The 50,087-nt window shown below is 64.9% G+C and carries 43 protein-coding genes and 1 pseudogene; 27 read left to right on the top strand and 17 right to left on the bottom strand.

What is annotated here, in order from left to right; all coding sequences use genetic code 11:
• Positions 1–163: 163 nt before the first annotated feature.
• Complete coding sequence (locus RAD15_RS39790; RefSeq protein WP_458184160.1) at positions 164–655, top strand: MmcB family DNA repair protein; 492 nt, start codon at positions 164–166, stop codon at positions 653–655.
• Positions 656–780: 125 nt separating this feature from the next.
• Here RAD15_RS39790 and RAD15_RS39785 read toward each other — a convergent pair whose 3' ends face one another.
• Entirely contained in the window at positions 781–1,335 is a 555-nt protein-coding gene (locus RAD15_RS39785) for an ActR/PrrA/RegA family redox response regulator transcription factor (protein ID WP_458184159.1), read from the bottom strand.
• Positions 1,336–1,438: 103 nt separating this feature from the next.
• Positions 1,439–2,761 (bottom strand): ActS/PrrB/RegB family redox-sensitive histidine kinase, encoded by a 1,323-nt coding sequence (locus RAD15_RS39780; protein ID WP_458184161.1) that lies wholly within the window; start codon positions 2,759–2,761, stop codon positions 1,439–1,441.
• 105 nt (positions 2,762–2,866) lie between these two features.
• On the opposite strand from RAD15_RS39780, the gene RAD15_RS39775 reads away from it, so the two are divergent.
• From RAD15_RS39775 to RAD15_RS39760, 4 genes are all read left to right on the top strand, one after another.
• Positions 2,867–3,670 (top strand): ABC transporter ATP-binding protein, encoded by an 804-nt coding sequence (locus RAD15_RS39775; protein ID WP_458184158.1) that lies wholly within the window; start codon positions 2,867–2,869, stop codon positions 3,668–3,670.
• Entirely contained in the window at positions 3,667–4,485 is an 819-nt protein-coding gene (locus tag RAD15_RS39770) for an ABC transporter permease (protein ID WP_458184157.1), read from the top strand. Before RAD15_RS39775 ends, RAD15_RS39770 begins: the two co-directional genes overlap by 4 nt.
• 121 nt (positions 4,486–4,606) lie before the next feature.
• Positions 4,607–5,935, top strand: coding sequence for a polyhydroxyalkanoate depolymerase (locus RAD15_RS39765; RefSeq protein ID WP_458184156.1), 1,329 nt, complete (start codon positions 4,607–4,609; stop codon positions 5,933–5,935).
• 217 nt (positions 5,936–6,152) lie between these two features.
• Positions 6,153–6,992, top strand: coding sequence for a M48 family metallopeptidase (locus RAD15_RS39760; protein WP_458184155.1), 840 nt, complete (start codon positions 6,153–6,155; stop codon positions 6,990–6,992).
• A 156-nt stretch (positions 6,993–7,148) separates the two neighbouring features.
• Here the strand turns inward: RAD15_RS39760 and RAD15_RS39755 are convergent, their stop codons facing one another.
• Together RAD15_RS39755 and RAD15_RS39750 are read right to left on the bottom strand one after the other, a co-directional pair.
• The gene (locus RAD15_RS39755; RefSeq protein ID WP_458184154.1) at positions 7,149–7,808 is read right to left on the bottom strand and encodes a hypothetical protein; all 660 of its coding nucleotides are present in this window, start codon (positions 7,806–7,808) and stop codon (positions 7,149–7,151) included.
• Positions 7,809–8,170: 362 nt separating this feature from the next.
• On the bottom strand, positions 8,171–10,393 hold the full coding sequence (locus RAD15_RS39750) for a transglycosylase domain-containing protein (RefSeq protein WP_458184153.1): 2,223 nt from the start codon (positions 10,391–10,393) through the stop codon (positions 8,171–8,173).
• A 166-nt stretch (positions 10,394–10,559) separates the two neighbouring features.
• Here RAD15_RS39750 and RAD15_RS39745 point away from each other — a divergent pair, with 166 nt between their 5' ends.
• Positions 10,560–10,985 (top strand): DUF1330 domain-containing protein, encoded by a 426-nt coding sequence (locus RAD15_RS39745; RefSeq protein WP_458184152.1) that lies wholly within the window; start codon positions 10,560–10,562, stop codon positions 10,983–10,985.
• Positions 10,986–11,117: 132 nt separating this feature from the next.
• Here the strand turns inward: RAD15_RS39745 and RAD15_RS39740 are convergent, their stop codons facing one another.
• From RAD15_RS39740 to RAD15_RS39730, 3 genes are all read right to left on the bottom strand, one after another.
• Positions 11,118–12,344 (bottom strand): ABC transporter substrate-binding protein, encoded by a 1,227-nt coding sequence (locus tag RAD15_RS39740; protein WP_458184151.1) that lies wholly within the window; start codon positions 12,342–12,344, stop codon positions 11,118–11,120.
• A 285-nt stretch (positions 12,345–12,629) separates the two neighbouring features.
• The gene (locus tag RAD15_RS39735; RefSeq protein ID WP_458184150.1) at positions 12,630–13,871 is read right to left on the bottom strand and encodes an ABC transporter substrate-binding protein; all 1,242 of its coding nucleotides are present in this window, start codon (positions 13,869–13,871) and stop codon (positions 12,630–12,632) included.
• A 133-nt stretch (positions 13,872–14,004) separates the two neighbouring features.
• The gene (locus tag RAD15_RS39730) at positions 14,005–14,421 is read right to left on the bottom strand and encodes a DUF1304 domain-containing protein (protein ID WP_458184149.1); all 417 of its coding nucleotides are present in this window, start codon (positions 14,419–14,421) and stop codon (positions 14,005–14,007) included.
• A gap of 39 nt (positions 14,422–14,460) precedes the next feature.
• Between RAD15_RS39730 and RAD15_RS39725 the strand changes: the two genes are divergently transcribed.
• On the top strand, positions 14,461–14,991 hold the full coding sequence (locus tag RAD15_RS39725) for a methylated-DNA--[protein]-cysteine S-methyltransferase (protein WP_458184148.1): 531 nt from the start codon (positions 14,461–14,463) through the stop codon (positions 14,989–14,991).
• 96 nt (positions 14,992–15,087) lie between these two features.
• On the opposite strand, the gene RAD15_RS39720 is transcribed toward RAD15_RS39725, so the two are convergent.
• Positions 15,088–17,877, bottom strand: coding sequence for a [protein-PII] uridylyltransferase (locus tag RAD15_RS39720; protein ID WP_458184147.1), 2,790 nt, complete (start codon positions 17,875–17,877; stop codon positions 15,088–15,090).
• A gap of 189 nt (positions 17,878–18,066) precedes the next feature.
• Here RAD15_RS39720 and RAD15_RS39715 point away from each other — a divergent pair, with 189 nt between their 5' ends.
• The 5 genes from RAD15_RS39715 (at position 18,067) to RAD15_RS39695 (ending at position 22,422) form a co-directional block, all read left to right on the top strand.
• On the top strand, positions 18,067–19,038 hold the full coding sequence (locus RAD15_RS39715; protein WP_458184146.1) for an aliphatic sulfonate ABC transporter substrate-binding protein: 972 nt from the start codon (positions 18,067–18,069) through the stop codon (positions 19,036–19,038).
• Positions 19,039–19,254: 216 nt separating this feature from the next.
• A complete protein-coding gene (locus tag RAD15_RS39710) occupies positions 19,255–20,100 on the top strand; it encodes an ABC transporter permease (RefSeq protein WP_458184145.1) in 846 nt (281 codons plus the stop codon).
• Between the two features lie 4 nt (positions 20,101–20,104).
• Positions 20,105–20,890, top strand: a complete 786-nt coding sequence (locus RAD15_RS39705; RefSeq protein ID WP_458184144.1) for an ABC transporter ATP-binding protein — start codon at positions 20,105–20,107, stop codon at positions 20,888–20,890.
• Positions 20,891–20,945: 55 nt separating this feature from the next.
• Positions 20,946–21,455 (top strand): OsmC family protein, encoded by a 510-nt coding sequence (locus tag RAD15_RS39700; protein WP_212303282.1) that lies wholly within the window; start codon positions 20,946–20,948, stop codon positions 21,453–21,455.
• Between the two features lie 169 nt (positions 21,456–21,624).
• The gene (locus tag RAD15_RS39695; RefSeq protein ID WP_458184143.1) at positions 21,625–22,422 is read left to right on the top strand and encodes a hypothetical protein; all 798 of its coding nucleotides are present in this window, start codon (positions 21,625–21,627) and stop codon (positions 22,420–22,422) included.
• Positions 22,423–22,480: 58 nt separating this feature from the next.
• Here RAD15_RS39695 and RAD15_RS39690 read toward each other — a convergent pair whose 3' ends face one another.
• Positions 22,481–22,606 (bottom strand): hypothetical protein, encoded by a 126-nt coding sequence (locus RAD15_RS39690; protein WP_458184142.1) that lies wholly within the window; start codon positions 22,604–22,606, stop codon positions 22,481–22,483.
• Between the two features lie 227 nt (positions 22,607–22,833).
• Between RAD15_RS39690 and RAD15_RS39685 the strand changes: the two genes are divergently transcribed.
• The gene (locus tag RAD15_RS39685) at positions 22,834–24,510 is read left to right on the top strand and encodes a methyl-accepting chemotaxis protein (RefSeq protein WP_458184141.1); all 1,677 of its coding nucleotides are present in this window, start codon (positions 22,834–22,836) and stop codon (positions 24,508–24,510) included.
• A gap of 175 nt (positions 24,511–24,685) precedes the next feature.
• On the opposite strand, the gene mutS is transcribed toward RAD15_RS39685, so the two are convergent.
• Positions 24,686–27,424, bottom strand: coding sequence for a DNA mismatch repair protein MutS (mutS, locus tag RAD15_RS39680; RefSeq protein WP_458184140.1), 2,739 nt, complete (start codon positions 27,422–27,424; stop codon positions 24,686–24,688).
• Positions 27,425–27,640: 216 nt separating this feature from the next.
• On the opposite strand from mutS, the gene pcaF reads away from it, so the two are divergent.
• The 6 genes from pcaF to RAD15_RS39650 all read left to right on the top strand — a co-directional run bounded on the left by pcaF (position 27,641) and on the right by RAD15_RS39650 (position 34,373).
• Entirely contained in the window at positions 27,641–28,849 is a 1,209-nt protein-coding gene (gene pcaF / locus RAD15_RS39675) for a 3-oxoadipyl-CoA thiolase (protein WP_458184139.1), read from the top strand.
• Positions 28,850–28,990: 141 nt separating this feature from the next.
• Positions 28,991–29,884 (top strand): dioxygenase family protein, encoded by an 894-nt coding sequence (locus RAD15_RS39670; protein ID WP_458184138.1) that lies wholly within the window; start codon positions 28,991–28,993, stop codon positions 29,882–29,884.
• Positions 29,885–29,978: 94 nt separating this feature from the next.
• A complete protein-coding gene (gene pcaH / locus RAD15_RS39665) occupies positions 29,979–30,680 on the top strand; it encodes a protocatechuate 3,4-dioxygenase subunit beta (RefSeq protein ID WP_458184137.1) in 702 nt (233 codons plus the stop codon).
• 1 nt (position 30,681) lies between these two features.
• A complete protein-coding gene (gene pcaG / locus RAD15_RS39660) occupies positions 30,682–31,284 on the top strand; it encodes a protocatechuate 3,4-dioxygenase subunit alpha (RefSeq protein ID WP_458184136.1) in 603 nt (200 codons plus the stop codon).
• Positions 31,285–31,538: 254 nt separating this feature from the next.
• Entirely contained in the window at positions 31,539–33,230 is a 1,692-nt protein-coding gene (locus tag RAD15_RS39655) for a methyl-accepting chemotaxis protein (protein ID WP_458184135.1), read from the top strand.
• 48 nt (positions 33,231–33,278) lie between these two features.
• Complete coding sequence (locus RAD15_RS39650; RefSeq protein WP_458184134.1) at positions 33,279–34,373, top strand: phosphotransferase; 1,095 nt, start codon at positions 33,279–33,281, stop codon at positions 34,371–34,373.
• A gap of 187 nt (positions 34,374–34,560) precedes the next feature.
• Here RAD15_RS39650 and RAD15_RS39645 read toward each other — a convergent pair whose 3' ends face one another.
• Genes RAD15_RS39645 through RAD15_RS39635 form a run of 3 tightly spaced genes read right to left on the bottom strand, consistent with a single transcriptional unit; the run spans position 34,561 to position 37,778 of the window.
• The gene (locus RAD15_RS39645; RefSeq protein WP_458184133.1) at positions 34,561–36,117 is read right to left on the bottom strand and encodes a DHA2 family efflux MFS transporter permease subunit; all 1,557 of its coding nucleotides are present in this window, start codon (positions 36,115–36,117) and stop codon (positions 34,561–34,563) included.
• A gap of 16 nt (positions 36,118–36,133) precedes the next feature.
• Positions 36,134–37,303, bottom strand: a complete 1,170-nt coding sequence (locus tag RAD15_RS39640) for an HlyD family secretion protein (protein ID WP_458184132.1) — start codon at positions 37,301–37,303, stop codon at positions 36,134–36,136.
• Complete coding sequence (locus RAD15_RS39635) at positions 37,296–37,778, bottom strand: MarR family winged helix-turn-helix transcriptional regulator (protein ID WP_458184131.1); 483 nt, start codon at positions 37,776–37,778, stop codon at positions 37,296–37,298. Before RAD15_RS39635 ends, RAD15_RS39640 begins: the two co-directional genes overlap by 8 nt.
• 157 nt (positions 37,779–37,935) lie before the next feature.
• On the opposite strand from RAD15_RS39635, the gene RAD15_RS39630 reads away from it, so the two are divergent.
• The 6 genes from RAD15_RS39630 to RAD15_RS39605 all read left to right on the top strand — a co-directional run bounded on the left by RAD15_RS39630 (position 37,936) and on the right by RAD15_RS39605 (position 44,184).
• Complete coding sequence (locus RAD15_RS39630; RefSeq protein ID WP_458184130.1) at positions 37,936–38,430, top strand: Fur family transcriptional regulator; 495 nt, start codon at positions 37,936–37,938, stop codon at positions 38,428–38,430.
• Positions 38,431–38,466: 36 nt separating this feature from the next.
• Positions 38,467–39,420, top strand: a complete 954-nt coding sequence (locus tag RAD15_RS39625; RefSeq protein WP_458184129.1) for a DMT family transporter — start codon at positions 38,467–38,469, stop codon at positions 39,418–39,420.
• 12 nt (positions 39,421–39,432) lie between these two features.
• Positions 39,433–40,716: a flavodoxin-dependent (E)-4-hydroxy-3-methylbut-2-enyl-diphosphate synthase gene (ispG, locus tag RAD15_RS39620; RefSeq protein WP_458184128.1), complete on the top strand. Its 1,284-nt coding sequence runs from the start codon at positions 39,433–39,435 to the stop codon at positions 40,714–40,716.
• A gap of 233 nt (positions 40,717–40,949) precedes the next feature.
• Positions 40,950–41,846, top strand: a complete 897-nt coding sequence (locus RAD15_RS39615) for a TauD/TfdA dioxygenase family protein (RefSeq protein WP_458184127.1) — start codon at positions 40,950–40,952, stop codon at positions 41,844–41,846.
• 181 nt (positions 41,847–42,027) lie between these two features.
• A complete protein-coding gene (locus RAD15_RS39610; protein ID WP_458184126.1) occupies positions 42,028–43,365 on the top strand; it encodes a Rieske 2Fe-2S domain-containing protein in 1,338 nt (445 codons plus the stop codon).
• Between the two features lie 6 nt (positions 43,366–43,371).
• The gene (locus RAD15_RS39605; RefSeq protein WP_458184125.1) at positions 43,372–44,184 is read left to right on the top strand and encodes an N-acetylmuramoyl-L-alanine amidase; all 813 of its coding nucleotides are present in this window, start codon (positions 43,372–43,374) and stop codon (positions 44,182–44,184) included.
• Between the two features lie 113 nt (positions 44,185–44,297).
• Here RAD15_RS39605 and RAD15_RS39600 read toward each other — a convergent pair whose 3' ends face one another.
• From RAD15_RS39600 to RAD15_RS39590, 3 genes are all read right to left on the bottom strand, one after another.
• Entirely contained in the window at positions 44,298–45,908 is a 1,611-nt protein-coding gene (locus tag RAD15_RS39600) for a Na+/H+ antiporter (RefSeq protein ID WP_458184124.1), read from the bottom strand.
• Positions 45,909–45,954: 46 nt separating this feature from the next.
• Positions 45,955–46,812, bottom strand: a complete 858-nt coding sequence (gene bla / locus RAD15_RS39595; RefSeq protein ID WP_458184123.1) for a class A beta-lactamase — start codon at positions 46,810–46,812, stop codon at positions 45,955–45,957.
• A 223-nt stretch (positions 46,813–47,035) separates the two neighbouring features.
• Positions 47,036–47,410, bottom strand: a complete 375-nt coding sequence (locus RAD15_RS39590; RefSeq protein ID WP_458184122.1) for a nuclear transport factor 2 family protein — start codon at positions 47,408–47,410, stop codon at positions 47,036–47,038.
• 94 nt (positions 47,411–47,504) lie between these two features.
• Here RAD15_RS39590 and RAD15_RS39585 point away from each other — a divergent pair, with 94 nt between their 5' ends.
• Positions 47,505–47,933, top strand: coding sequence for a GFA family protein (locus RAD15_RS39585; RefSeq protein ID WP_458184121.1), 429 nt, complete (start codon positions 47,505–47,507; stop codon positions 47,931–47,933).
• A 180-nt stretch (positions 47,934–48,113) separates the two neighbouring features.
• A complete protein-coding gene (locus RAD15_RS39580; RefSeq protein WP_458184120.1) occupies positions 48,114–49,940 on the top strand; it encodes a caspase family protein in 1,827 nt (608 codons plus the stop codon).
• A gap of 39 nt (positions 49,941–49,979) precedes the next feature.
• Here RAD15_RS39580 and RAD15_RS39575 read toward each other — a convergent pair.
• Positions 49,980–50,087: pseudogene (locus tag RAD15_RS39575) on the bottom strand (IS481 family transposase); the annotation flags it as partial.

Below are 50,087 nucleotides of genomic sequence, written 5' to 3'. Positions count from 1 at the left end.
TTTAGGCGTCAAAGGCGCATTCTTGTGGACGTTCATCTGGTCTCTCCTTGGAACACTGAAGCTTCGCAACCTCAGCTTCCTCGGTTCAGACCAGATGGACAACCTCCTGAGAGACCACAGCTAGGCCAGGACGACGGCGGAGGAATCGGCTATCCTCCCCCCCATGGACACCACCGCCCGCAACATCGCCCTCGTTCCACCGCCCGACCGTCGTCAGTCGGAAACGGCGCTGGCGATCGCGCGCGGCACCGCGCGGCTCCTGCGTTCGCTCGGTTTCTCCTGTATCAGCGAATTGCCGCTGCCGTCGGGCCGGCGCGCCGATCTGGTGGCGCTGAACGAGCGCGGCGAGATCTGGATCGTCGAGATCAAGTCGTCGGTGGAGGATCTGCGCGCCGATCAGAAATGGCACGAATACCGCGCCCATTGCGACCGGCTGTTCTTCGCGTTTACGCAGGATCTGCCTTGCGAGATCTTTCCGCAAGATACCGGCCTGATCATCGCCGATGCCTATGGCGCGCACATGCAGTGCGAGGCGCCCGAGCACAAGCTCGCTGCCGCCACGCGCAAGCAGATGACGGTGCGCTTTGCGATGGCGGCCGCCTTGCGGATCAACCGGCTGGTCGATCCGCAGGGGCACGCGGAGTTCTGGGAGTAGCGGCGCTGCGCGCAGGTGCCGTAGGGTGGGCAAAGCGTAAGCGTGCCCACCATTCAAGCCAATCAAGATCGAAGCAGAAATGGTGGGCACGGCGCTGCGCGCCTTTGCCCACCCTACGAGACCCGTTACCTCGGCGCGCGCTTGGCCAAAATGCGCTGCAGGGTGCGGCGGTGCATGTTGAGCCGGCGCGCGGTTTCCGAGACGTTGCGGTTGCACATCTCGTAGATGCGCTGGATGTGCTCCCAGCGCACGCGGTCGGCGGACATCGGGTTCGCCGGCAATTCGGACTTTTCCGCGCCGGTCGAGAGCAGTGCGGCGACGACGTCGTCGGCATCGGCGGGCTTCGAGAGATAATCGATCGCGCCCATCTTCACCGCGGTGACGGCGGTGGCGATGTTGCCATAGCCGGTCAGCACGATCGCGCGGGCGTCAGGGCGCTTCTTCTTCAGCGCCGAGACGACGTCGAGACCGTTGCCGTCGCCGAGCCGCAAGTCGACCACCGCGAAAGCAGGCGCCGCCTTGCCGATCTGCGCAAGTCCGTCCGAGACGGTGTCGCACGACGTCACCGCAAAGCCGCGCGTCTCCATTGCGCGTGACAGCCGCTCCAGAAACGGCTTGTCGTCCTCCACGATGAGCAGCGAGCGGTCGGTCTGTTCGTTCAGTTCGGCGATGGCGTTCAAGGTGTTGTCCTCTCTCCAGCGCGTTGACATATGGCGTCGCAATCGGCCGGTGCCAAGGCGGCAAATAGTCGATCGGCCCTGCCGTGCGACGCAAGGTCGCGGCTTATCCTATTGTTTCTTCGAGCATCTCGATAGCCTCAAAACGCTCTCGCTGCCACGTGATGTGAACCACCGCGCCGTGTTCCGGGAAAGTCCGGTTGGTAAACGAGACCTTGGCGCCGGTGCGTTCCAGCAGGGTGCGTGCGATGAACACGCCGAGGCCCAGGCCGCGGCGTTCGCCGCCGGTATCGTCCGGGGTGCGCCGCCGCGACAGATAGGGCTCGCCGATCCGGTTGAGGATATCGGGGGGGATGCCGGGTCCGTCGTCGGAGATCACCAGCTCGATCGTGTCCTTGTTCCACCACGCGTTCACCTCCACGGTGGTGTGGGCGAAATCGACCGCGTTCTCGACGATGTTGCCGACGCCGTAGAGGATCGCCGGATTGCGCGAGCCGACCGGCTCGGCGAAGGCGGCGACCGCGATCCGCACCTTGATCTCGACGCCGAAATCGCGGTGCGGCGCCACCACCTCCTCGATCAGCTCGGACATCTTCATGCGGTCGAACGGCGCGCCGGTCGAGGAGAGCTGGGTGATCTTGCTCAGGATGTCGCGGCAGCGCTGGGTCTGCTCGCGCAGGGTTTTCAGGTCGGCGGCAAAGCTTGCATCCTTCACCGTCTTTTCCAGCTCGCGCGAGATCAGGAAGATCGTCGCGAGCGGCGTGCCGAGCTCGTGCGCAGCGGCGGCAGCAAGGCCGTCGAGCTGGGTCAGATGCTGCTCGCGTGTCAGCACCAGCTCGGTCGCCGCCAGCGCGTCGGCAAGCTTGCGCGCCTCCTCGGTGACCTGGAACGAGTAGAGGCTGGTGACGCCGATCGCGAGCACGATCGAGAGCCAGACGCCGACGAGGTAGATCGGCGGCAGCACCAGCGGATCGTCGGAATCCCACGGCAGCGGCAGATGGAAGAAGAACAGGACCGAGGCACAGGCCACCGCGAGCACGCCGAGGCCGAACGTGAAGCGCGCCGGCAGGGCCGTGGCCGAGATCAGCACCGGCGCCAGGAACAGGAACGAGAAGGGGTTCTGCAAGCCCCCGGTGAAGAACAACAGGCCGGCCAGCTCCACGATGTTCAGCGCGAGCAGTCCGGCCGCCTGCATCGGCTCCAGCCGCTGCATCGGATTGACCGCGGTCTGCAGCCCCAGATTCAGCGCCGCCGACAGGGCGATGATGCTGACGCAGGGGACGATCTCGACGTTGAACTCCAGTCCCTGCGCCACGATGAAGATCGCGGCGAGCTGGCCGAGCACCGCGAGCCAGCGCAGCCGCAGGATCGTGTCCAGGCGGATATGCCGCTGCGCGGGGCGGAAGTCGGACGCGGCAATTTCGGTCATATCGGCCAATGTGGCAGTGCCTTTTCGATCACAAACGCTGGGCTCGCGGAACCACCGGATTACAAGCCTTGCGCTATCGGCTGCAATAGCAGAAGAACGGCCAGCATGACCGAGAATGACAAGGCTTCAAGCCGGCCGACTGTCGCGGATCGCAGTTCGTCCGCGGCCATTGCGGTCGATCATCTCGTCAAGGTCTACAAGCAGACCCGCGCCGTCGACGATATCTCCTTTGCGCTGCCGCGCGGCAGCATCACCGGGCTTCTGGGCGGCAATGGCGCCGGCAAGACCACCACCATCGCGATGATCATGGGGCTGGTGCTGCCGACCTCCGGCCGCGTGCAGGTGCTGGGACATCGGATGCCCGAGGAGAGCGCGGCGGTGCTGGGGCGGATGAATTTCGAGAGCCCCTATGTCGACATGCCGATGCGGCTCACGGTGCGCCAGAACCTCACCGTGTTCGGCAAGCTCTACGCGGTGAAGGATCTTGCGGGCCGGATCGCGAAACTCGCGGGCGAGCTCGACCTCAATGAATTCATCGACCGTGCCAACGGCAAGCTCTCCGCCGGGCAGAAGACCCGCGTCGCGCTGGCGAAAGCGCTGATCAACCAGCCCGAGCTGCTCCTGCTGGACGAGCCGACCGCCTCGCTCGATCCTGATACCGCCGACTGGGTCCGGGCGCATCTGGAGCGCTATCGCAAGGAAAACAACGCCACCATCCTTCTGGCCTCGCACAACATGCTCGAGGTGGAGCGGCTCTGCGACCGCGTCATCATCATGAAGCGCGGCCGCATCGAGGACGACGATACGCCCGCGGGCATCATGGCCCGCTATAACCGCACCACGCTGGAAGAGGTGTTCCTGGACGTCGCCCGCGGCCGGGTGAACGGCGCCAAGGAGGCGGCGCGATGACCGAGCTCTCCCTCCATCGCGGCATTTCCCCGCACCGCATCGGCGCGATGATCCTGCGCTACTGGTACCTGCTGCTGTCGTCGTGGCCGCGGCTGCTGGAGCTGCTGTACTGGCCGGCGCTGCAGGTCATCACCTGGGGCTTTCTCCAGCACTACATCGCCGAGAACGCCAATTTCTTTGCGCGCGCCGGCGGCACGCTGATCGGCGCCGTCATCCTCTGGGACATCCTGTTCCGCGGCCAGCTCGGCTTCTCCATCTCGTTCCTGGAGGAGATGTGGGCGCGCAACATCGGCAATCTCATGATGAGCCCGCTCAAGCCGATCGAGTTTCTGCTGTCGCTGATGATCATGAGCCTGATCCGGCTCGCCATCGGCATCATCCCGATGACCTTGCTCGCGCTGTTCCTGTTTCACTTCAATGTCTATGCGCTCGGCTTGCCGCTGATCGCCTTCTTCTGCAATCTGATCTTCACGAGCTGGTCAGTCGGCATCTTCGTTTCGGGCCTGGTGCTGCGAAACGGCCTCGGCGCCGAGAGCATCGTCTGGACCTTGATGTTCGCCATCCTGCCGCTGGCCTGCGTCTACTATCCCGTCAGTGTGCTGCCTGCCTGGCTGCAAACCATCGCCTGGTCGTTGCCGCCGACCTATGCGTTCGAGGGCATGCGCGCGCTTCTGATCGAGCAGACCTTTAGGACCGATCTGATGCTGCAGGCGTTGGCCATCAACGCAGTACTCCTGGTTGCATCTTTTTGGGCATTCCTTGCCCTTTTGCGCAGCGCCAAGAAGCACGGCTCGCTGCTGTCGGGCGGCGAATAACGTCACTTTCTCGTGGATTCAGGCCGATTTACCTGTCTCCGCTACGTAGATGTACGGAACCATGCATTGACGCAATATTACGCATTCGGCAGTATGCTGCGATGCGAAGAGGGATATAGCGATGCCTATTGGTGAGTTCGGCGGCGCGCCGCCCCTGGCTGCAGAAGGCAGTCCAGTCCTGACGACGCCGATGTACTGGATGTACGAGATGGCGCACGCCTCTCTCAATCCGGCCCGTGCGGTTACCGACGCGACCAAGCTCCTGTTTCAGAACCCGCTCAATCCCTGGGCGCGCACCGAGGTCGGCAAGTCCGTCGCCGCGGCCTGCGAATTGTTCGAGCGCACCACGCGCCGCTACGGCAAGCCGGAATGGGGCCTCGACGACACCGAGGTCAACGGCATCCGTGTCCCCGTCGAGGTTCGCTCGGTCTGGGAAAAGCCGTTCTGCCGGCTGCTCTACTTCGATCGCAAGTTCACCCGTCCGCTGCGCAGCCCGCAGCCGCGCGTGCTGATCGTCGCGCCGATGTCGGGCCATTATGCAACGTTGCTCCGCGGCACGGTCGAGGCCTTCCTGCCCGCGCATGAAGTCTACATCACCGACTGGGCCGACGCCCGCATGGTGCCGCTCAGCGATGGCCGCTTCGATCTCGACGACTACATCGACTACGTCATCGAGATGCTGCACGTCCTCGGCGGCAACACCCATGTCATGGCGGTGTGCCAGCCCTCCGTTCCCGTCGTCGCCGCCGTGTCGATCATGGAAGCGCAGCGCGATCCCTTCGTTCCGACCTCGATGACGCTGATGGGCGGCCCGATCGACACCCGGCGCAACCCGACTGGGGTGAACAACCTCGCCCAGGAGCGCGGCATCGACTGGTTCCGCAATCACGTCATCACCAAGGTGCCGTTCCCGCATCCGGGCATGATGCGCGACGTCTATCCGGGATTTTTGCAGCTGAACGGCTTCATCAGCATGAATCTCGACCGGCACATGGACGCCCACAAGCAGCTCTTTGCCCATCTGGTGAAGGGCGACGGCGACCTCGTCGACAAGCATCGTGAGTTCTATGACGAATATCTCGCGGTGATGGACCTCTCCGCCGAGTATTACCTGCAGACTGTCGACACCGTATTCGTGAAGCACTCGCTGCCGAAGGGCGAGATGACCCATCGCGGAACACGCGTCGATCCCTCCAAGGTCACGCGCGTGGCGTTGATGACCGTCGAAGGCGAGAACGACGACATCTCCGGTCTCGGCCAGACCGAAGCGACGCACACATTGTGCAGCTCGATCCCCGATCATCGCCGCATTCATTACGTCCAGAAGGGCGTCGGACATTACGGTGTGTTCAACGGCTCGCGTTTCAAGTCGGAAATCGTGCCGCGGATTCACGACTTCATGGTTTCGGCGGCGAATCCGAGCTCGTTGCAGGCTCTCGCGGCTGAATAATCCCGGATTTCGGCTTTCCCGTCGAAATTTCAGGCCCTGCCGGAGGTTCCGGCAGGGTCTGGTTCCCTCCAGATTCGCGGTATTTAGGTAGCTTTATAGGAGTGAGTCAGCCCTCACCCCTTGGGGGTGTCGCATGCGTCCAGCGGGGGCGAAAAAAGCCGGTTCCAACCCCAGTCTGTAGGGTCTCCCGGACGCCAGACCGCTGTATATTGGGCAAATGATTTGTTTTTGCGCCGAGCGCTTTCCCTGGCGGCGGTTATGGCAGAATCCGGGCGCCCTCCTGCCCCCCGGACTGACAGACATGGCCACCCGCGCTCTCCTCTATCGTCGGCCCCACGAACCAAAGACCGTCCTGATCACCCACGGATCGCAATATTTTGCCATCCGATTGCGCCGGCACCGCCGCGCGCGCCGTTACACGCTCAGAATCCATCCGAGCGATCGCGAAGCCATCCTCACCATGCCGCCGCGCGGCACGCTGGCCGAAGCAAAAGACTTCGCGCAGCGTCACGGTGCCTGGATCGCCGCGCGTCTCGGTCGTTTGCCGAAGGCCGCGCCGTTCCAGCCTGGCACGGTGATACCGCTCCGCGGCACGTCGCATCGCATCGTTCATCGCGCCGGCACGCGCGGCACGGTGTGGACCGAGATGCGCGACAGCGGTGAACGCATTCTTTGCGTCGCCGGCGGGCTCGAGCATGTCGATCGCCGCGTCAGCGACTTCCTCAAGCGCGAGGCGCGGAAGGACCTTCAGCGTTCGGCGGAAGCCTATGCCGGCGAGCTCGGCGTCAGGGTCAAGCGGCTCTCGATCCGCGATCAGTCCAGCCGCTGGGGTTCCTGCACCTCGGCCGGCTCGCTGTCGTTCTCCTGGCGCCTGATCCTCGCGCCGCCCTTCGTGCTCGACTACCTCGCCGCGCACGAGGTCGCCCATCTCGTCGAGATGAACCACTCGGCGCGGTTCTGGCGCGTCTGCGGCAAGGTCTGCCCGTCGATGGAGCGCGCCAAGAAGTGGCTCGACACGCACGGCAACGACCTGCACCGGTATGGGGTCGAGGATTAGGGTGAGCTTTTGCTCCATCTGACGCTGTCATCGCCCGCGAAAGCGGGCGATCCAGTATTCCAGAGGGCGTTGTTGTTAAGCCGAGAAGCCGCGGCGTACTGGATTCCCCGCCTTCGCGCGGAATGACGGCGGGAACGGCGCAGCATAGTGCTCCAATCACGCACTGATATCCGCGCTCGTCCCCTGTCGCGTGCGTGAGGCCAGATAGGACGATTGCTGCTGCGCTGCGGCCTTCTGCCCCTCGGCCAGCATCGCCTGGAAGGCGGCGTCGAGCTGCTCGCGGCTGTAGGTCGTGGAGCTGCTCTCGCGCGGCGTCCATTGCGATTGCGTGATGGCGGTGGAAGCCTTCTCGACGGTGCCGCCAAGCCGCTCGGCGTATTGGTCGGCCCGCCACTGCGCCAGATCCGGTCCGCTCAAACCGGGAGGATCCTCGAGCTTGCCGATCTCGGCGCCAGCCGCGTTGGTCATCGCCGACGCCCCGCTATTGTAAAGCGTGGCGACAACCTTGCCGTTCACCTTCACCTGCGCGTAGGTGTTCTCCGGTGCATTGTCCGGGACGACAGACTGAGTTGCGCTCGTATCATGAGTCATCAGCCAGTTCGTTGCCATGAGGTCGTGCAGGACAGGATCATCCGCTGCCGATATCAGCTTGGCGCCTTGCAGCGGCTTCACCTGCGAGACGTCGATCCGGAAGCCACTGGTCGCAGCGTCAGTCGTATCCGGTATCACCGGCTGGAGACCCGATGTCGCATTCGAGGCGGATGTTGACGCGGGCCGCAGATGAGGCAACGCTGCGCTGGATACATTTGAAATCATGGAACGCTCTCCCGTACTCGCACAACCTTTGAGAGCAAAACCCGGGCCGCTAGCGGGAGCTTGAAGAGACTGGTGTTTTTGCGTTCAGCGAGCTGCGGGCCGCGGAGAATCTTGCCGCGCTAGGCAGGACTTGCCGAAGCGGTACCTTCGCGGGGAATGACAGCGGAGGGTGGTGCGGCTTCAGCGCGTCTCGCTCGATTCTCGCCACACTTCGCGACGATTGCGCCGCTTGCCCGATTAGCCCCGCCGCATCAAATGCTTCGCGCCGTCCACCGCGCATCGCGCCGGCAATCACCTTCTACTGTGCATGGGGTTGTTTTCGCAGTTTTTGTTTTGAGGTCATCAAGGCCCTCAGCTCGAGCCTATCGGTTCCCGCCAAACAGCCGGTCCATCAGCCAGCCATCCAGCCCTGCCGCAGCCTCCGGCCGCACATTGGCGCGCGTCGGGGGCGGGCGATAGCCACCAGCGCTGGAGGGCTGAGCCGCTGCCGGTCCAGGCGCGGCTGCCGTCGGCGGCGACACCTGCGATGCCGCCTGCGCGAGGTTCGACAGGCCCCAATTGGATTGCGAGTTCGGCAAGGCTGCCACCGGCACGCCCTCGTGCGCCGTGCGCATGAAGCGCGACCAGACCTCGACCGGCAGGCCGCCGCCGGTGGCCTTCTTGGTCGGCGAGTTGTCGTCATTGCCGAGCCAGACGCCGGTGACGAGGTTGGCGGTGTAGCCGATGAACCAGGCGTCGCGGTAATCCTGGCTGGTGCCGGTCTTGCCGGCGGCCGGCCAGCCGGGGATCTCCGCCTTCTTGGCGGTGCCTGATATCAGCGTCTCCCGCATCATCGTGTTCATCATGCCGACATAGCGCGGGTCGATCACCGGGTTACGCTCGTCAGGCTGGCGCATGTAGAGCAGCTTGCCGCCCAGCGTCCTGATCCGCGTCACGACATGCGGCGCCACCGCGAGGCCGCCATTGGCGAAGGGCGCATAGGCGCCGACCAGCTCGACGACCGAGACCTCGGACGTGCCGAGCGCGATCGACGCATTCGGCTCGAGCTTCGAGGAGATGCCGAGCCGGTGCGCCGTGCGGACCACGTTCTTCGGCCCGACCTCGAGCCCGAGACGGATGGCGACCGTGTTGAGCGACATCGCCAGCGCCTGCGTCAGCGTCACCGCGCCGAAATATTCATGGGTGTAGTTCTCGGGCTTCCAGCCCTTGACCTCGATCGGCGCGTCCTGGCGCACGGTGTCCGGCGTCAGGCCCTGCTCGAGCGCGGTCAGGTACACGAACGGCTTGAACGAGGAGCCCGGCTGGCGTTTCGCGGTCACCGCGCGGTTGTACTGGCTCTCGGAATAGTTCCGCCCGCCCACCATGGCGCGAACGGCGCCGTCGGGCGTCATCGCCACCAGCGCGCCCTGGCTGACATTGAACTTCACGCTCTTGGCCGCGAGCTCGTCGATGATGGCGGCTTCCGCCACTCCCTGCAGCTTCGGATCGATCGTGGTCTCGACCTTGATGCTCTCGTCGATCTGGCCGACCAGGTCGTCCAGCACCTCGCCGATCCAGTCGGCGACGTAATTGACCGTGCCGGCGCCGACCGGCTTCACGTTGTAGGAGGGGTGACCGATCGAGGCCTGGGCCTGGGCGTCCGTGATGAACTTTGCATCGGCCATCGCCGCGAGCACGATCTGCGCGCGCGCCTCCGCGCCTTCGGGATTGCGGTTCGGCGCGAGGCGCGAGGGCGACTTGACGAGGCCGGCCAGCATCGCGGCTTCCGCGACGGTGACGCTCTTGGCCGACTTGCCGAAATATTTCTGCGCGGCAGCTTCGACGCCGTAGGCGCCGGAGCCGAAATAGACGCGGTTGAGATAGAGCTCCAGGATCTCGTCCTTGGAATGCTTGCGCTCCAGCCAGATCGCGAGCTCCACCTCTTGCAGCTTGCGCTGCATGGTGCGCTCCTGGGTCAGGAACAGGTTCTTGGCGAGCTGCTGCGTCAGCGTCGAGCCGCCCTGCGACACGCCGCGATGGAGCACGTTGGTGACGAGGGCGCGCAGGATGCCGATCGGGTCGATGCCGAAATGCGAATAGAAGCGGCGGTCCTCGATGGCGATGAACGCCTTCGGCAGGTACGGCGGCAGGTCCTTCAGCGCGACATTGGCGCCGGCCATCTCGCCGCGCTGCGCCAGCATGCTGCCGTCGATGCCGACGATCTGGATCGTCGGCGGGCGCTTGGGAATCTCCAGCGACTGGATCGGCGGCAGATGGGCGCCGACATAGATCACGAGCCCGATCACGGCGATCACGCCCCACAGGCTCAGCACCGCACCCCAATAAACCAGGCGGCCGAGACTTGCACTGATGCGTGACTTGGAGCGCCGCTTGGCGCCGCTGCGGCTCGGGGGTGCCTTGCGCTCGCGCGGCGGCTCGTCGCCGGAATCCTCGCTCTTGCGCTTGGCGGATGATTTCGTTGCTTTCTTCGGCTTGTCGTCGCCGCCGGGAACGCGGTCCGCGGCGGTCAGGCGCAGATCGGCGAGCGCCGCGGGCAAGCCGAACAACGGTTCCTTCCGCCCACCCTTTTTCTTACCCAACCCCATACGCAAACGCCCGGTCAGCCCGCCCCGCCGCACGCTAGCGGTCGCTGTTTAAGGCCCGGTTACCCGGTCGTTAACGTGTGATTAGGAGATGCGGCATTCGCCCGCCGCAGTTCCGCTTCTTAGGCGGCGAAGCTAGGATCGATGCACAAGAACAGAGGGAACTCGCATGGGCCATATCGATCCGACCAAGGAGATCTTCGCGCAATTCCGGGACAACGACCGCCCGGGCCCGATCCAGATGCTCAACCTGGTGCGCTTGCGCAAAGAGGCGGCCTATCCCGATGGCCGCAAGGCGAGCGGCGCGGAGGCCTATGCCGCCTATGGCCGCGAGAGCGGCCCGGTGTTCGAACGTCTCGGCGGCCGCATCATCTGGCAGGGCAGGTTCGAGCTGATGCTGATCGGCCCGCAGGACGAGCGCTGGGACCATTGCTTCATCGCGGAGTATCCGAGCGTGGCGGCCTTCGTCGAGATGATCCGCGATCCCGTCTATCGCGAGGCGGTGAAGCATCGCCAGGCCGCGGTGGAGGACTCACGGCTGATACGCCACGCGGTGCTGCCGGTGGGGAAGAATTTCGGGGAGATACCGACTTGAGTTCGTAGGGTGGGTTAGCGCAGCGGCTGCGCGAAGCGCAGTACGCTGGGCGTAACCCACCTCTTCTCTTTCCGGTGTGCCGGCAGAAGTGGTGGGTTAGGCCTGCGGCTAACCCACCCTACGAGATCACCACTAACCCGCCGGCCCCGCATCCTCCAGGATCGGGCCGAACAGCTCCCAGCGCTCGCCGTTGAACTTCATCATCTGAAGCTGCTTGTTGACGCGGTAGTCTGTGGCTGAGGTGTTCGCCTTGATGCCGGGCAGGGCGGTGTCACCGCTCACGTCCTTCAGCGAAGCCGCCTGCTTCATGACGTTCTCGCGCGTCAGGTTGTCGCCGCACTGCTGCAGCACGTGGGCCAGGAGCTGGGCGGTGCCATAGCCATAGACGTTGAAGTTCGAGTCCTTGTCGCCATCAGGATAGTACTTCGCCATGAAGTCGAAATATCGCCTCATGCCGGCGTCGTCCTTCCAGGTCGGATCGAGCGGATCCTTGCCGTAGTTGACGCTGATCACGCCCTTGGCCGCATCGAGGCCGGCGGGCTTCATCACCGCGCCGACCGAGGTGGCGTTGATGTCGACGATCTGCACCGGATGCCAGCCGAGCTCGGCGATCTTCTTGATCGCCTGCGCCGCCTGTTTCGGCGTGGTGGCGCTGAAGAACAGATCAGTGCCGGCGTCCTTGATCTTGAGGATCTGCGAATCGACGGTCGGATCGGAGACTTCGTAGGACGCTTCCGTCACGATCATCTTGGCGGCCTTGTCGCCGAGGCCGGCCTTGATGCCGTTCAGATAGTCCTTGCCGAGGTCGTCGTTCTGATAGAGCACGCCGATCTTCGCGTTCGGATGCTCCTTCAGTATGTACTGGCCGTAGATGCGGCCCTCGACGAAATAGTTCGGGTTGTAGCCCATGGTCCACGGGAAGTTCTTGGGGTCCGTGAATTTCGAGGCGCCGGTGGCCGCGAACAGTTGCGGCACCTTCTTGGAATTGAGATATTTCTGCACCGCCGCGTTCGAGGGTGTGCCGATGATCTGGAAGGTCAGCAGCACCTCGTCGCTCTCGACGAGCTTGCGCACCTGCTCCACCGCTTTCGGCGGCGAATAGGCGTCGTCATACTGGATCAGGTTGATCTTGCGGCCGTTGATGCCGCCCTGGTCGTTGATCATCTTGAAATAGGCGGCCTGGGTCTTGCCGATCGATGCATAGGCCGACGCCGGCCCCGAGAACGGCACGGTCTGTCCAACCTTGATCTCGGTGTCGCTGGCGCCCGGATCATATTTTTTCTGGGCATTGGCCGCTGAGGCCGACAGCGCCAGGGTCAGCGCCGTTGCCGTGGCCCAATGCAGCATTCCATTCCTCATTCGCAATTTCCTCAGTTTGTTATCGCCGATGGTCGGTCGGACGCATGCGCGTCCGCCGCCATCGCTGAGCGCGAGTGTGGAGGAGGTGTTGCTGCAACGCAAGGCGGGGACGCGCCCGCAGTTCGTAGGGTGGGTTAGCCTCGCGGCTTCGCGAAGCGCAGTCCGTAAGGCGTAACCCACCACTGTTCATGTCCGCGGACGCAGAAGAGGTGGGTTACGCCCGGCGGATCGCGCTCCGCGCATCCGCCAAGCTAACCCACCCTACGCATTCACTACGAATAGGCTCTAACCCGACGGCCCCGAGTCCTCGATGATCGGTCCGAACAGCTCCCAGCGTTCGCCGTTGAACTTCATCATCTGCATCTGCTTGTTGACGCGGTAGTCGTTCGGCCCGGTGTTGATCTTGATGCCGGGCAGCGCGAAGCTCGGCGTGAAGTCCTTGATGTTGGCGACCTGCTTCATGATGTTCTCACGCGTCAGATCGTCGCCGCACTGCTTGAGCACCTGCGTCAGCAGCTCGGCCACCGAATAGGCATAGGTGTTGACGGTGTTGAGCTTGTCGCCTTCCGGGAAATACTTGTCCATGAAGGCGAAGAAGGCCTTCACTCCGGGATCGTCCTTCCACTGGGGATCGCCGGGCTCCTTGCCGTACTGCGTCGAGATGATGCCCTTGGAGATGTCGAGGCCGGCCGGCTTCAGCGTTGCCGAGATCGGGCTCGCATTGATGTCGAGGATATGCACCGGCGTCCAGCCGAGGTCGGCGAGCTTCTTGATCGCCTGCGCCGCGAATTTCGGCGTCGAGGCGTCGAAGAAGACGTCGACGCCCATCGACTTCAGCTTTACCACCTGCGAGTCCACCGTCGGATCGGTGACCTCGTAGGACACTTCGCCGACGATCATGCTGGCGGCCTTGTCGCCGAGCCCGCTCTTGAGGCCCGCGAGATAGTCGCGGCCCATGTCGTCGTTCTGGTAGAGCACGCCGATCTTGGCGTTCGGATGCTCCTTGAGAATGTACTTTGCGTAGATCCGTCCCTCGGACACGTAGTTGGGATTGTAGGCGATGGTCCAGGGATAGTTTTGCGGATCATTGAATCGTGCAGCGCCGGTCGAGGCGAGCAGCTGCGGCACCTTCTTGCCGTTGAGATATTTCTGCACGGCGGCGTTGGCCGCGGTGCCGATCAGCTGGAACGTGAACAGCACCTCGTCGCCTTCGACGAGCTTGCGCACCTGCTCGACCGTCTTCGGCGGCGAATAGGCGTCGTCATACTGGATCAGGTTGATCTTGCGGCCGTTGATGCCGCCCTGATCGTTGATCATCTTGAAATAGGCAGCCTGGGTCTTGCCGATATTGGCGTAGACGGAGTAGGCGCCGGAGAACGGCACGGTCTGGCCGATCTTGATCTCGGTATCGCTCGCCCCGGTATCGTACTTCTTCTGGGCGAGGGCCTGACTGAAGAAGGCCTGGCCGGCGGAGAACGCGAAGGCGAGCGCCGCCGTGGCAGCCATGAAGGCTCTGCGGTTGGTCATGTTGGGTTGTTCCTCCTGACGGAATTTTGGTCGATGGTCTTTTTCCGTTGATTGCAACGGTCGCCATCGCTGCCGAAGATTGTGGAGGAACGTTCGCCGCCGCGCAAGGATCGCGGCGCTGCGCCGAAGCGTCTCAGGTCAGGAACAATGCCACGAGCGCGATCGCGGCCGGCAGCGCCTGCACCATCAGGATGCGCTTGCTGACGGTCGCGGCGCCATAGGCGCCGGCCACGATCACGCAAAGCAGGAAGAACGCCTTGATCTGGAACGCGAAGGCCGGGTTGCCGTGGATGAGCCCCCAGATCAGGCCGGCGGCAAGGAAGCCGTTATAGAGCCCCTGATTGGCGGCCAGCACCTTCGTGATCTCGGCTTTGTCAGGCGTATTGCGGAATGTCTTCAAGCCAAGCGGCTTGTCCCAGAGAAACATCTCCAGGATCAGGAAGTAGGCGTGCAGTGCGGCGACCAGCGCCACCAGGATATTGGCGATGAGAATCAAGTTGAGCTCCCCCAAAAGCGTCAGCTTTCGGGTGGACGTTAGCACGGCCGCCATGGCAAACGCGATGCCGTGTTTCGATGCAATGGTGCCGCAATGCCCGCTCGGTCAACCAGGACGCCTGAACGCTTCGGTCTCGATCGCCTGACGACGCCGATCGGAATCGCATTGCTCGTCACCGACGCCGAGGGCGCCTTGCGCGCGCTCGACTGGGATGATTATGAGCACCGTATGCGCGAGCTCTTGCGCCTGCACTACGGCACGGTGGACCTCAGCGATCAGCCCGCGCCCGCGGCGATGCGGACCGCGCTGTCGCGCTATTTCGAGGGTGAGCTCGACCAGCTCGGTAGAATCGCATGGCGCATTGCCGGCACGCCGTTCCAGCAGAAGGTCTGGACCGCGCTTGCGCAAATCCCTGCGGGCACCACGATGAGCTACGGCGCGATGGCCGCAAGGATCGACATGCCAAAAGCCATTCGCGCCGTCGGCCATGCCAACGGCTCCAATCCGATCAGCGTGGTGCTGCCCTGTCACCGCTTGATCGGTGCGGACGGTTCGCTGGTGAAGTACGGCGGCGGCCTCGAGCGCAAGCGCTGGCTGCTGCGGCACGAGGGGGTGGAGGTTTGAAAACTCCGTCGATCCGGGGCGGTGCGAAGCATCGAACCCGGAACCTCGAGATTCCGGGTTCGCGCTAACAAGCGCGCCCCGGAATGACGAGCCAAATCACGCCGCCGGCTGAACCGCCTTGTCGCCGGCCATCACATGGGTCAGCGCGCTCTTGATCGCGGCCTGGCGGGTCGGCGCGTTGATCTGGGCCCCGAGGAGGTCGGTGACGTAGAACACGTCACGGGCGCGCTCGCCGAAGGTCGCGACATGGGCCGAGGCGATGTTGAGGTTGAGCTTGGAGATCGCAGTGGTCAGCTCGTAGAGCAGGCCGGGTCGGTCGAGGCCGGAGACCTCGATCACGGTGTAGCGGTCGGACCATTGGTTGTTGATGGTCACTTCCGGCTCGATCACGAAGGGGCGCGCCTTGCTGCGCACGGTGCGCCGCGCCACCACTTCGGGCAGGCGCAGCTTGCCTTCCAGCACGTCCTCGATCATCTCGCCGATGCGCGTGGCGCGCCGTCCCTCGTCCTCGTCGCGGTCGTATTCCCGCGAGATCGAGATCGTGTCGAGCGCGCGGCCGTCGGTCGTGGTGTAGATCTGGGCGTCGACGATGTTGGCGCCGGCCGAGGCGCAGGCGCCGGCGATGATCGAGAGCAGCCACGGATGGTCGGCGGCGAAGATCGTCAGCTCGGTGACGCCGCGTACCTCGTCGAAGCCGACATTGATCGCGAGCTTGTGGCCGGCCTGCTCGCTCGAGCGCACGAAGCGGGCGTGGCGAATCTTGCGCGGCAGCTCGACCTTGAGCCAATAGGCCGGATAGTGCCGGCCGATATAGGCATCGAGCTCGTCCGCCGGCCATTCGGCGAAGGCGTTACGGAATTCGGCGTAGGCCGCCGTGAGGCGCTTGCCACGGTCGACTTCCGAGAAGCCGCCGGTCAGTACCGGCTCGGTCTCGTAGTAGAGCGAACGCAGCAGCTGCGCCTTCCAGCCGTTCCACACGCCCGGACCGACGCCGCGGATGTCGGCGGTGGTCAGGATCGTGAGCAGTTTCATCTGCTCGACCGACTGCACCACGGCGGCGAAATTCTCGATGGTCTTGCGATCCGAGAGGTCGCGCGACTGCGCGACAGTGGACATCGTCAGATGTTCTTCGATCAGCCAGGCGATGAGCTCGGTGTCGGCGGGGCTGAAGCCGAGCCGCGGGCACAGCCGGCGCGCCACCTTGGCGCCGGCGATCGAGTGATCCTCCGGCCGGCCCTTGGCGACGTCGTGCAGGAGCGTTGCGATGTAGATCACCGCGCGGTGCTCGGGCCGGCTCTTGCGCATCAGGTCACTGGCGAGCGTGAACTCCTCGATGCCGCCGCGCTCGATGTCCTGGAGAAAGCCGATGCAGCGGATCAGATGCTCGTCGACGGTGTAGTGATGATACATGTTGAACTGCATCATCGAGACGATCTTGCCGAAGGCGCGGATGAATTGGCCGAGCACGCCGGTCTCGTTCATCCGCCGCAGCACGATCTCCGCGTTGTCGGAGGTCAGGATCTCCATGAACAGCCGGTTCGCCTCGGGATTTTCGCGCAAGCCCGCGTTGATCAGGCCGAGCGAGCGCGTCACGTCGCGCATCGCGTCCGGATGGAAGGCGAGGTTGTTCTTCTGCGCCAGGCGGAAGATGCGGATCAGATTGACCGGATCGTGCTTGAACACGTCGGGCGCGGCGATATTGATGCGGTTGTTGTCGACGATGAAGTCGTCGCTGTCAGGCACGCGCCGCTTCACGGCGGTCGGCCGCAGCCGCGCCATCATCCGGCTCAGCACCGGCGCGGGCTTGGCCTGCTGGTCCTCCAGCTTGGCGCAGAGGATGGCGGTGAGGTTGCCGACTTCCTTGGCGACCAGGAAGTAGTGCTTCATGAAGCGCTCGACGTCCTGCATGCCGGGATGCGAGGTGTAGCCGAGCCGCACCGCGATCTCGCGTTGGAGGTCGAAGGACAGGCGCTCCTCGGCGCGTCCGGAGTAGAAATGCAGATTGCAACGCACCGACCAGAGGAAATCGGCGCAGCGGCGGAAGCTGCGGTATTCCTGCGCGTCGAATACGCCGCGCTCGACCAGCTCGTCGGTGTCGCGGACGCGGTAGACGTATTTGGCGATCCAGAACAGCGTGTGCAGGTCGCGCAGGGCGCCCTTGCCGTCCTTGACGTTGGGTTCGACCAGATAGCGCGACTGGCCGCCGCGGCGGTGGCGTTCTTCGCGCTCGGCGAGCTTGGCGGTGACGAATTCGGACGCGGTGCCCTGCACCACCTCCTTGTCGAAGCGCTCGACCAGCTCGTCGTAGAGCGGCTGGTCGCCGGTGAGGAAGCGCGTCTCCAGGATCGCGGTGCGGATGGTCATGTCGCCGCGCGCCTGGCGGATCGATTCGTCGACCGAGCGCGTGGCGTGCCCGACCTTCAGCCCCATATCCCAGAGGCAATAGAGGATCGCTTCCGCGACCTGCTCGCCCCAGGCGGTCTGCTTGTAGGGCAGGATGAAGAGCAGATCGATGTCGGATTCCGGAGCCATCAGGCCGCGGCCATAGCCGCCGGTCGCGACCACGGCCATGCGCTCGGCGCCGCTCGGGATCGGCGAGCGGTAGAGATGACGGGTCGCAGCCGAATACAGGATGCGGATGATCTCGTCCTGCACGTGGCACAGCCGCTCGGCGCAGCGCCTTCCGTGGCGGTCCTTCAGCAGGATCGCCTGTGCCGCGGCGCGCGCCGCGATCAGCTCGGCCTTGAGCAGTTGCGCCATGGCGGTGCGGAACGCGTCCTCGCGTCCCTGATGCTTTTCGGCAAGCGCATCGACCGCGGCGGTGATCCGCGCGCTGTCGAAGCGATCGTCCACCTCGGCCTTGTGCTCTGTCGCGACGCTGTCCATGTCTCACCGGATATAAGAGGTGACAGGCGCTGTCACCCGCCATTCTCTGGCAATAGTCGTTCCATGCTGGAAAGCTGCGGCTTCGGGCAAATCTGTTCTCGGCCGGCGCGCTTTCAAGGGTGGGATTTTCTCGTTGACCTCTAGATATAACTCATTGAAAAACAATGAAGTTTTTGGAGGAGGCTGGGCATGACCAGGATTACACGACGCATTCTGCTGGCGGGAGCCGTGGCGCTCGCAATCACCCCTGCGGCGCGGGCGGCCGATCCGCTCAAGGAAATCCGCATCGACTGGGCGACCTACAATCCGGTGTCGATGGTCCTGAAGCAGAAGGGGCTGCTGGAGAAGGAGTTCGCCAAGGACGGCATCACGGTCACCTGGGTGCAGTCGGCCGGCTCCAACAAGGCGCTCGAATTCCTCAACGCCGGCTCGATCGATTTCGGCTCGACCGCGGGTTCGGCGGCGCTGGTGGCGAAGATCAACGGCAACCCGATCAAGTCGATCTACGTCTATTCGCGCCCTGAGTGGACCGCGCTGGTGACATCAAAGGATTCCAAGATCGCTGGCGTTGCCGATCTCAAGGGCAAGCGCGTCGCGGTGACGCGCGGCACCGATCCGCACATCTTCCTGGTGCGCGCGCTGCTTGGGGCCGGCCTCACCGAAAAGGACATCACGCCGGTGCTGCTCCAGCACGCCGACGGCAAGACCGCGCTGATCCGCGGCGACGTCGATGCCTGGGCTGGGCTCGATCCGATGATGGCGCAGGCCGAGGTCGAGGAAGGCGCAAAACTGTTCTATCGCAAGGCCGACGCCAACACCTGGGGCATCCTCAATGTGCGCGAGCAGTTCTTGAAGGATTATCCCGATGCCGCCCGCCGCGTGCTCGCGGTGTATGAGGAAGCACGAAAGTATTCGCTGGCGAATTACGACGAGTTGAAGAAGACCTTCATCGCGGTCACAAAACTGCCCGAGGCGGTTGTCGACAAGCAGCTCAAGGAGCGCACCGAGCTCACCCACAGCCGCATCGGCGCACCGCAGCGCGAGTCGATCCTCGCCGCGGGCCTCGCGCTTCAGCAAGCCGGCGTGGTCGATGCCAAGGTCGACGTGAAGGCGACGCTCGATGCCCTGATCGACGACCAGGTCCCGCTGCCGACGAATTGACGCTCTTAACCCTCCCCCCTTGTGGGGGAGGGTGGCTTCGCGGAACGCGAAGCCGGGTGAGGGGTATCTATCCTCACGAATGGTCGTGCGAGTCGAGCGAACCCCTCATCCGGCGCTTCGCGCCACCTTCTCCCACAAGGGGAGAAGGAAGAGGGCAGCGGAAGCCGCGGCAAGAGTAGTGTTGCAATCCCATCCCAGACGCGCTTCCTACCGGCCATGATCTCCGACGCGCCAGTGCTGCAACGATCCTCGGAACCGGCCGAAAGCGCCGCTGAGCCCTCGCGGATTGCTCGCTACGCGCGGCCGGTGCTGGGGCTGCTGCTGCCGCTGACGCTCGCGCTTGGGTGGGAGCTCGTGGTCTGGCTCGGCTGGTCCAACGGCCGGCTGGTGCCGCCGCCCTCGCGGGTCTTTGCCACCATCACCGAGCTTGCCCGCTCCGGCGAGCTGGTCCGCCACATCGCCGCAACGCTGTGGCGCGTTGGGCTCGGCTTCGCCTTCGGCGTCGTCGCGGGCACGCTGCTAGGTGCCATCTCCGGCTATTGGTCGCTGGCGCGGCGGCTCTTGGATCCGACCGTGCAGGCGCTGCGCGCGATCCCCTCGCTCGCCTGGGTGCCGCTGTTCATCCTCTGGCTCGGCATCTTCGAGACTTCGAAGATCGCGCTGATCGCGGTCGGCGTGTTCTTCCCGGTCTATCTCGGCGTGATGGGCGCGATCCTCTCGGTCGATCGGAAGATCGTCGAGGTCGGCCGCACCTTCCGCCTCTCCGGGTTCGCGATGATCCGCCGCATCCTGCTGCCCGCGGTGCTGCCGGCCTATGTCGTGTCCCTGCGCGTCGGTCTCGGCCTCGGCTGGATGTTCGTGGTCGCCGCCGAGCTGATCGGCGCCTCCGAAGGCCTCGGCTATCTCCTGCTCGACGGCCAGCAGCTCGGCAAGCCCGCGCAGATCCTCGCCGCCATCGTGATCTTCGCCATCCTCGGCAAGCTCACCGATTGGCTGATCGAGGTCGCGGCCACGCCCTTCCTGCGCTGGCAGGACGCCTTCGGGCGCGCGAAGGGAGCGTAAGGCGATGCTCGCGCTCGACCGGGTCAGCAAGACCTATCCCAACGGCGTTCAGGCGCTGGCCCGCTTCTCCGCCGAGATCAGGCAGGGCGAGATCATCGCCATCATCGGCGGCTCCGGCTGCGGCAAGTCCACGCTGCTGCGCGCCATCGCCGGCCTCGATCGCGCCTCCTCGGGCACGGTCACGCTCGACAACGAGGCGATCGCCTCGCCGCATGCCAAGATCGGCATCATCTTCCAGGAGCCGCGGCTGCTGCCCTGGCTCAGCGTCGCCGACAATATCGGCTTCGGCCTTGCCGATCTGCCTGCGGCCGAGCGGCGCGAGAAGGCCGCGCGCGCGCTCGAACGTGTCGGGCTTGCCGACAAGGCGCAGGCCTGGCCGCGCGAGCTCTCCGGCGGGCAGGCGCAGCGCGTTGCGATCGCACGCGCGCTGGTGCCGCAGCCCGAGGTTCTCCTGCTCGACGAGCCGTTCTCCGCGCTCGACGCCTTCACCCGCAGGGATCTCCAGGATCACCTGCTCGACCTCTGGGCCGACACGCGGCCGACCTTGATCCTCGTCACGCATGACGTCGACGAGGCCGTGGTGCTGGCCGATCGCGTGCTGGTGATGCGGCCGCGGCCGGGCCGGTTGTTCGACCAGATCGAGATCAATCTGGGCCGGCCGCGCGACCGCAATGCGCCGCTGTTCGAGAATTTCAAGCGCAGTGTGCTGACGTCACTCGACCGTTCGCTCGACCGCAGCGTGCCCGACCGTGACGCAACCCAGGGTCCCGGTCAGGCCATGTGGTGGTGACAATTTCTCTCTGAGCCGGTACATTGAGGGGTAATTTTTCCGGGAGAGAACAACAATGGACGCCGCCGAACTGCGCCAGATGCAGGCCCCGATCAAGGAACGCTACAAGACCGATCCCAAGACCGCGATGATCACGCTGAAGGCCAAGGGCTCGACCGACAGCGAAGGCATCGCCTGCAAGGTCGAGACCGGCCGCGCCATCGCGATGGCTGGCCTGCATCCGGCCACCGGCGGTTCCGGGCTCGAGCTCTGCTCCGGCGACATGCTGCTGGAAGCGCTGGTCGCCTGTGCCGGCGTCACGCTGAAATCGGTCGCGACCGCGATCGAGGTGCCGCTCAAGACCGGCAACGTCTATGCCGAGGGCGATCTCGATTTTCGCGGCACGCTCGGCGTCGACAAGGAGACCCCGGTCGGCTTCGCCGAGATCCGCCTGCGCTTCGAGGTCGACACCGACGCGCCGCAGGACAAGCTCGATCTCCTGCTCAAGCTCACCGAGCGCTATTGCGTGGTCTATCAGACCATCAAGAACGGCCCGAAGGTTTCGGTGTCGATGCAGCGGATGTGAGACGAGCATTGTGGCCTAACAACGGGCGTCGTCCTGGCGAAAGCCAGGACCCATTACCCCTAGTGCCGATTGCCTTGCGGTACTGACAACCACAACCGTCCAACACAGCGAAGCCTGTGGTTATGGGTCCTGGGATCTGCGCTTCGCTTGTCCAGGACGACAAACAAAAATGCCCCCCGACCTCTACTTCATCCTCTTCCTCCTCCTGCGCATGGCGATCGCGGCGGCGTTCGTCGTGACGGCGTCGATGATCGCCGAGCGCTCGGGCCCGGTGATCGGCGCGCTGGTCGCGACCCTGCCGATCTCGGCCGGTCCCTCCTACGTCTTCCTCGCGCTCGACCACGATGCCGCCTTCATCGCGCAAGGCTCGCTGGCAAGTCTTCCGATCAACGCCGCGACGATCTTCATGTGCCTCATCTACGTCGTGCTGGCGCAGCGTCACAATCTTCTGGTCAGTTGCGGAAGCGCAGTTGCGGTCTGGATCGTGCTTGCCTCGATCATCCGGCAGTTCGAGTGGTCGCTCACCGCCGGGCTCGCCGCCAATCTGATCGCGTTCGGGATCTGCATTCCGCTTCTGGCGGGCTATCGCCATGTGAAGATGCCGCTGGTGACGCGGCGCTGGTACGACGTGCCGATGCGGGCTTCGCTGGTCGCGACCCTCGTCGCCATCGTGGTCTCGACCTCGGGCTGGGTCGGCCCCCGGATCAGCGGCATCATCGCACTGTATCCGGTGGTGTTCTCGAGCATCATGCTGATCCTGCATCCGCGCATCGGCGGCCCACCGACCGCAGCCGTGCTCGCCAACTCCGCGTGGGGCCTGCTCGGATTCGGCATGGCGATTGCCGTCATGCACGTCGCGGTGGTGCAGTTCGGCTCGGCCGTCGGTTTGACTCTCGCACTCGGCACCTGCGTCACCTGGAATCTGACGCTGTGGGGCATCGGCAGGCGTGCGATGCGCAAGGCGTGACCGCGGAGCCGTGAGACTACGGACGCGACATGGCGGCGCGCGAATACGTCATGCCAGCTCAATTGGCGCCGAGGGCACGACGCGGCACCTTCTCAAGTCGTTGAACGAGAAACATGATTTCAAGGTTCTGCCGTTTTTTCCCGGCTTGAACGCCGCCATTCATCGCGCGGACAGGCTCATCCATCGGCCGCCGAATTCCGACATTTCTATTAGAACTTTATTCGAGCTTTTCCCGTACGAATTGGATTGCGCCCGCTTTCGATTCCGTCCGCGCAAATTGGCGCGGCTCTTTTCAAGCGAACGGCCCGCGGGAGCCGCTGATTGAGATACGGCGACGCTGCCGCGCGATCACATTCCTTATTCCGACGGGTGCGTCCCCATCGGCGGTATTTCGAGATGGAGATTCTTCTGATGTTTGGTCGCAAGTCCCGGGGTAATGCGGAAGCACAACTCGCCGCCATCGGCCGTTCGCAGGCGATGATCGAATTCAACCTTGATGGGACGATCATCGCGGCTAACAAGAATTTTCTCGATGCCCTCGGCTATCGGCTTGACGAAATCCAGGGCAAGCATCACTCCATGTTCGTGCCGGCCGACCAGCGCGACAACGCCGAGTACAAGGCGTTCTGGGCCGCACTGAACCGTGGCGAGTATCAGGCGCGCGAGTTCAAGCGGATCGCGAAGGGCGGCCGCGAGGTCTGGATCGAAGCATCCTACAATCCGGTGCTCGACGGCGACGGCAAGGCGGTGATGGTCGCCAAGATCGCGACCGACATCACCGCGAAGAAGATTCGCGCGATGACCGAGGCCTCCAAGGTCGCCGCCATCGGCCGCGCCCAGGCCGTCATCGAGTTCAAGCTCGACGGCACCGTCGTCACGGCCAACGAGAATTTCTGCAAGGCGCTCGGCTACTCGCTGGCCGAGATCGAAGGCAAGCATCACAGCCTGTTCGTGGCGCCGTCCGAGCGCGACGGCACGGCCTATCGCGAGTTCTGGGCGGCGCTCAATCGCGGCGACTACCAGGCCGGCGAGTTCAAGCGAATCGGCAAGGGCGGTCGCGAGATCTGGATTCTGGCCTCCTACAATCCGCTGCTCGACGAGAAGGGCAAGCCGTACGGCGTCGTCAAGTTCGCGACCGACGTCACCGCGGAGAAGCTGAAGAACGCCGATCTCGCCGGTCAGATCGCGGCGATCGACAAGGCCCAGGCCGTGATCGAGTTCAACATGGACGGCACGATCATCACGGCGAACGCCAACTTTCTCGGCACGCTCGGCTACTCGCTCGCCGAGATCAAGGGCCATCATCACAGCATGTTCGTCGAGCCGTCGGAACGCGATGGCGCGGCCTATCGCGAGTTCTGGGCCGCGCTCAACCGTGGCCAGTACCAGGCGGCCGAATACAAGCGCATCGGCAAGGGCGGCAAGGAGGTCTACATCCAGGCCTCCTACAACCCGATCCTCGACCTCAACGGCAAGCCGTTCAAGGTCGTGAAATATGCCACCGACACGACGCGGCAGGTGCTGGTCCGCATGGGCAACGAGCGCGTGCGCGGCATGATGGAATCGGTGGCCGCGGGCTCGGAGGAGCTCAACGCCTCGGTGCGCGAGATCTCCGAGGCGATGACCAAATCGCGCGAGACCGCGATGAGCGCGGTGGATCAGGTCGCCTCCGCCGACGCGCAGGCGCAGCGCCTCACCGAGGCGGCGCAGGCGATGAGCGGCATCGTCGAGATGATCAACAGCATCACCGGGCAGATCAACCTGCTCGCGCTCAACGCCACGATCGAATCGGCGCGGGCGGGCGAAGCCGGCCGTGGCTTCGCGGTGGTCGCGTCCGAGGTGAAGAGCCTCGCCAACCAGGCCAAGCAGGCGACCGACAAGATCGGCGAGGAGATCGGAAGCCTCAACAGCATCTCGGGCGACGTCGTCAGCGCACTCGGCTCGATCAAGCAGGCGATCAACAACGTCAGCGAGTACGTGACGTCGACGGCGGCCGCCGTCGAGGAGCAGAGCACGGTGACGAACGAGATGTCGACCAGCATGCAGCGCGCCGCCGCGGAAGCGGCAGCGATCGCGGCGAGGGCGTAGCCAAGCGCACAGGGAACCGTAGGGTGGGTTAGCACGCGGCTGCGCGAAGCGCAGTCCGCCGGCGTAACCCACCATTTTTCTCTCGGTTTAGAAAGTCTCGTAGCCCGCATGAGCGAAGCGATACGCGGGAACAGGCGTCCCGGATGTCGCTTTGCTCATCCGGGCTACGGCAGCATCACTGCTTCGGCAGCCTGGCCCTCAACGCATACAGCGCATCGAGCGCCTCGCGCGGGGACATCTCGTCGGGGTGCAGCGCCTTCACGGCTTCCATCAGCAATTCAGCTTCGCTCGGCGGCGCGGCTTCGGCCGCGGCGCGCGAGGGGACTGCGAACAGCGGCAGATCGTCCGCCAGCGCGCGCGCGGTCTGGCCGCGGTCCTGCGCCTCCAGCTTGGACAGCACGGATTTGGCGCGCGTGATCACCGCCGGCGGCAGGCCTGCGAGTTTTGCCACCTGGATGCCGTAGGAGCGGTCGGCCGAGCCGGGCAGCACCTCGTGCAGGAACACGACGTTGCCCTGCCACTCCTTCACGCGCACGGTGGCGTTGAACAACCGCGGTAGTTTTGCGGAGAGCGCGGTCAGCTCGTGATAATGTGTCGCGAACAGCGTGCGGCAGCGGTTGCTTTCGTGCAGATGCTCGATCGCGGCCCATGCGATGGAGAGGCCGTCGAAGGTCGCGGTGCCGCGGCCGATCTCGTCGAGGATCACCAGCGCGCGTTCGCCGGCCTGGTTCAGGATCGCCGCGGTCTCGACCATCTCCACCATGAAGGTGGAGCGGCCGCGGGCGAGATCGTCGGCGGCGCCGACGCGCGAGAACAGGCGGTCGATGATGCCGATCCGAGCGCGCGTCGCCGGCACGAAGCTGCCGATCTGCGCCAGCAGCGCAATCAGCGCGTTCTGGCGCAGGAAGGTCGATTTACCGGCCATGTTGGGACCGGTGAGCAGCCAGAGCTGGCCGGATTTTTGTGCCGGCGCCGGCGACAGGTCGCAGGCATTGGCGATGAACGGCTCGCCATTGCGCTTCAACGCCTGCTCGACCACGGGATGGCGGCCGGCCTCGATGGCAAAGCCGAGGGAGTCATCGACGTCGGGCCGCACATAATTATCGTCGACCGCTAGCTTGGCCAGTGAGGTCGCGACGTCGAGCAGCGCAAAGGCATGGGCGGCGGCGCGCAGATCGTCGCTGATCGCCAGGGCCTTCGCGCAAAGCCGATCGAAAATCTCGAGCTCGAGTCCGAGCGCGCGGTCGCCGGCATTGGCGATCTTGGCTTCGATCTCGCCGAGTTCCGAGGTGGTGAAGCGCACCTGTCCCGCCAGCGTCTGGCGGTGGATGAAGGTGGCATTCAGCGGCGCCGACATCAGCTTGTCGCCGTGCTGCGCGGTGACCTCGACGAAATAGCCGAGCACGTTGTTGTGCCGGATCTTGAGGCCCTTGACGGAGGTCGTGTCGGCGTAGCGGGCCTGCATCGAGGCCACGACGAGACGCGAGGCGTCGCGCAGGTTTCGCGTTTCGTCGAGCGCGGGCTCGTAGCCTTGCCGAACGAAGCCGCCGTCGCGCTTGATCAGCGGCAATTGCTCGTCGAGCGCGCTGGCAAATTCGGCTGCCAGCTCGCGTGACGGACGTTGCAACGCCGCCATCACCACCGCGATCTCCTGCGGCGGCTGGTCGAGCTCGGAAAGCCGCGCCAGCACCTGGTCGGCGGCGATGATGCCGTCGCGCAGGCCCGCGAGGTCGCGCGGGCCGCCGCGGCCGACCGAGAGACGCGCCAGCGCCCGCGACATGTCGGGCGCGCCGCGCAGGATGCTGCGGATGTCTTCGCGCGCGGCGGAATCCGCCACGAAGGTGCTGACGGCATCGAGCCGCCGCGCGATCGCCGGCGCGTCCGTCAGTGGCGCCGCAAGACGCTGGGCCAGCAGACGGGAGCCTGCCGAGGTCACGGTGCAGTCGATCGCGTCGAGCAGCGAGCCGCGGCGTTCGCCGGCCAGCGTCCGCGTCAGTTCGAGATTGGCGCGGGTGGCGGGATCGATCGCCATGGTCGCGCCGGACGCTTCGCGCGCGGGCGGCGACAGCGGCGGGTGCTTGCCGACCTGGGTGCGGTCGACATAGGTGACGGCGGCGGCCGCGGCGGTGGCTTCCAGACGCGTGAGCTGCGCCAGTCCGTCCATGGTCGCGACGGCGAAATAGTCGCACAGGCGCTTTTCGGCGGTGGCGCCGTCGAAGACGTCGCGGGTCAGCGGCGTCACCGCCGGCAGCTCGCGCAAGGTCGGTCCGAGCTCGCTGTCGTTGTAGAGCGCGTCGGTGACGATAGCCTCGTTCGGGTTGATGCGCGCCAGCGTCGCGGCAAGCTCGCCGCTAGAGCATTCGGTCACCATGAACTCGGCGGTCGAGATGTCGATCCAGGCAAGGCCGAAGTGGTCGCCGCCGCCGGAGGCGCGGGCGCGCGCGATGGCCAGCAGGTAATTGTTGGCGCGGGCATCGAGCAGATTGTCTTCGGTCAGCGTGCCCGGCGTCACCAGCCGCACCACGCCGCGGCGCACGACGCTCTTGTTGCCGCGCGCTTTCGCGGCGGCGGGGTCCTCGGTCTGCTCGCACACTGCGACCCGGTGGCCGGCCGAGATCAGGCGATGCAGATAATCCTCGGAGCGCTCGACCGGCACGCCACACATCGGAATATCGTTGCCCTGATGCTTGCCGCGCTTGGTCAGCACGATGCCGAGCGTCTTCGAGGCGATCTCGGCATCCTCGAAGAACAGCTCGTAGAAGTCGCCCATCCGGTAGAACAGCAGCAGGCCCTGATGCGCCGCCTTGATTTCAAGGTACTGTTCCATCATCGGCGTGACGCGCGCGGCGGCTTCCGCCTGCGGCGCGGGCGTTTCTTCGGGGGGCGGAACGGGGATGGGCTGTTGCATCGTCATGGGCGGCGCAACCTACAAAATTTCGCCTTCTGCTCCTATTGCTTTGGCCGGCAGGAGCGGGTTTTCCACGTTGTCCGCATCGCGGCATGCGTTGCGGACGGCAGGCCCCTGCAAATCGCACGCGAAACCGTCAATTGACCTGCCGCGGGCGCCCTCCTAAAACTCCGCCGACATTGAAGAATTTGGGCCGGATCGCGGCATTCAGGGAGAACAACGATGCGTGACGTCTTTATCTGCGATGCCGTGCGGACCCCAATCGGCCGTTTCGGCGGCTCGCTCGCCAAGGTGCGCGCCGACGATCTCGCCGCCGCCCCGATCAAGGCGCTGATGGCCAAGCACCCCAATCTCGACTGGGCCCAGGTGGACGAGGTCTTCTTCGGCTGCGCCAACCAGGCCGGCGAGGACAACCGCAACGTTGCGCGCATGGCGCTGTTGCTGGCGGGCTTGCCGGATTCGGTTCCCGGCCAGACCCTGAACCGGCTCTGTGCCTCCGGCCTCGATGCGGTCGGTGCTGCCGGCCGCGCCATCCGTTCCGGCGAGATCGAGCTAGCCATTGCCGGCGGCGTCGAATCCATGACGCGTGCGCCGTTCGTGATGGGCAAGGCGCAGGAAGCCTTCTCGCGTTCCGCCGAGATCTTCGATACCACCATCGGCTGGCGCTTCATCAATCCGCTGCTCAAGGCGCAGTACGGCGTCGATGCCATGCCGGAGACCGGCGAGAACGTCGCCGAGGAATTCCAGGTCTCGCGCGCCGATCAGGACGCCTTCGCGATCCGCTCGCAGCAGCGCGCGGGCGCGGCGATCGCCGCCGGCTATTTTGCCGAGGAGATCACGCCGATCACCATTCCCGGCGGCAAAGCCGGCCCCATCACCGTGGACAAGGACGAGCATCCGCGTCCCGAGACCACGCTGGAAGGCCTCGCCAAGCTGAAGCCGATCGTGCGCAATCCCGGCACGGTGACCGCCGGCAACGCCTCCGGCGTCAATGACGGAGCCGCCGCGATGATCCTCGCCTCTGAGGCCGCGGTGAAGAAGCACGGCCTGACGCCGCGTGCCCGCATCCTCGGGCTCGCATCGGCCGGCGTGCCGCCGCGCATCATGGGCATCGGCCCGGTGCCGGCGACCCGCAAACTGATGGAGCGGCTCGGCAAGAAGATCAGCGATTTCGACCTGATCGAGCTCAACGAGGCCTTCGCCTCGCAGGGCATCGCCTGCATGCGCCAGCTCGGCGTCGCCGACGATGCCGATTTCGTCAATCCGCATGGCGGCGCCATCGCGCTCGGCCATCCGCTCGGCATGAGCGGTGCCCGCCTCGTGCTCACCGCCGCCCACGGCATGGAGAAGCGCGGCGGCAAGCTCGCGCTGGCCACCATGTGCGTCGGCGTCGGCCAGGGCGTCGCGGTCGCGATCGAGAAGCTGAATTGACGGTCCACGTAGTGGACCGTCATCCCGGAGCCGCTCGTTAGAGCGGAATCCGGGATCTCGAGATTCCCCGGTGCGCAACTGCGCACCTGAGGTTCAGCCCTGTCGGGCTGCCCCGGAATGACGGGCGATCGGGAGACGGGCATGATCATCGAGCGCGAGCAGGACGTCACGACCGCAGCACTGGCGGTGATGGAGCGGACCTCCGATCCGCGCATGCGCCAGATCATGATCTCCCTGGTCAAGCATTTGCACGGCTTCGTTCGGGACGTCCGCCTGACCGAAAAGGAGTTCCGCGATGCCACCGCTGTCATCGCCGAACTCGGCAAGCTGACGACCGACACGCACAACGAAGTGGTGCTGATGGCGGGCTCGCTCGGCGTCTCGCCGCTGGTGTGCCTGCTCAACAATGGCGATCAGGGCAATACGGAAACCGATCAGTCACTGCTCGGGCCGTTCTGGCGGCTGAACTCGCCGCGGGTCGAGAATGGCGGCTCGATCGTCCGCTCCGAGACCCCGGGCGCGCCGCTGTTCGTGAACGGCCGCGTCGTGGACAAGGACGGTCGTCCGATCGTCGGCGCCGAGGTCGATGTCTGGCACGCTTCGCCGGTCGGCCTTTATGAGAATCAGGACCCCGATCAGGCCGACATGAACCTGCGTGGCAAGTTCACGACCGACCAGGATGGGCGCTTCTCCTTCCGTTCGGTGATGATGGTCGGCTATCCCATTCCGACCAACGGCGTGGTCGGCCGCCTGCTGGAGGCGCAGAGCCGGCACCCCTATCGACCCGCGCATCTGCACGCCCTGATCTTCAAGCCCGGATTCAAGGTGCTGATCTCGCAGGTCTACGATCCCAACGATCCCCATATCGACAGCGACGTGCAGTTCGGCGTGACACAGGCGCTGATCGGCAAGTTCCTGCGCCATGACGCGCCACATCCGACCGAACGCGATGTCGCGACGCCCTGGTATTCGCTCGACCATGTCTACCGGCTCGAAATCGGGGAAGCCGTACTGCCGCGTCCGCCGATCAAATAGGGGCTCAAACCCGCTTCCCCAAATTAGTTATATCCTATAATGATTGGCGGAAGCGTTGACCGGCCGACCACAATGGCCGGGGAGGAGTTCGCCCATGACATTCATCTATCCCGTCGATAGCAACAAGGCGCATCCGCTGCCGCTGTCGCCCGAGTACAAGAGCTCGATCAAGCGCGCGCCGAACAAGCCCTTGATCCCGATGCGGCACACCCTGTCGGAGCTGACCGGTCCGGTCTACGGCCACGAAACCGTGCGCGAGGGCGATGCCGACCTCACCACCCAGCATACCGGCGAGCCGATCGGCGAACGCATCATCGTGCACGGCCATGTGCGCGACGAGGATGGTCGCGGCGTGCGGAATTCGCTGGTCGAGATCTGGCAGGCCAATTCCTGCGGCCGCTACGTCCATGTCCGCGACCAGCATCCGGCGCCGCTCGATCCGAACTTCACCGGTGCCGGCCGTACCGTGAGCGATGCCGCCGGCTACTATCGTTTCGTCACCATCAAGCCCGGCGCCTACCCCTGGGGCAATCACCACAATGCCTGGCGTCCGGCACACATCCATCTGTCGGTGTTCGGCCATTCCTTCGTCACGCGCCTGGTGACGCAGATGTATTTCCCGAACGATCCGCTGTTTCCGTTCGACCCGATCTTCAATTCCGTGCCGGACGAGAAGGCGCGGGCGCGGATGGTCTCGTCGTTCGATCTCGACAATACCCAGCCCGAATGGGCGCTGTGCTACCGCTTTGACATCGTGCTGCGCGGCAAGAACGCCACGCCAATGGAGAACCACTAAGGTGCAGGATTCTCTGAAGCCCAACGGGATCACGCCATCGCAGACCGTCGGTCCGTTCTTCAAATACGGCCTGACGCCGACCGGCGACTACGCCTGGAATGACGCGTTCACCAACTCGACGCTGACGCCTGATGTCACGGGCGACCGTGTTCGTATCGAGGGCCGTGTGTTCGACGGCGACGGCGTCGCCGTACCCGATTGCATGCTGGAAATCTGGCAGGCGGACGCGCAGGGACGCTTTGCCGATCCGCAGGACAAGCGCGCGCTGCCGAACGCCAGCTTCCGCGGCTTTGCCCGCTGCGGCACCGACAAGGACGGCAACTATTCGTTCGAGACCGTCAAGCCGGGCGCGGTGCCGGATCCGGACGGCAAGCCGCAGGCGCCGCACATCCTCCTTGCGGTGTTCGGGCGGGGCATGCTCAGGCATCTCTATACCCGGATCTATTTCAGCGACGAGGCCGGCAACGCCGCCGATCCCGTGCTGGCGCTGGTGCCCACCGAGCGCCGCGCCACGCTGACCGCGGTGCGTGAGGCCGGCAAACCGGTCTACCGGCTCGACCTGCGGCTCCAAGGCGACGACGAAACCGTGTTCTTCGACGTGTGAGGCAGCGCGTGCCGGTGGCGCCAGGTCGCCGGCACCGCGTTTCTCATTCGGTGCATCAAGGCCGGTGCTGCGTTGCATCAGGCCTGAATTATTCTTTTTGTACGTCAGCCTCGCTGACTCAAAACCGATGGTTTGATCTTCAATTGCCGTAGTTGTCCGGATCTGGGGCGATACAATTCCGGCGCGAATCAATTCCGTATTTACCGTATTCGTCTAGGGTCGCTGCGGTTTCGACGCATACCCCGGATTGTTTCATGAAATTTCGTTTGTCGTTGTCCTCCGCGATCATTGCATTCGGCATCGTTATCGCCCTCGGCTTCACCGCCGTGGTGTCGACCAGCTTGTACGCCTTGAAAGAGCTCAAGGTCGGCGGTCCCCTCTATTCCGATATCAAGCTCGGTAACGACCTCATCGCGGACATCCTGCCGCCACCGGAATATGTGATCGAGGCCTATCTCGAAGCCACCCTCGCCATGCGCGAGCCGGACCAGCTGGCGGCCCATGGCGAGCGCCTGGTCCAGCTCCGCAAGGATTACGATGAGCGCAAGGCCTACTGGACCGCCTCCAGCCTCTCGGCCGACCTGAAGACGGCGCTGGTGTCGAAATCCGACGCCGAGGTGCAGAAGTTCTGGAAGCTGCTGTCCGACCAACTCCTGCCGGCCCTCAAGGCCAAGGACACAGCCGCTTCCGAGCGCGCCTATGCGCAGCTCAAGGACGCCTACACCGCGCATCGCGCCGTCATCGACAGCATCGTCGAGAGCGCCAACAAGCAGAACGCCGACATGGAAAAGCTGGCCGCGGACCGCGACAGCGCGATGCTCTATATCCTGCTCGGCGTCTCCGCCGCCGTCCTGGGCTTCATCGCCGCGGGCCTGCTCGGCGTCGCCGTCGGCGTGGTGCGCCCGATCGTGCGCATGACGGACACGATGCAAAAGCTCGCGACCGGCGATCTCGCCGCCGACATTCCCTTCGCGCACCGCAAGGACGAGGTCGGCTCGATGGCCGGCGCGCTCGTGGTGTTCAAGCAGGCGGCGGTCGAGAATTCCCGCCTGCGCGAGGAGCAGCTGCGCCAGGAGCAGGAGGCGGCGCTCGCCAAGCGCGGCGCCCTGCACCAGATGGCCGAGACCGTCGAGCGCGAGACCGGCCGCTCGGTCGACACCGCCAGCGCGGCGACGCAAGGCGTGGAACGCGCCGCCTCCAGCCTGTCCGACATCGCAAGGTCGCTCTCCGCGCAGTCGCAGGCGGTCGCCGCTGCCTCCACCCAGGCCCTCGGCAGCTCGCAGACCGTCTCGGCCGCGGCCGAAGAGCTGAGCGCCTCGATCCGCGAGATCGCAAGCCAGGTCGCGCGCACCAGCACCGTCACCAAATCGGCGGTCGCCGGCCGCGAGCAGGCGCGCTCGACCATCCAGGCGCTGGCCGGATCGGTGAAGAAGATCGCCGAGGTCTCCGACCTGATCGGCGGCATCGCCGGCCAGACCAACCTGCTGGCGCTCAACGCCACGATCGAGGCCGCGCGCGCCGGCGAGGCCGGCCGCGGTTTCGCGGTGGTCGCCGCCGAAGTGAAATCCCTGTCCGACCAGACCGCCAAATCCACCGAGGAGATCACGCGGCTGATCGCCGAGATCCAGACCTCGACGCAGGCCGCGGTCGATGCCGTCGAGACCATGGGGGGCCATATCGTCGAGATCGACGGGGTGGCGACCTCGGTTGCCGCTGCGATGGAAGAGCAGGACGCCGCGACCCGCGAGATCACGCGGTCGATCTCCGAATCAGCCTCCGCGGCGAAGGAGGTCTCGGCCAAGATCGGCGACGTCAGCCGCGATGCCGCCTCCGTGAACGAGCGCGCCGCCGAGGTCAGGCAGGCGATCGCCGGCATGGCGGCCAATCTCGAACAGCTTCGGTCGGTCGTGGTCAGGACCGTGCGCGATTCGACCGCCGCGGCTTGAGCCCGGTATCAGGCCAGCCGCTGGTGCGTGGGGGCGTGATCGTGCAGGATGGCGCGGGACAGGGGCATCGTGAATTTCATGACACCTCCACAATTGCCGGCGGTCGTTGAGCCCGCCCGACTGACGGCCGCGCTGCGCAGAGGAGGCGTGCTGGACGCTGGCGCGGTCCGCGAGGTGAAGGTGCTGCATCAGCGCGACACCGTCGTGTCGCATATCATCCGCCTTGGCCTGCGCTATGTCGGCGAATCCGCCGGCGCCCCGCAATCGCTGATCCTGAAGACCGCGAACTCCACGTACGCGCAGACGCTTGTAGATGCCGGTCGGCATGAGGTGGCCTTCTACACGAAGCTTGCGCCGAACATGCCGCGAGGGCTCGCGCCGCGCTGCTTCGACGGGAGCTTCGACGAGGAGAGCCTCGCCTGGCATCTCCTGCTCGAGGATCTCACCGACAGCCATGAGATCGCGACGCAATGGCCGCTGCCGCCCTCGCGTGAGCAGGCAATGGCGATCGTGACGACACTGGCGCGCTGGCATGCGGCATGGTGGGATCATCCCGGTCTTGGCGATACCGTGGGCACCTGGGCGAGCGCCGAGGACCGCGCGCAGCACATGGAGACGTTTGCCGGGCATTACGACCGCTTTGCCGATCTGCTCGGCGACCGCCTCGGCGAAGAGCGCCGTACCTTCTATCGCCGTCTGATCGAGCACGCGGTTCGGCTATCCCAGCGCTATCATTCGCGGCGTCACATCAGCATTGCCCATGGTGATGCCCATATCTGGAATTTCCTGCTGCCGCGCCCCGGCGTTGCCGATACCGTGCGCATGTTCGATTTCGACCAGTGGTGCATCAACGTGCCGACGACCGACCTCGCCTACATGATCGCGATGCAGTGGTATCCGGACCGCAGGCAGGCGCTCGAGCGGTCTCTGCTCAATCGCTATCACGAGACGCTGGTCGCCTGCGGCGTCAGCGGTTACACGCGCGGCGCGCTCGATCAGGACTATCGTCTGTCGGTGCTCTGGCACATCACCAAGCCGGTCTGGCAATGGAGCATCAACATCCCGCCGGTGATCTGGTGGAATAATCTGGAGCGGGTGATGATGGCGGTCGAGGATTTGGGGTGCGAGGAGTTGTTGGGGTAGGCGGCGCTACAAACTCGGCGTCGTCCTGGCCTAGTGCGCAATTGCGCACGGGAGCCAGGACCCATTACCCCGACGAGACATTGTAGTGCGAGTTGCCAACTCCGAGTCTTCGCCAAACTTCTCCCTGGGGTAATGGGTCCTGGATCTGCGCTTCGCTTGTCCAGGACGACGCGGAGAGGGAAGTCGCCTACTCCATCACCGCGTGCTCGGGCCCCGCGGCCTGCTTGCGCAGCGTGGCCTTGGTCGAGCCGATCAGCAGGGCCAGCGGGATGGTGCAGAGGATGAAGACCATCACCAGCTGGTAGTCGTGTGCGAAGGCGATGATCTGCGCCTGCACGCTGACCATCCTGTCGGCCATGGCGCGGCCGGCGTCGGTGGACAGATTGATCATGCCGCTGACGTCGGGCATCTGGAGCGCGTGGTTGAACGGGTTGATGTGCTCGGAGAGGATCGCGTAGCTCCGACGCGTTCCCTGCGTCAGCTGAGCAATGACGACGGAGATGCCGATCGAGCTCGCGACGTTGCGCATCAGGGTCAGCATCGCGGTGCCGTCGGTGCGCAGATCGTTCGACAGCGTCAGGAACGCCACCGTCGAGAGTGGTACGAAGACGAGGCCGAAGCCGAAGCCCTGGATGACGCTGACGGTCACGATCTCAGGCACCTGGGTCAGGTCGGTCCAGCCGGTCATCTGGAACAGCGAGCCTGCGGTCAGCGTCAGGCCGGTGATGATCAGCGTGCGCGCCTCGAAATAGCGCATCATGCGGCCGACCAGCATCATGGCGAAGAAGGTGCCGAAGCCGCGGCTCGCCAGCAGCAGGCCTGCGGTGATGATGGGATAGCCGATCACGTTCTGCATGTAGGGCGAGGCCAGCGCCATGGTCGAGAACAGCACGAGCCCCATCACGATCATGAACATGCAGCCGGTGACGAAGTTGCGATCCCGGAACAGCGCGAAGCGGATGAACGGCCTCGACGTCGTGAAGGAGTGCGCAAGGAAGAAGTAGAAGGCGACGGCCGAGACGATGAACTCGGCGATGATCTCGCCGGATTCGAGCCAGCCCAATTGCTCGCCGCGGTCGAGCGCGAGCTGAAGCGCGCCGATCGCGACCGCCAGGGCGGCAAAGCCGAACCAGTCGAATTTGAGGCTGAGATCCTTCCTGGTCTCGTCCATGAAGATGATCAGCCCGATCACGGTGATGGCGCCGAACGGCAGATTGACGAAGAACACCCAGTGCCAGGAATAGGTCTCGGTCAACCAGGCGCCGAGCGAGGGGCCCATGATCGGGCCCATCATCACGCCCATGCCCCAGATCGACATCGCCTTGGCGCGCTCCTGGAGGGTGTAATAGTCGAGCATCACCGACTGCGACAGCGGCACCAGCGCAGCCCCGAACACGCCTTGCAGCAGGCGGAACAGCACCATCTGGTTGATGTCCTGTGCGAGGCCGCACAGCACGGAAGCAAAGGTGAAGCCGGCCGAGCAGATGATGAAGATGCGCTTGCGGCCGAAGCGGTTGGCGATCCAACCCACCGGCGCCGTCATGATCGCGGCGGCGACGATGTAGGAGGTCAGCACCCAGTTGATCTGGTCCTGCGAGGCCGACAGCGTGCCCTGCATGTAGGGCAGCGCGACGTTGGCGATGGTGGTGTCCAGCGCCTGCATGATGGTCGCGGTCATGGCGCAGATCGTCACCATGTTCCGGCGCAGACCGGGGACCATCAGGCTGGCATTGGGGCCGGACATCGGATCGGTCCTTGTCTCAGTCTTGGTCTTTGTCTTGGTTCGCGGTCGCCGACAGGCCGAGCAGGCCTGCGAGCGAACGCTTGTGGCCGGTGTCGATGGTCGCGTAGACGCTCATGCCGGCCTTCAGCTTCCGCACGTATTTGTCGGTCTCGTCGAAATAGATGCGGATCGGCACGCGCTGCACCACCTTGACGAAGTTGCCGGTGGCGTTCTGCGGCGGCAGGATCGCGAATTGCGCACCGGTGCCGGGCGAGAGCGAGCCGATCTTGCCCTTGAAGACGTGGTTCGGGAACGCGTCGACCTCGAGGGTCACAGGCTGTCCTTCGGTCACGTAGGTGAGGTCGCTTTCCTTCGGATTGGCGTCGACCCAGGGATGGGCGACATCGATGATGGTGAACACCGGCGTGCCGGCGGTGACGTAGCGGCCGAGCTGGATCTGCTCGACCTGCGTCGCCACGCCGCCCATCGAGGCGCGCACGACGGCGTGGTCGAGATTGCGCTCGGCATTGTCGAGCTTGGACTTGGCCTGCGCGTAGGGCGGGAATTTCTCCAGCGGCAGGTCGGTATCGCCGAGCAGCTGCGTCTTGGCCGTCGACATCTGCTGCTTGACGTATTGCGCGATCGAGCCTGACGTCACCAGCGCATTCGCCGCGTTGTCGAGGTCGAGCTGCGAGCCGTAGCTGTTCTTCACCAGCGCCTGCTTGCGATCGACGTCGCGCTGCTTGAGGTCGACGCCCTGCTGGGCGAGGCTCAGCATGTCGCCGTAGATCTTGATGTTGGCGCGGAGATTGTCATAGGTCGTCTGCGCCTGCATCAGCTGCGCCCTGGCATCGTCCACGGCGAGGCGGAACGGCACGGCATCGATCTCGAACAGCACGTCGCCTTGCTTGACGAGCTGGCCTTCCCTCACGACGACCTTCTCGATCTTGCCGGAGATGTCAGGCGTCACCAGCACCTTCTGCGCGCCGACATAGGCGTCGTCGGTGCCGACATAGCGGCCGCCATTGAGGTAGAAAGTCAGGCCGGCGGTGGCGACGACAACGGGCAATACGACCAGGAGCAGGAAACGGCGATAGCGCCGCAGGCCCGCCACGAGGCGGCGGCGCGGATCGGTGCCGGCCTTCTTGGTCGGCTTCCCGCTGTCGATCTTCTGCTCGGGCTGGAATTTGAGAACCTGATCAGCCATAGCGCTGCTCCTTACGCGCTTGCTCCGCTCCGGATGTCTGGATCGCGTTGCGCACGTTTTCCTTGATTGTTTCGAGTTGGGTGAGGAGGCGGTGGGCGTCCGCCGGGGAGATGCCGTCGAGCGCGTTGGCCGTGAGCTCGGACTTCAGCCCGCTCATCCGTCCGAGCAATTGCCGCCCCGCCTTCTTCAGGTACAGGCGCTTGACGCGGCGGTCCGAAGGATCGTTGCGGCGCTCGATCCAGTCATTGTCGCAGAGCTTGTCGATCAGGCGCGTGAGCGTGATCGGCTGCACCTCGAGAAGCTCGGCGAGCTCCGACTGCTTCATGCCTTCGGAACGCTCGACCTTGGCCAGCACCGCCCATTGCGCGCGGGTGATGCCGAAGCGCGAGGCTTCCTTGTCGGCATAGACGCGGAGCAGGCGATAGAGCTCGCCGAGCGTAAACAGGAAGTTCTGGTCCACGGATCCGCGGCTCATAAGCTTGGTCTCCAATAAGCTTGGAATACTATAAGCAAGCTTATGATTATTTTGTGGCGGATTATCGGGGCACAGTCCCGCGGCGAGAGCATGGCTGGCAGCCCTGCCGCCGGTCATGCTTTGGGTTCCATCGGCGAAATGCTAGAACGCGGGCCGCATGACCCTTGCAAAGCCGGCCTTTCCCGCGCCCGACCACGATCACGGCCGCTGCACCGCGGACGCGCTGGCGCATGCCGAGGAGGTTTGCGAGCAGCGCGCGCAGAAATTCACGCCGATCCGGCGCCAGGTGCTGGGAGCATTGCTGTCCAGTCATCGCCCGCTCGGGGCCTATGAGGTGATCGACGAACTGGCAAAATCGATGTCGCGGCCGGCGCCGATCACGGTCTACCGTGCGCTTGATTTCCTGATGGCCAACGGCCTCGTGCACCGCATCGAAAGCCGCAATGCTTATCTCGCCTGCGCCGCGCACGACCACGACGCGACCTCCGCGGTGGCGTTCCTGATCTGTGAGCGGTGCGGCCTGGTCGGCGAGATCCCGTCGGGGTCCTTTGCCGGGGATCTCAACGCCGCGGCGCGCAGCTCGGGGTTTGCGCCAAAGCTGTCCGTGGTGGAGATCACGGGCGTCTGTACCCATTGTCAGAAGACTTCTTAAAGCAACAACGGCACGAAGCCGGTTTTTCGGGAAGAGATGTCCTCACAACAAGCCATATCGTCAGCCGGCCGTCCGCTCAGTGCCGGCGCCATCGCCCTGATGCTCATGCTGTGCCTGACCTGGGGCTTCAACCAGATCGCGGTGAAGCTGGTGCTGCCGGACATCCCGCCGATGCTCCAGGCGATGATCCGCTCGATGGGCGCGTTGCCGGTGCTGTTCATCATCGGCACCCTGCGCGGCGTGAAATTCTTCGAGCGTGACGGGACCTGGAAGGCCGGCCTGATCGCAGGGCTGATGTTCGGCATCGAATTCGTGCTGATCTTTCAGGGCCTGCGCCTCACCTCGGCCTCGCGCGCGGTGGTGTTCCTCTACACGGCCCCGTTCTTCGTCGCGCTCGGCTCCTATCAGGTGCTCGGCGAGCGACTCGGCGCCTCGCAATGGCTGGGTCTGGCCATCAGCTTTGCCGGCGTCGCGCTCGCGATCGGCGTGCCGCAGCCCAACGTCGATTCGCATGTCCTGCTCGGCGACCTCATGATCGTCGGCGGCGCCGCGCTGTGGGCGGCGACGACGCTGGTTGCCAAAGGGACGCGGCTGCGCTTCGCCGCGCCGGAGAAGGCGCTGGGCTACCAGGTCGCGACCTCGATCCCGATCCTGGGACTGGCGGCCTGGTTGTCCGGCGAATCCATAGCTCACACGCCGGCCCCCCTGTCCCTCGCCCTGATGGCCTTCCAGGCGATCTGGGTGGTGGGAACCACGTTCACGCTTTGGTTCGCGCTGGTGAAGGCCTATTCGGCCAGCAAATTGTCGGCTTTTACCTTCATCACCCCTTTGTTTGGCGTGGTGGGTAGCTATTTCATCATGCACGACACCTTGAGCCTGGCCTTTGGGGCGGCGGCCGTCCTTGTAATCGCTGGGCTTTTTCTGGTTAACCGTCCCAGCTCATCGGCTGCGGCGCCGCGCGATGCATTGCTGAACGTCACCAAAACCTGATATTTGGACCTCATGAACAAGCTCGAAAACACCATCGATTCCGACATCGCGGGCCCCGCGCCCCGGCACAAGACCACCCAGGTCAAGGTCGGCGACGTCGCCGTGGGCGGCGGCGCGCCGATCGTCGTGCAGTCGATGACCAACACCGATACCGCCGACATCGACGGTACCATCGCCCAGGTTGCAGCGCTCGCGCGCGCCGGCTCCGAAATGGTCCGCATCACGGTCGATCGCGAGGAAGCCGCGGCCGCCGTCCCGCACATTCGCGACGGCCTGCTCAAGCGCGGCATCACCACGCCCTTGATCGGCGACTTCCACTATATCGGCCACAAGCTGCTCGCGGCCTATCCGGCCTGCGCCGAAGCGCTCGCCAAATATCGCATCAATCCCGGCAATGTCGGCTTCAAGGACAAGCGCGACACCCAGTTCGGCGACATCATCGAGATCGCCAACAAGAACAACAAGCCGGTCCGCATCGGCGCCAATTGGGGCTCGCTCGACCAGGAGCTGCTGACCAAGCTCATGGACGAGAACACCGCCTCGTCCAATCCGCGCGATGCGCGCGCGGTGATGCGCGAGGCCATGGTGCAGTCGGCGCTGCTGTCGGCTGCGCGCGCCGAAGAGCTCGGCATGCCCAAGGACCGCATCATCCTGTCGGCCAAGGTGTCGGCGGTGCAGGATCTGATTGCGGTCTACGAGGTTCTCGCGAGCCGTTCCGACTACGCCATCCATCTCGGCCTCACTGAGGCCGGCATGGGCACCAAGGGCATCGTCGCCTCCTCCGCCGCGCTCGGCATCCTGCTTCAGCAGGGCATCGGCGACACCATCCGCATCTCGCTGACGCCGGAGCCCGGCGGCGACCGCACCCGCGAGGTGCAGGTCGGCCAGGAGCTCTTGCAGACCATGGGCTTCCGCACCTTCGTGCCGCTGGTCGCGGCCTGCCCCGGTTGCGGCCGCACCACCTCGACCACGTTCCAGGAATTGGCAAGCTCGATCCAGGATTTCATCCGCGACGAGATGCCGACCTGGAAGACGAAATATCCGGGCGTCGAAGAACTCAACGTCGCGGTGATGGGCTGCATCGTCAACGGCCCCGGCGAATCCAAGCACGCCAATATCGGCATCTCGCTGCCCGGCACCGGTGAAGCGCCGGCTGCGCCGGTGTTCGTCGACGGCAAGAAGTTCCGCACACTGCGCGGGCCCACGATCTCTGCCGACTTCAAGGCGCTGGTGATCGACTACATCGACCAGCGTTACGGCCAGGGCGCCAAGGTGCCGGTGACCGCGGCGGAGTGATTTCACTCAGCTCACGCCTCACACTCTGCCGTCGTCCCGGCGAAAGCCGGGACCCATAACCACAGGCCGTGGTTATGGTGCGAGCTAGCAGTTCCCAATCTTCGCCAAACGCGGTTTTGTGGCTATGGGTCCCGGCTTTCGCCGGGACGACGGGTTATGTTTGCGGTGCAGATTGCACATCCATCACCGCGCGCTACGATGACTCCCAATCAACAATGATCGGGAGATATGCCATGAGCTCACTCGCCGGCAAGCAGGGCCCGCGCTATCGCCACACGACTGAAGACGGCGCGCCTTACGAGACCATCGCGGTCGAAAAGCTCACCCCCATCATCGGCGCGGAAATCTCCGGCGCCGACATCGGCAAGCTGGTCGAGGGCGATGCCCGTTCCAACCGGCAAATGGACGAGATCCACCGCGCGCTTGCCGAAAATCTCGTCATCTTCTTCCGTGACCAGCACATCACGCCAAAACAGCACCTCGCCTTCGGCCGCAAGTTCGGCGAATTGCACTTCCATCCCGCAGCTCCCCATGAGGACGAAGACCCGGCGCTGATGAAGATCTACGCCGACAAGAACTCGCCGCGCGCCAACGGCGAGGGCTGGCATTCCGACGTGTCCTGCGACCTCGAGCCGCCGATGGGCTCGATCCTCTACATCAAGCAATGCCCGCCGCGCGGCGGCGACACGCTGTTCGCCAACATGTACGCGGCCTATGAAGCGCTGTCCGATCGCATGAAGGCCTATCTCGACGGGTTGACTGCGCTGCACGACGGCGAGCCGATCTATCGTGGGCTCTACGCCAATTACGGCGTCGCAGATCGTCCGTCCTATCCGAACGCCGAGCACCCCGTGGTGCGCACGCATCCGGTCACGGCTAAGAAAGCGCTCTACGTCAACCGCGGCTTCACCCGCCACATCAACGGCATCCCGCGCGACGAGAGCGACGCGATGCTCGCCTATCTCTACCAGCACGCCGAGAATCCGCTGTTCCAGTGCCGCTTCCGCTGGAGCGAGAACGCCATCGCGTTCTGGGACAACCGCTGTACCCAGCACCGCGCGATGTGGGACTACTGGCCGCACACGCGCTCCGGCACGCGCGTGACGGTGAAGGGGGAGCGGCCGGTTTAAGAAGACGGTGCCGTAGGGTGGGCAAAGCGAAGCGTGCCCACCATCTCGCTGCACACGCAACAGGATGGTGGGCACGGCGCGCGAAGAGCGCGCCTTTGCCCACCCTACGAGGGCCGTTCTTGCGTTGACGTCTTCCCGCGTCCGCGCCAATCTTCCCAAAAACAAATCGGGAGGATTTTCCATGCTCCGCGCAGAGGACAATAAATTCCTGACCGAGGCCGGCTCCGGAACGGGCATGGGCGAATTGCTGCGCCGCTTCTGGATTCCCGTGCTTCTGTCCGAAGAACTCCCCGAGCCCGATGGCGAGCCGAAGAAGATCGTCGTCCTCGGCGAAGAGCTGCTTGCCTTTCGCGACAGCAGAGGCGTCGTCGGGATCATCGACCAATATTGCCCGCATCGCGGTGCCAATCTCTGGCTTGGGCGAAACGAGGAGTGTGGCATCCGCTGCGTCTACCACGGCTGGAAGTTCGACACCGATGGTGCATGCGTCGACATGCCGACCTCCTATCCCGATCTCAACGCCAAGAATCTCGTCCGCATCAAGTCCTATCCGGTGCGCGAATGGGGTGAGATGATCTGGGCCTATATGGGCCCGGCGGACGCGATGCCTGAGCTGCCTGACCTGGAAATGGCGCTGCTGCCGGCCAAACACCGCTACGTCAGCAAGAAATGGCAGGACTGCAACTGGGTGCAGGCGCTGGAAGGCTCGATCGACACCGCGCATTTCACTTTCGCGCATCTCTCCTTCGACAAGGAGGAGAACGAGATCCTGGATATCAAGAAGCATTTCGTGAATCCGCTTGCGCGGATGTCGAGCGACCATATGCGCTGGATCGCCGAGGACCCGCGTCCCGTGATCAAGATCGCACCGCACGAGGCGGGGCTGACCATTGCCGGCGGCCGGCTCACCGGCGGCGACAACATCTACTGGCGCATCGCGCAATTCCTGATGCCGTTCCACGCCTACGCGCCGAGCGCGATGCCGGGCGAGAACAGCTTTGGACAGACCTTCGTGCCCGTCACCGACACCAATTGCTGGATCTACACCTATGCCTGGAATCCGGAGCGCCCGCTAACGCAAGGAGAGCGTGACGCCTTTGACCGCGGAAACGGCGTCATCGCGGAGGTCGACGACAATTACGTGCCGCTGCGCCACAAGGGCAACGATTACCTGATCGACCGCAAGCTCCAGAAGACCAGGAGCTACACCGGCATCAAGGGCGTCTCGGAGCAGGACGCCGCCGTGCAGGACAGCCAGGGCCCGATCGCCGACCGCACCCGCGAGCATCTCGGCCCGACCGATCTCGGCATCATGCATTTTCGCAAGACCGTGATGGAGCTGGCGCGCGCGCTCCAGCAGGGCGAGCTGCCGCCGCAGGCCGCGCATCAGGATCGCTATGCGGTGCGCTCCGGCGCCTGCGTCACCAGCAAGACCAAGGACCTGCCTGCGGTGATGCTGGAACGTTTCGGTGACGTCGCCGGCTTCGTCGGCCGTCCCCGGATCGCGGCGGCGGAGTAGCGCCCGGTGCGACCGCGCAGCATCATCGCCGGGCTCCTCGCGTCGGCCCTGCTGTCGTCTCTCGCGCCCGTTGACAGCGGCGAGGCCGCTGCCGCGCGAAAGATTGCGAGGTCGAGGCCGAAGCCGCCGCAGCCACCGGCCAAATGCGAGATGCCGAAATTCCGGATCGTCGTGGATGTCGGGCATACCCCGGACTCCTACGGCGCGCTGAGCGCGCGCAATGATCCGGAGTTCGGCTTCAACTTCCGGCTCGCACGGCTGATCACGGCGAAACTCAAGTCGGAAGGTTTTGCCGCGACCCGTCTGCTCGTCACGGACGGCAAGGCGCGACCGAGCCTGTTCAAGCGCGTCGGTGCCGCGAATGACGGTCGGGCCGATCTCTTCCTGTCGATCCATCACGATTCGGTGCCGGACAAATTGCTGGAGAGCTGGGAATTCGACGGCGCAAAAAGCTATTTCAGCGATCGGTTTTCCGGACACTCGCTGTTCGTGTCGCAGCAGAATCCGCATTTCGCCACCAGCCTGATGCTGGCGCGGATGATCGGTCGGCAGTTGAAGGAGCAGGGCCTGCACTATGCCGGCCAATACACCCTGCCGGTGATGGGCCGCTACCGGCGCCAACTGCTCGACAAGGATGTCGGCGTTTACCGGTATGACGGGCTCGTCGTGCTGTCGCGGACGCGGAGTGCCGCGGTGCTGATCGAGGCCGGCTCTATCATCAACCGCGACGAGGAAATGACGATGAATTCGCCGGAGCGGCAGGAGACGATTGCGGGGGCTGTGGCAGCGGCGGTGGGGGAGTTCTGCGAGAAGCGGTAGATTGGTTCGTTGCTTCAACAGCCGTCATTGCGAGCGCAGCGAAGCAATCCAGATTCTTCCGCGGCGACAGTCTGGATTGCTTCGTCGCAAGGGCTCCTCGCAATGACGGGAGGCTACAGCGGCACTCCCCGATACTCCCTGTTCGCCAGGCTCGCTTCCTCCAGGTCCAGATCGCGCTCGATCCGCCGCCGCGTCTCGTCGGTGATTTGGCCGTCGCGCAGGAGGTCGTGAATGAATTTGCGCTCGGCATCGATCAGGTTGCGGGTCAGCGCGGTGCCGGCGGCGGAGACGTCGTGGCGGGTGGGATCGAGCGAATCCGGCAACTGGTTGACGCGGATCTCGTGGCGCGCGCGCAATAGCCGCATCACCTCCTCGGAGACTTCCTTCTCCGCGGTCAGCGCGTCGAGCGATTTCAGCGCGACATCGAGGGCCTGGCGGCGTGCGGCGATCTCAGCCTCGTGCTCGGCGACATGCTCGCTGCGGCCGGCCTCGGCGACGCCGAGCCAGCGCACCACCGGCGGCAGCGTCAGGCCGACGCCGATCAGCGTCACGAAGATGACGCCGAAGGCCACGAACAGGATCAGGTCGCGATAGGGAAAGGCCTCGCCATCAGGCAGCGTGAACGGCAGCGCTAGCGCAGCCGCCAGTGACACGGCGCCGCGGACGCCGGTAAAGGCGAGTACGAACGGCCATTGCCATGGCGGCGACGGATCGCGCGCGCGCAGCGACTTGCTGAGCATCCGCGGCAGATAGGTCGCGGGATAGAGCCACGCGAAGCGCGCGATCACGACGATCACCAGGACCAATGCAGTCGCGATGAGGATGTCGTCGAGCGGGAACGCCTTCGATTTTTCGTAGAGCGCGCGCATCTGGAAGCCGGTGAGCAGGAACAGCAGGCCCTCGATCAGGTAGATGATGAGGTCCCAGAAGAAGATGCCTTGCAGGCGCGTCGCCGACGAGATCAGCAGCGGGCCGTTCCAGCTCACGTAGAGGCCGCAGGCGACCGTGGCAATCACGCCGGAGCCGCCGACATGCTCGGGCAGCCAGTAGGAGACGTAGGGCGTGATCAGCGACAGCGTCAGCTCGACCTGCGGATCCCTGGACCATTTGCGGAAGCGCAGGGAGAGCCAGCCGACGCCGATGCCGAAAGCGATCTCGCTGGCGACGATGAGGAGGAACTCGCCGGCCGCGAGCGACAGCGAGAAATGGCCGACCATGATGGCGGCGAGCGCGAAGCGGTAGAGGATCAGCGCGGTGGCGTCGTTGGCGAGCCCCTCACCCTCGAGGATGACCAGCAGCCGGCGTGGCATGTTCAGCCGGCGCGCGATCGCGAGCGGCGCCACCACGTCGGGCGGCGCGACGATGGCCCCGAGCAGGAAGCCGATGGTCCAAGGCAGGCCGATTGCATAATGCGTGGCCGCCGCCACCAGCGCCGCGGTGAAGATCACCGCGCCGACCGCAAGCAGCACGATCGGGCGCAGATTTTTCCTGAACTCGCGCCAGCTCATCGCGACGCTGGCCGAGTAGATCAGCGGCGGCAGCACCATCAGCAGCACCAGTTCCGGCGGCAGCTCGACCGACGGCATGCCCGGCACGAAGGCGAGGCCGACGCCTGACAGCATCAGGAGAATGGCAGGCGCGGTGTTGAAGCGGCGCGCGACGATCGCGGTGCCCGCCAGCACCGTGAGCAGGATGAGAAAAGTCTGGAATTTCGCTGCGATCATGGCCTGTCTTGGCCCGGAAGCGGCCAGGAGGTCAATGCGCGACAGCTTACGACAACCGCTCGGCCACCATCCGGCCGATCCGCGCGAACACCGCCTCGATCTGCGCGGCCGCGGGCGTGCCGCCCTGGGTATAGGCGGCGATCAGGATCGGCGTATCGGATTTGGGCCAGGCGACCGCGATATCGCCCGAGGCGTCCTTGCCGTTGTTGCCGGTCTTGTCGCCGATTGTCCAGCCTGCCGGCAGACCGCCGCGCAGCCGGTTCGCGCCGGTCTTGCAGCCTACCATCCACTCCGTGAGCTGGGCGCGCGAGGCCGGCGACAGCGCCTCGCCCGTCACCAGCCGCCGCAGATTGCCGGCCATCGCCGATGGTGTGGTGGTGTCATGGGGATTGCCGGGTGGCGAGCGGTTGAGCTCGGGCTCGTTGTGGTCGAGCCGCGAGGTGGTGTCACCAAGCGATCGCCAGAACGCGGTGAGCGCGGCGGGGCCGCCGACCCGCGCGAGCAGCAAATTGGCACAGGTGTTGTCGCTGAGCTCGACGATCGCCTTGCACATCTCGGCGACCGACATTGCGCCGGCCGAAAGATTCTGCTTCGCGACCGGTGCGTAGTCGAGCAGGTCGGCCTTGCCATAGGGGATCATCGCCGCAAGCTGCTCCTCGCCACGATCGACCCGCGCCACCACGCAAGCCGCAAGCGAAGCCTTGAACGTCGAGCACATGACGAAGCGCTCGTCGGCGCGCCATGCGAGCTTTGCTCCGGTCGCGAGGTTCTCCGCATAGACGCCGATCCGCCCGCCGCTCTCGCGTTCATAGGCTTCGAGCTCAGGCGGCGCCTCCGCGGCGAACGCGGGAGAGGCGGCCATCCAGCACAGCGAGGCGAGCAGGGAGCGGCGGTCGAGAGGCATGAGGAGCTTTCAGGCGAGTGGTGACGGGAGATGTCGCGTACGCTTCAACCGCATCGTCAATTGCGAGCGAAGCGAAGCAATCCAGTCTGCCCCCGCGGAGGGATTCTGGATTGCCTCGTCGCAAGGGCTCCTCGCAATGACGCATGGAGAGAGTTGCGCTCGCAGCAATGACGGAGAATGAGGGGCGAGCGCGTCTGAATTCGGGCAGATGAAAGTCGAGTCCTCACTCCCTCAGGTCGTAACGATACGATTTCGATACGATCTGCCAGCCATCGGCCAGCTTCATCGCCACCAGATAGTCGGTGAAAAAGCGCGGCGGCAGCTGGCATCTGACCTTGATGAAGGCGGTCTTGTCGTCGGAGCGATCGATCGTGACGACGAAATCCTCGCGCGGCTTGCCTTCGGCCTTGCCGGAGGGGCGCTTGCGCACGCGGTCGAGCCAGTCGGGCACGGTCAGCACCTGAAGCTCGCCCTTCTCGACCCAGCGCAAATCGGCGGAGGGATGGAAGATGGCGCCGAGCTTTTCGGTGTCGCCCTCATAGAGTCCGTCGAAATAGGATTGCACGACGGCTTCGACGCTCGAACGGTTCTGGCTCATGGGTCATCCCTTTGAATGATGGCTTGGGGCGAACTTAGTCGTACACACCGAAATGCGCTATGGTTGTGTCAACCATTTGCGCGAAGGCGCCGTCATGACCGGATCACAAAATTCGAACGCTCGTATCCTGATCGGTGAATGCTATTGCCGCACCGTGCGCTTTGAGGTGGTCGACGCGTTCTCCTATGCGATGAATTGCCACTGCTCGAACTGCCGGCGCACCACCGGCTCGGCCTTCAAGCCGTTCGCCGGGATCACGCGGGACCAGCTCCATATCGTGAGGGGCGAGGACCAGCGCATCATCTACGGCGACGACACCACCCATGATGCCCACTGCGCCCGTTGCGGCTCGCTGCTCTATTCCCGGGTGCGGGACGGAAAGTGGGTCCATGTCGCCATGGGAACCCTGGTCGATGCCCCCTCGATCCGGCCCAGCGCCCATATTTTCGTGGGCTCGAAGGCGCCCTGGCATGAAATTACGGACGATCTGCCGCAATATCGGGAGCACATCGGGGTTGTCTGAGGGAACCCGGCCGGCACCTGTCTGCCAGCGAACCGCGGCCGCGCTGGCGAGACAAATAAAAGAGGGCTTTTCGGCTTGTCGTCGGTACCCCTTCGTGACCTCCATCACAAGCGCCGGCGGTGGATGTTGCTAAAGCGGTCCCAAAGGGTCCAAACGGCCCCGAACTTCGGAAGTCGTGTCATGCGCAATTTGCTCAGACTTTGTCCGCTTCTCGTTGCCCTCGCGCTGCTGTTCGGCGCCGGGCCCGCTTTTGCTGGTAAGCGCGTCGCGCTGGTCATCGCCAACTCGGCCTACCAGCACGTGCCATCGCTCGCCAACCCCGTCAACGACGGTGCGGTGATGGCGAAGACGCTCAAGGAGGCCGGTTTCGACACCGTCGATTCCCGGCACGATTTGTCCGCCCAGGATACGCGGCGCGTGCTGCGCGACTTTGCCGATGCGACCCGCAATGCCGACATCGCCGTGGTCTACTATGCCGGACACGGCATCGAGGTCGAAGGCTCGAACTATCTGATCCCCGTTGACGCCAGGCTGGAGCGCGACACCGACGTCTATGACGAGGCGCTCTCGCTCGACCGCATCCTGGTCGCGGTCGAACCGGCAAAGCAGCTGCGTCTGGTGATCCTGGATGCCTGTCGGGACAATCCGTTCGGCAAGACCATGAAGCGCACGATTGCCTCGCGCGGAATCGGCCGCGGCCTCGCCCAGGTCGAACCGACCAGCCCCAACACGCTGATCGCCTATTCGGCCAAGGCCGGCTTCACGGCGCAGGACGGTGACGGCGCCAACAGCCCGTTTACGGTTGCGCTGTCGAAGCATCTGACGACGCCGGGCCTCGACGTCCGCCGCGCCTTCGGCTTCGTGCGCGACGACGTGCTCAAGTCGACCGGCAACAAGCAGGAGCCGTTCGTGTACGGCTCGCTCGGCGGCGAGGACGTCCCGCTGGTGCCAGTCAGGGCGACAGCCGCAGCACCAGTGGCGCCTGTGGTGAACCCGCAGGCCGACATTCGCCGCGACTATGAGCTCTCGCTTCAGGTCGGCAACAGGGCGGCATGGGAGGCGTTCCTCGCCCAGCATCCCGACGGCTTCTATTCCAACCTTGCCAAGCTTCAGCTCGAGAAGATCGGCGCCGAGCAGGCCCATGCGGCGGCCACTGAGAAGGCGAAGCAGGCTGAGGCCGAGCGTGACCGTCTTGCTGCCGCCGGAGCGCAGAAGGATGCGCAGGCCAAGGCCGCGGCTGATGCGAAGGCCGCCGAACAGGCGCAGCTTGCCGCGCAGAAGGCGAAAGAGCAGGCACAGCAACAGGCGGCTGCCGCCGAGCAGCAGCGCGTCAATCTCGCCGCCGCGGCGCCGACCGCTGCGCCGGCCAGCACCGCGAGCCCCGCCGGTACCAACGTCGCCTCGCTGACGCCGGCGACCGCTCCGGCCGATCTCAGCCGCTCGGTGCAGACCGAACTCGGCCGCGTCGGCTGCTTCTCCGGCGCCGCCGATGGCAACTGGAATACGTCCTCGCAGCGGTCGCTGTCGCAATTCAACCGCTATGCCGGCACCAAGCTCGACGTGAAGGTGGCGAGCACCGACGCGCTCGATACCGTCAAGGCCAAACCGTCACGCGTCTGCCCGCTGGTCTGCGAGCACGGCTTCAAGGCTGATGGCGACAAGTGCACCAGGATCGTCTGCGGCGACGGCTATGCGCTGAACGACGACAATGAGTGCGAGAAGAAGCGCGCCGCCAAGCCGGCGTCATCGAAGCCTGCGACCTCGCGGCGCGACGACAGCCAGGACCGCCCCGCACGCCAGCGTCCGCAGATGGGTGCCGCGGGAGGTCTTGGCGGCATGGGCGGTGTCGCGGCCGGAATCGCAACCGGTGCGAAGCGTGCCTCAGGCGGTGGCGGCCAGATCTATTGCGACAGCAGCACCTGCCGCCCGGTCACCCGCGGCTGCCATCTCGAATATCGCGGCGGTGGCGGCCCCGGCAATGCGGCCAATGCCGAGCTGTGTAATTGAGCTCACTCGGTCGTCCCTGCCCCCGCGCGCAATTGCGCGCTAGGTGTGGAGCCTCAAGAGGTTGTCCTTGGACAAACCGAGCCTGCTGATCGGCGTTTGGGAGTCTATACCACCGTGGGGTCTGTGCCAGTTGTATTGGTGTAGCCA

The sequence above is a fragment of the Bradyrhizobium sp. 14AA genome (assembly GCF_054185205.1).
This window is presented reverse-complemented; position numbering and strand designations above follow the sequence as displayed.

What these genes read in the sequence shown, in the direction of transcription:
- RAD15_RS39715 (WP_458184146.1), top strand. Translation starts at nt 18,067, where the DNA reads ATGACCAGGATTACACGACGCATTCTGCTGGCGGGAGCCGTGGCGCTC.
- RAD15_RS39760 (WP_458184155.1), top strand. Translation starts at nt 6,153, where the DNA reads ATGATTTGTTTTTGCGCCGAGCGCTTTCCCTGGCGGCGGTTATGGCAG.
- RAD15_RS39765 (WP_458184156.1), top strand. Translation starts at nt 4,607, where the DNA reads ATGCCTATTGGTGAGTTCGGCGGCGCGCCGCCCCTGGCTGCAGAAGGC.
- ispG (WP_458184128.1), top strand. Translation starts at nt 39,433, where the DNA reads ATGAACAAGCTCGAAAACACCATCGATTCCGACATCGCGGGCCCCGCG.
- RAD15_RS39725 (WP_458184148.1), top strand. Translation starts at nt 14,461, where the DNA reads ATGCCCGCTCGGTCAACCAGGACGCCTGAACGCTTCGGTCTCGATCGC.
- RAD15_RS39635 (WP_458184131.1), bottom strand. Translation starts at nt 37,778, where the DNA reads ATGAGCCGCGGATCCGTGGACCAGAACTTCCTGTTTACGCTCGGCGAG.
- RAD15_RS39780 (WP_458184161.1), bottom strand. Translation starts at nt 2,761, where the DNA reads ATGACCGAAATTGCCGCGTCCGACTTCCGCCCCGCGCAGCGGCATATC.
- RAD15_RS39670 (WP_458184138.1), top strand. Translation starts at nt 28,991, where the DNA reads ATGATCATCGAGCGCGAGCAGGACGTCACGACCGCAGCACTGGCGGTG.
- pcaF (WP_458184139.1), top strand. Translation starts at nt 27,641, where the DNA reads ATGCGTGACGTCTTTATCTGCGATGCCGTGCGGACCCCAATCGGCCGT.
- mutS (WP_458184140.1), bottom strand. Translation starts at nt 27,424, where the DNA reads ATGACGATGCAACAGCCCATCCCCGTTCCGCCCCCCGAAGAAACGCCC.
- pcaH (WP_458184137.1), top strand. Translation starts at nt 29,979, where the DNA reads ATGACATTCATCTATCCCGTCGATAGCAACAAGGCGCATCCGCTGCCG.
- RAD15_RS39755 (WP_458184154.1), bottom strand. Translation starts at nt 7,808, where the DNA reads ATGATTTCAAATGTATCCAGCGCAGCGTTGCCTCATCTGCGGCCCGCG.
- RAD15_RS39790 (WP_458184160.1), top strand. Translation starts at nt 164, where the DNA reads ATGGACACCACCGCCCGCAACATCGCCCTCGTTCCACCGCCCGACCGT.
- RAD15_RS39775 (WP_458184158.1), top strand. Translation starts at nt 2,867, where the DNA reads ATGACCGAGAATGACAAGGCTTCAAGCCGGCCGACTGTCGCGGATCGC.
- RAD15_RS39770 (WP_458184157.1), top strand. Translation starts at nt 3,667, where the DNA reads ATGACCGAGCTCTCCCTCCATCGCGGCATTTCCCCGCACCGCATCGGC.
- RAD15_RS39650 (WP_458184134.1), top strand. Translation starts at nt 33,279, where the DNA reads ATGGCGCGGGACAGGGGCATCGTGAATTTCATGACACCTCCACAATTG.
- RAD15_RS39695 (WP_458184143.1), top strand. Translation starts at nt 21,625, where the DNA reads ATGCCCCCCGACCTCTACTTCATCCTCTTCCTCCTCCTGCGCATGGCG.
- bla (WP_458184123.1), bottom strand. Translation starts at nt 46,812, where the DNA reads ATGCCTCTCGACCGCCGCTCCCTGCTCGCCTCGCTGTGCTGGATGGCC.
- RAD15_RS39700 (WP_212303282.1), top strand. Translation starts at nt 20,946, where the DNA reads ATGGACGCCGCCGAACTGCGCCAGATGCAGGCCCCGATCAAGGAACGC.
- RAD15_RS39745 (WP_458184152.1), top strand. Translation starts at nt 10,560, where the DNA reads ATGGGCCATATCGATCCGACCAAGGAGATCTTCGCGCAATTCCGGGAC.
- RAD15_RS39740 (WP_458184151.1), bottom strand. Translation starts at nt 12,344, where the DNA reads ATGAGGAATGGAATGCTGCATTGGGCCACGGCAACGGCGCTGACCCTG.
- RAD15_RS39645 (WP_458184133.1), bottom strand. Translation starts at nt 36,117, where the DNA reads ATGTCCGGCCCCAATGCCAGCCTGATGGTCCCCGGTCTGCGCCGGAAC.
- RAD15_RS39705 (WP_458184144.1), top strand. Translation starts at nt 20,105, where the DNA reads ATGCTCGCGCTCGACCGGGTCAGCAAGACCTATCCCAACGGCGTTCAG.
- RAD15_RS39630 (WP_458184130.1), top strand. Translation starts at nt 37,936, where the DNA reads ATGACCCTTGCAAAGCCGGCCTTTCCCGCGCCCGACCACGATCACGGC.
- RAD15_RS39590 (WP_458184122.1), bottom strand. Translation starts at nt 47,410, where the DNA reads ATGAGCCAGAACCGTTCGAGCGTCGAAGCCGTCGTGCAATCCTATTTC.
- RAD15_RS39580 (WP_458184120.1), top strand. Translation starts at nt 48,114, where the DNA reads ATGCGCAATTTGCTCAGACTTTGTCCGCTTCTCGTTGCCCTCGCGCTG.
- RAD15_RS39735 (WP_458184150.1), bottom strand. Translation starts at nt 13,871, where the DNA reads ATGACCAACCGCAGAGCCTTCATGGCTGCCACGGCGGCGCTCGCCTTC.
- RAD15_RS39710 (WP_458184145.1), top strand. Translation starts at nt 19,255, where the DNA reads ATGATCTCCGACGCGCCAGTGCTGCAACGATCCTCGGAACCGGCCGAA.
- RAD15_RS39600 (WP_458184124.1), bottom strand. Translation starts at nt 45,908, where the DNA reads ATGATCGCAGCGAAATTCCAGACTTTTCTCATCCTGCTCACGGTGCTG.
- RAD15_RS39750 (WP_458184153.1), bottom strand. Translation starts at nt 10,393, where the DNA reads ATGGGGTTGGGTAAGAAAAAGGGTGGGCGGAAGGAACCGTTGTTCGGC.
- RAD15_RS39720 (WP_458184147.1), bottom strand. Translation starts at nt 17,877, where the DNA reads ATGGACAGCGTCGCGACAGAGCACAAGGCCGAGGTGGACGATCGCTTC.
- RAD15_RS39610 (WP_458184126.1), top strand. Translation starts at nt 42,028, where the DNA reads ATGCTCCGCGCAGAGGACAATAAATTCCTGACCGAGGCCGGCTCCGGA.
- RAD15_RS39685 (WP_458184141.1), top strand. Translation starts at nt 22,834, where the DNA reads ATGTTTGGTCGCAAGTCCCGGGGTAATGCGGAAGCACAACTCGCCGCC.
- RAD15_RS39615 (WP_458184127.1), top strand. Translation starts at nt 40,950, where the DNA reads ATGAGCTCACTCGCCGGCAAGCAGGGCCCGCGCTATCGCCACACGACT.
- RAD15_RS39585 (WP_458184121.1), top strand. Translation starts at nt 47,505, where the DNA reads ATGACCGGATCACAAAATTCGAACGCTCGTATCCTGATCGGTGAATGC.
- RAD15_RS39625 (WP_458184129.1), top strand. Translation starts at nt 38,467, where the DNA reads ATGTCCTCACAACAAGCCATATCGTCAGCCGGCCGTCCGCTCAGTGCC.
- RAD15_RS39730 (WP_458184149.1), bottom strand. Translation starts at nt 14,421, where the DNA reads ATGGCGGCCGTGCTAACGTCCACCCGAAAGCTGACGCTTTTGGGGGAG.
- RAD15_RS39640 (WP_458184132.1), bottom strand. Translation starts at nt 37,303, where the DNA reads ATGGCTGATCAGGTTCTCAAATTCCAGCCCGAGCAGAAGATCGACAGC.
- RAD15_RS39655 (WP_458184135.1), top strand. Translation starts at nt 31,539, where the DNA reads ATGAAATTTCGTTTGTCGTTGTCCTCCGCGATCATTGCATTCGGCATC.
- RAD15_RS39690 (WP_458184142.1), bottom strand. Translation starts at nt 22,606, where the DNA reads ATGGATGAGCCTGTCCGCGCGATGAATGGCGGCGTTCAAGCCGGGAAA.